The sequence below is a fragment of the Hymenobacter gummosus genome (assembly GCF_003970915.1).
GTDB classification, from domain to species: Bacteria; Bacteroidota; Bacteroidia; order Cytophagales; family Hymenobacteraceae; genus Solirubrum; species Solirubrum gummosum.
The window spans coordinates 1-57,671 of sequence record NZ_RXOF01000010.1; the positions used below are offsets into that span (position 1 = coordinate 1).

At 65.9% G+C, this 57,671-nt stretch carries 37 protein-coding genes (1 of these 37 running past the window's edge); 18 read left to right on the plus strand and 19 right to left on the minus strand.

The window, feature by feature from the left end; all coding sequences use genetic code 11:
• The first annotated feature begins 178 nt into the window (after positions 1-178).
• The 4 genes from EJV47_RS16785 to EJV47_RS16800 all read left to right on the plus strand — a co-directional run bounded on the left by EJV47_RS16785 (position 179) and on the right by EJV47_RS16800 (position 8,330).
• Positions 179-4,405 (plus strand): zinc metalloprotease, encoded by a 4,227-nt coding sequence (locus EJV47_RS16785; RefSeq protein WP_126694335.1) that lies wholly within the window; start codon positions 179-181, stop codon positions 4,403-4,405.
• A 241-nt stretch (positions 4,406-4,646) separates the two neighbouring features.
• Positions 4,647-6,227, plus strand: coding sequence for a T9SS type A sorting domain-containing protein (locus EJV47_RS16790; RefSeq protein WP_165903799.1), 1,581 nt, complete (start codon positions 4,647-4,649; stop codon positions 6,225-6,227).
• A gap of 16 nt (positions 6,228-6,243) precedes the next feature.
• Entirely contained in the window at positions 6,244-6,483 is a 240-nt protein-coding gene (locus EJV47_RS16795) for a hypothetical protein (protein ID WP_126694337.1), read from the plus strand.
• Between the two features lie 11 nt (positions 6,484-6,494).
• A complete protein-coding gene (locus EJV47_RS16800) occupies positions 6,495-8,330 on the plus strand; it encodes a T9SS type A sorting domain-containing protein (RefSeq protein WP_126694338.1) in 1,836 nt (611 codons plus the stop codon).
• A gap of 235 nt (positions 8,331-8,565) precedes the next feature.
• Here the strand turns inward: EJV47_RS16800 and asnA are convergent, their stop codons facing one another.
• From asnA to EJV47_RS16815, 3 genes are all read right to left on the minus strand, one after another.
• Entirely contained in the window at positions 8,566-9,597 is a 1,032-nt protein-coding gene (asnA, locus tag EJV47_RS16805; RefSeq protein ID WP_207895916.1) for an aspartate--ammonia ligase, read from the minus strand.
• A gap of 610 nt (positions 9,598-10,207) precedes the next feature.
• Positions 10,208-10,957 carry a superoxide dismutase gene (locus EJV47_RS16810; protein WP_126694339.1) on the minus strand — a complete coding sequence of 250 codons (750 nt, stop codon included), beginning with the start codon at positions 10,955-10,957 and terminating at the stop codon, positions 10,208-10,210.
• Between the two features lie 79 nt (positions 10,958-11,036).
• Entirely contained in the window at positions 11,037-11,786 is a 750-nt protein-coding gene (locus tag EJV47_RS16815; protein ID WP_126694340.1) for a PD-(D/E)XK nuclease-like domain-containing protein, read from the minus strand.
• Positions 11,787-11,926: 140 nt separating this feature from the next.
• Here EJV47_RS16815 and EJV47_RS16820 point away from each other — a divergent pair, with 140 nt between their 5' ends.
• Together EJV47_RS16820 and EJV47_RS16825 are read left to right on the plus strand one after the other, a co-directional pair.
• Positions 11,927-12,472, plus strand: a complete 546-nt coding sequence (locus EJV47_RS16820; RefSeq protein ID WP_126694341.1) for a nucleoside/nucleotide kinase family protein — start codon at positions 11,927-11,929, stop codon at positions 12,470-12,472.
• Between the two features lie 315 nt (positions 12,473-12,787).
• Positions 12,788-13,057 (plus strand): hypothetical protein, encoded by a 270-nt coding sequence (locus tag EJV47_RS16825; RefSeq protein ID WP_126694342.1) that lies wholly within the window; start codon positions 12,788-12,790, stop codon positions 13,055-13,057.
• Between the two features lie 77 nt (positions 13,058-13,134).
• Here the strand turns inward: EJV47_RS16825 and EJV47_RS16830 are convergent, their stop codons facing one another.
• Together EJV47_RS16830 and EJV47_RS16835 are read right to left on the minus strand one after the other, a co-directional pair.
• A complete protein-coding gene (locus tag EJV47_RS16830; protein ID WP_243651198.1) occupies positions 13,135-16,008 on the minus strand; it encodes a TonB-dependent receptor in 2,874 nt (957 codons plus the stop codon).
• Between the two features lie 229 nt (positions 16,009-16,237).
• The gene (locus EJV47_RS16835; protein ID WP_126694343.1) at positions 16,238-17,074 is read right to left on the minus strand and encodes a GLPGLI family protein; all 837 of its coding nucleotides are present in this window, start codon (positions 17,072-17,074) and stop codon (positions 16,238-16,240) included.
• Positions 17,075-17,223: 149 nt separating this feature from the next.
• Here EJV47_RS16835 and EJV47_RS16840 point away from each other — a divergent pair, with 149 nt between their 5' ends.
• The 4 genes from EJV47_RS16840 (at position 17,224) to EJV47_RS16855 (ending at position 23,918) form a co-directional block, all read left to right on the plus strand.
• A complete protein-coding gene (locus EJV47_RS16840) occupies positions 17,224-18,702 on the plus strand; it encodes a sensor histidine kinase (protein ID WP_126694344.1) in 1,479 nt (492 codons plus the stop codon).
• Positions 18,703-18,918: 216 nt separating this feature from the next.
• Positions 18,919-19,596 (plus strand): response regulator transcription factor, encoded by a 678-nt coding sequence (locus EJV47_RS16845; RefSeq protein ID WP_126694345.1) that lies wholly within the window; start codon positions 18,919-18,921, stop codon positions 19,594-19,596.
• An 85-nt stretch (positions 19,597-19,681) separates the two neighbouring features.
• The gene (locus tag EJV47_RS16850) at positions 19,682-21,604 is read left to right on the plus strand and encodes a hypothetical protein (protein ID WP_126694346.1); all 1,923 of its coding nucleotides are present in this window, start codon (positions 19,682-19,684) and stop codon (positions 21,602-21,604) included.
• Positions 21,605-21,842: 238 nt separating this feature from the next.
• Positions 21,843-23,918 carry a T9SS type B sorting domain-containing protein gene (locus EJV47_RS16855; protein ID WP_165903800.1) on the plus strand — a complete coding sequence of 692 codons (2,076 nt, stop codon included), beginning with the start codon at positions 21,843-21,845 and terminating at the stop codon, positions 23,916-23,918.
• Here EJV47_RS16855 and EJV47_RS16860 read toward each other — a convergent pair whose 3' ends face one another.
• From EJV47_RS16860 to rhaT, 8 genes are all read right to left on the minus strand, one after another.
• Entirely contained in the window at positions 23,919-24,743 is an 825-nt protein-coding gene (locus tag EJV47_RS16860) for a hypothetical protein (protein WP_126694348.1), read from the minus strand.
• Between the two features lie 427 nt (positions 24,744-25,170).
• Positions 25,171-26,418: a glycoside hydrolase family 88/105 protein gene (locus tag EJV47_RS16865; protein WP_341539268.1), complete on the minus strand. Its 1,248-nt coding sequence runs from the start codon at positions 26,416-26,418 to the stop codon at positions 25,171-25,173.
• A gap of 199 nt (positions 26,419-26,617) precedes the next feature.
• Complete coding sequence (locus EJV47_RS16870) at positions 26,618-28,276, minus strand: glycoside hydrolase family 28 protein (protein ID WP_126694349.1); 1,659 nt, start codon at positions 28,274-28,276, stop codon at positions 26,618-26,620.
• Positions 28,277-28,451: 175 nt separating this feature from the next.
• Positions 28,452-30,608, minus strand: coding sequence for a hypothetical protein (locus tag EJV47_RS16875; protein WP_207895918.1), 2,157 nt, complete (start codon positions 30,606-30,608; stop codon positions 28,452-28,454).
• Positions 30,609-30,769: 161 nt separating this feature from the next.
• Positions 30,770-34,654: a DUF4450 domain-containing protein gene (locus EJV47_RS28455; RefSeq protein ID WP_207895919.1), complete on the minus strand. Its 3,885-nt coding sequence runs from the start codon at positions 34,652-34,654 to the stop codon at positions 30,770-30,772.
• Positions 34,655-34,759: 105 nt separating this feature from the next.
• Positions 34,760-36,283, minus strand: a complete 1,524-nt coding sequence (locus EJV47_RS16885) for a RagB/SusD family nutrient uptake outer membrane protein (protein WP_126694351.1) — start codon at positions 36,281-36,283, stop codon at positions 34,760-34,762.
• Between the two features lie 95 nt (positions 36,284-36,378).
• Entirely contained in the window at positions 36,379-39,588 is a 3,210-nt protein-coding gene (locus tag EJV47_RS16890) for a SusC/RagA family TonB-linked outer membrane protein (RefSeq protein WP_126694352.1), read from the minus strand.
• Positions 39,589-40,327: 739 nt separating this feature from the next.
• Positions 40,328-41,458 (minus strand): L-rhamnose/proton symporter RhaT, encoded by a 1,131-nt coding sequence (gene rhaT, locus EJV47_RS16895; protein WP_126694353.1) that lies wholly within the window; start codon positions 41,456-41,458, stop codon positions 40,328-40,330.
• A 235-nt stretch (positions 41,459-41,693) separates the two neighbouring features.
• On the opposite strand from rhaT, the gene EJV47_RS16900 reads away from it, so the two are divergent.
• From EJV47_RS16900 to EJV47_RS16935, 8 genes are all read left to right on the plus strand, one after another.
• The gene (locus EJV47_RS16900; protein ID WP_126694354.1) at positions 41,694-43,802 is read left to right on the plus strand and encodes a bifunctional aldolase/short-chain dehydrogenase; all 2,109 of its coding nucleotides are present in this window, start codon (positions 41,694-41,696) and stop codon (positions 43,800-43,802) included.
• 353 nt (positions 43,803-44,155) lie between these two features.
• On the plus strand, positions 44,156-45,169 hold the full coding sequence (locus EJV47_RS16905) for a GntR family transcriptional regulator (protein ID WP_126694355.1): 1,014 nt from the start codon (positions 44,156-44,158) through the stop codon (positions 45,167-45,169).
• Positions 45,170-45,351: 182 nt separating this feature from the next.
• The gene (locus tag EJV47_RS16910) at positions 45,352-45,642 is read left to right on the plus strand and encodes a hypothetical protein (RefSeq protein ID WP_126694356.1); all 291 of its coding nucleotides are present in this window, start codon (positions 45,352-45,354) and stop codon (positions 45,640-45,642) included.
• A 348-nt stretch (positions 45,643-45,990) separates the two neighbouring features.
• Entirely contained in the window at positions 45,991-47,271 is a 1,281-nt protein-coding gene (locus EJV47_RS16915; protein ID WP_126694357.1) for a sugar isomerase, read from the plus strand.
• A 12-nt stretch (positions 47,272-47,283) separates the two neighbouring features.
• Positions 47,284-48,612 (plus strand): FGGY-family carbohydrate kinase, encoded by a 1,329-nt coding sequence (locus EJV47_RS16920; RefSeq protein ID WP_126694358.1) that lies wholly within the window; start codon positions 47,284-47,286, stop codon positions 48,610-48,612.
• A gap of 167 nt (positions 48,613-48,779) precedes the next feature.
• Entirely contained in the window at positions 48,780-49,601 is an 822-nt protein-coding gene (locus tag EJV47_RS16925) for a (Fe-S)-binding protein (protein ID WP_126694359.1), read from the plus strand.
• 30 nt (positions 49,602-49,631) lie between these two features.
• Positions 49,632-50,996 (plus strand): lactate utilization protein B, encoded by a 1,365-nt coding sequence (locus tag EJV47_RS16930; RefSeq protein ID WP_126694360.1) that lies wholly within the window; start codon positions 49,632-49,634, stop codon positions 50,994-50,996.
• Between the two features lie 199 nt (positions 50,997-51,195).
• The gene (locus EJV47_RS16935; protein WP_126694361.1) at positions 51,196-51,762 is read left to right on the plus strand and encodes a LutC/YkgG family protein; all 567 of its coding nucleotides are present in this window, start codon (positions 51,196-51,198) and stop codon (positions 51,760-51,762) included.
• 212 nt (positions 51,763-51,974) lie between these two features.
• Here the strand turns inward: EJV47_RS16935 and EJV47_RS16940 are convergent, their stop codons facing one another.
• The 6 genes from EJV47_RS16940 to EJV47_RS16965 all read right to left on the minus strand — a co-directional run.
• Positions 51,975-52,763 (minus strand): L-fucose dehydrogenase, encoded by a 789-nt coding sequence (locus EJV47_RS16940; RefSeq protein WP_126694362.1) that lies wholly within the window; start codon positions 52,761-52,763, stop codon positions 51,975-51,977.
• Positions 52,764-52,918: 155 nt separating this feature from the next.
• Positions 52,919-53,749, minus strand: coding sequence for an amidohydrolase family protein (locus EJV47_RS16945; protein ID WP_126694363.1), 831 nt, complete (start codon positions 53,747-53,749; stop codon positions 52,919-52,921).
• Positions 53,736-54,596 (minus strand): fumarylacetoacetate hydrolase family protein, encoded by an 861-nt coding sequence (locus tag EJV47_RS16950; protein WP_126694364.1) that lies wholly within the window; start codon positions 54,594-54,596, stop codon positions 53,736-53,738. Before EJV47_RS16950 ends, EJV47_RS16945 begins: the two co-directional genes overlap by 14 nt.
• A gap of 142 nt (positions 54,597-54,738) precedes the next feature.
• Complete coding sequence (locus tag EJV47_RS16955) at positions 54,739-55,503, minus strand: SDR family NAD(P)-dependent oxidoreductase (RefSeq protein WP_126694365.1); 765 nt, start codon at positions 55,501-55,503, stop codon at positions 54,739-54,741.
• A 340-nt stretch (positions 55,504-55,843) separates the two neighbouring features.
• The gene (locus tag EJV47_RS16960) at positions 55,844-57,370 is read right to left on the minus strand and encodes a sialate O-acetylesterase (protein WP_126694366.1); all 1,527 of its coding nucleotides are present in this window, start codon (positions 57,368-57,370) and stop codon (positions 55,844-55,846) included.
• A 186-nt stretch (positions 57,371-57,556) separates the two neighbouring features.
• A protein-coding gene (locus EJV47_RS16965; protein ID WP_126694367.1) for a glycoside hydrolase family protein crosses the window boundary here: on the minus strand, positions 57,557-57,671 show its 3' end. 980 nt of this gene lie beyond the right edge of the window; only the last 115 of its 1,095 coding nucleotides appear in the window; its start codon lies beyond the right edge, outside the window; the stop codon is at positions 57,557-57,559.

The window sequence follows — 57,671 nt, forward strand, 5'->3', positions numbered from 1 at the left end:
TTGCCACGGTCTGTTCCGTCATGGTCGGGGAAGGAGTGAAGCGTCAGATACTTCAAACCTACCCTGTTCCGGGCGGAACAGATTTCTTTTTGCCCCAGCTTTAGTACCCCGCAACTTGGGTTAGCTATACCAGAATTTCCATAGCACTGATTTTCATCTACTTTTAATACCCGTCTGCATGAAAAAAGCTTTACTCATTTTCTCTCCTACTCTTCGAGCCGGCTGGCTGGTTTGCTGGCTGCTGAGCTTGTTGGCGGCCCAGCCGGGCTGGGCGCAGGAGCTGAGCGCAGCCTCCAAACCGCAGTGCTACACCCGGACGGACGCGCCGCCCTCTGCTGCACGAGTCGACGGCTGCGGCTCCAACGAGGATTATATGCCGCAGCCCAATGACCCGATTCGCACTATTCGGCTAATGATTCACGTGTTTCAGCGCGCCGACGGCACCGGCAACTGGCAGGACCTTCCCGCCGACCGCCGCATCCTGAGTGGGTTGATCAACGGCCTGACCCACTACCCTGCTGCCAATCAGAGCGTGCCGGGCGTCAACGGTATATACGCCGCTACCAGCCTGCGCCAGCAGCACAACGGTGCCGGCAACTGTGTAGTGGTGCCCAATGCCGTTTCCTACGATACTCGTATTCGGGTGCAGCTTGTTGATATTCGCTTTCACCGCGACAACCGCATCTGGGACATGAGCAGCGCCACCAACGGCCAGGGCTGCCCCGACGGGATGTGCGAGCAGCAAATTTTTGATCAGTACGTAACCTCGCCTTTCGACCGGGAACACGTCATACATGTGTTCATGGGCGAAAACCCCGGTGGGGCGTCCTCTACCATCGACCGGTTCGGCAACTCCACCGGTCGCTACGGCATCGGGGGGCGCGCTCAGGGTATCGGGGCCAAAAACTGGTTTGTGATGCGCGGCTCCTACTGGGCTTACTACCATCACCCCAACTGGGCCGCCGGCGGGGTACTAAACAACGCCAATGCCTTGCGCGCGTTCGATTACCTGCAGTTTCTGCTGGCCCACGAGCTGGGCCACAACCTGGGCCTTATGCACGAGGACAATGGTGGCGGATGTGCAATTTATCCGGAGGGCAAGTCCAACAACTTGATGAACTACCCTGGCTGCGATGGGTACTCACTAACTCCCTGCCAGATTGGACTGATTTATAAGAACCTACGCGACGGCCTGGCCGGGCTCGACGACCTGGTGGCGGAACCGCCCTGCGAGCTGGCCGCCCCCGGCGACGTAGTGGTGACCGGGCCAGAAGAATGGCGGGGGCCGCGCAGCCTTAAGGGCAACCTCTACGTGGAGGCCGGTGCCGAGCTGCGCATCAGCTGCCGGGCGGAGTTTATGGCCCCGCAAGCCCGCATCGTGGTACGCGAGGGCGGGGAACTGATCATCGACGGGGGCACTCTGGCAGGAGTGGGCCCGGTGCACTACCGCTGCAACGATCCGCTGGAACTGCTGCTGGGCGGCGACCCCACCAAGCCCGCCGACGCCGACAACCGGGGCCTGATTCGCATCACTAACCGCGGGGCTACTTTTGAGGGCGAAAACCTGCTGGTGCAGCTAACGCCCCAGGCATCGCTGCGCCTCGACGCCACGGAGCTGACGCTTGACCGGGCCACTGTCATCACGCAGCCGGGCAGCTACCTGTGTGTCGACCCGGCAGCCCTTATCAATCCTGGCACCAAGGGGCGGTTTGTGGTCGAGCCTGGTACTGACTTGAAGCTAAACCCGGTTATTCAGCAGGCATACGGCGCGTGCCTGGCGGAGCCTTGCCTCTTATTCCAGCGCCAGTTTAGTTTCCTGAATCCCTTTCAACCCGTCAATTCCCGGGAGCCCTGCAGCCAGCAGCTGCCGTTGCGGGTGCTGTACCCCGCCGGCCTGAACGTCCACTACGCCTGGCGCCGTAACGGCGTTGCCTTCGGCCCTGATGCCCCCGAGACGCAGGACACGCCGCCCCTGACCACCCGGCAGGTGGTCAGCTACGAGGTAGACATCAGCGTGGACGGCTGCCCGCCGTTTACCCTCTCGCGCTCCGGCTACTTGCTTCCCCCAGCGCCAGTCACACTCAGCAACAACACAGTGGATGTGTGCTCTGGCCTCGACTACTACGACCTGCGGCAGCTGAACTCACGCCTGAATGCCGGTACCAACAGCAGAATCACTTGGCTGGACCCAGACCCACGCGGCAGTACCCTTGGCAGCTCATTGTTAACCCCCGGCCCAAATGATTTTGTGCCTGCGAAGGCGTTGGCGCAGGGTCGCCGACAGGCGGTGCTCAAGATGCTGTATCAGGACCAGTCGGGGCAGGTGTGCGACAAGACCTTCGATTTCATCGTCAACGTGGTGGACGGGCCGCCCGTCAGCGCCGGCCCGGATAAGACCGTTTGCGCCGGGCAGGCGGTAACGCTCACGGCTACGGGCTCGGCCACCGGCTACGTATGGACGCCCGGCAACCTGCAGGGCGCCAGTATCACCGTGACGCCCACGGCCACTACCACCTACACCGTGCGCACCCTGGGCAACCCCGGTGACTGCGCCAGCACCGACCAGGTGCAGGTGACCCTGACACCCCCCGACTGCGCCCCCTGCCGCCCCGAGCTGAACCCGCTCCCTGGCCCGGTGTATACAGCCAACCCCTTTGTGCCCGGCAAATCCTATCACGTCACGCAAAACGTGCGGTTTGAGCTGGGCACCTTCACCATCCCCGAAAACACCACCGTGTACTGCGACCCGGGCGTGACGCTGACCGTGGGCTACCTGGCCCGCCTGGAGCTGCTGGGCGGCCGCATCACGGCCCCGTGCAGCGGCAGCATGTGGGGCGGCCTGGTGGTGCAGCCCGACAGCCGGGGGCTGCTCGTGGATAAAGGCCCCGGCGGCGAACGTCCTGAAATCAGCCACAGCTACGACGGCGTACGCCTGGGTACTGAGCTGGGCGCGGCACCCGCCGTGCAGCTCGAAAACGCCGATTTTCGCCACAACCGCACCAGCCTGACGCTGACCTCACCGGCCCAGGGGCCGGCCCTGAGCGGCTACGTGCGCAGCTGCACCTTCGACTCGGACCCGCAGCTGCTGCTGGCACCCATGCTCGCCACCGCCGCCAACCCGCAGTGGAGCTACCGGCACATCCTCGCCGAAGGCCCGCTGAGTGGGGTCGACATCAGCGACAATCAGCTCCGCAACGCCCTGGTGGGCCTGTGGAAAACCGGACCCGGCACGCTGACGCTGAACAACAACGAGTGGCGCCACTGCTACATCGCGGGCATCTACGCCCAGGACGCGCTGGGCAGCTGCACGCTCAGCAATAACCGCTTTTACTTTTACCACGGCAGTGCGCAGCAGCCTAACATCTACGCCGGCGCCTACCTGTACGACGCCTACGCCACGCTGCCCGAAAGCCCCTTGCTGCTGCGCCCGGGGGCGGCCTATGGTTTCCTGGGCCATTCCGTCGGGGCCCTCTCTTTTGACGACAACCTGTTCCGGGGCTCGGCTACTGCTCCTACGGTGGCGTCTTTGGAGAGCAACCAACTTAACCCGAAAGTGGGCATCTACCTGCTCAACGGCACCGGCCACGTCCGACGGTCCACGTTCGTGAATCTGTACCAGGGTTACGTCGGGCCGGCAGACCAGGACCGGGCAGAAATCAGGGGCAACCTATTTGAAAACTGCCGAACAGGCATCCGTTTCCGCAACTCACCCCAGGGCGGGCCAGCCGGGGTAGCGGAGGTGACGTGCAACACCTTCCTGCGCACCGTATTCGCGTTCGACAGCAAATACACCTACGGCATCGTGCGGGACTTCTGCGCGGGACCGGGATATCCGTGCAATCAGATTGATATCCGGGATTTGCAGTCAACCACGCAATTGCGTTACGAACTGCGGAACGAGTTTATTCCGGAAAACAACTCTACTAATTCTTCCTTTGATTTTCTACACATATACAATGACCCGGTCAATCCTAGTATGGATTACTGCACTACAAATGATTATGTCACTTACAACAAAGTAAAAACATCAGGAGCCGTGGCGGTAATAGGTCCCACATTGAACGGCGGCCGGCAAAGCTGCAGTATCTTATATCAAACGGGCTTACGTCCCATATCTACCAACGCACAGGAAAAAACTAGCACAACAGTCTTTTTAGCCCAGAACGTTCCTAATCCCTTCGACCAGGAAACGCGCATCGCGTATTTTGTACCGGCCAGCACACGACACGCGGAACTTCAGGTACGCGACAACCTGAGCGGGAAAATCTTGCGCACCGTTGCCCTGGACGCACAACAGCGTGAGGTAGTATTGCGCCTGCACGGCCTGCTGTCCGGCGTGTACCATTACCAACTCATAGTGGACGGTGTGCCGCGCGCCCACCGCCGCCTGGTCCTCGCTTATTAATCCCGCCGTCATGCGCCATTTTTTCTATTTGCTGCTAGCCCTGGTTGCCGGTCTTGTACCGCCTGATGCGCAGGCCCAACCTACCCGTATCTGGGAGCGAACATTCAACCGGGCAGGGGCAGACTACTATGCTGCGTTGCCACTAAGGCCAAACGTCGTTCTACATGTTGGCGGTTATGCTGATGCGGGCTACACCAGGGGGCCGTTGCTACTGGCACTTGTCAAAGATAACGGCGACACCTTGCGCATAGTCAAATTACGCTACCCAGCAGGCAGCTGGGATTTTCCGTCGGACGCGGTGCTGGAGCCCGACGGCCATGTGACCGTGGTCGGGCTCCACGCCGCGCTGGTGCCTGGCACCAGCCGCTACGACTACACTACGTTCTTGACGCAGCTCGACACGCTCGGCAACGTGCGCTGGCGGCAGGAATACACGCATAACGACGTGGCGGACACCGGCCGCATGCTGCGCCTGCCCGACGGCTACCTGCTCACCAGCACTAGCCAGCCAGCGCCCGGCGGCCCGGTGCCTACGCCCGTAGCCCGGCTGCTGCGCACCGACCACCTGGGCGCGCTGCGCTGGCAGCGCCTGTACCCGAGCCGCGGCTACCTGGGCATCGGCCATTTCGCCGGCCTGGCCAGCTGCGCCGACGGGGGCTACGTCGCGGCCGGCTTCTGCGACCAGCCCGACCCGAATAACCCCAACACCAGCGCCTTCGACCGCGCCAGCCGCTACGTCGTGCGCCTGCGCCCCGACGGCGATACGCTGCAGACCGCCGTGCTCGGCACGCTCATCCAGCGCGAAGAGGCCACCGATGTGGTGCAGACGCCCGACGGCGGCTACGCGCTGGCCGGCCTGCGCTGGGGGCCACAGGGCCGCACCCCCTTCGCCGGGCAGGTGCTCAAGCTCGACGCCCAGCTGCGCCCGCAGTGGACGCAAACCCTGGTGCCCGGCAGCGTCGGCTGCCACCTGGGGCCCATCCGGGCGCTGGCCTCGGGCGAGGTGGTGGCCGCCGGCTTTTGGTGGCCGAGCACTGGCCCCGGCTCTGAGGGCGTGCTGGCCCGCTTCTCGGCCAGCGGCGGCCTGCTCTGGACCGTGGCCCGGCCGTTCGGCTTCTACGACACGCGCTACATGGCCCTGCTGCTGCGCGCCGACGGCTCGGCGCTGCTGAGCGGCTTCACCCAGCTGGGCAACGGCAACCGCAATCAGTACGACGGCTACTTCGCCCGCTACGCCGGGGTGGGGGCGCCCTACCAGCCCGACCCGTGCGCGGCGCCCCCCGCCCCGGAGTTCACCTGGTCCACCCCCGCGCCCGACTCGCTGGTGGTGCTCGACATCTCCCTGCCCGGCCCGCAGTACGCGGTGGGCGCGCTCTGGCGCTGGGACTTCGGCGACGGCTCGCCCGCGCAGGAGGGCCGCGCGCTGGCGCGCCACCGCTACGCCCAGCCCCCCGCCGCGGCCACGCCCGTCACGCTCGCCTACACCAACTCGCTGGGCTGCACCCGCTCGGTCACGCTCTACCCCTTCCGCCCCGCCCCGCTGCGCCCCTCCGCCGCGCTGGCCGCCACGCTGCGCCTGTTTCCCAACCCGGCCGGGGGCGCCCGCCGCGTCACGGTGCTGGCCCGTGCCGGCGCGGGCGGCCCCGCCACCCTGCGCCTGCTCGACCCCGTGGGCCGCCTCGTGCGCACCGTGGCGGCCCGGCCGGCGCCCGACGGGGCGCTGCGCCAGGAGCTGGAGCTGAGCGGCCTGCCCGCCGGCCTCTACCTGGTGCAGCTGGTCACGGAACAGGGCACCGCCGCCCGGCGCCTGCTGCTCGAATAAGCGCCGGGACCAGAACGTGCCCACGCCCTTCGACCAGGAAACGCGCATCGCGTATGCGGTGCCGGCCACCACGCGCCAAGCCGAGTTGCAAGTGCGCAACAGCCTGAGCGGCAAGCTGCTGCGCACCGTTGAGCTGAACACGCAGCAGCACGAGGTGGTGCTGCGCCTGAACGGCCTGCTCCCGGGCGTGTACCACTACCAGCTCATGGTGGACGGCGTGCCACGGGCGCACCGCAGATTGGTTCTCGCCTATTAACTTGATTTGACATGCGACACTTGCTTGTGTTCCTTCTCGCCGTCAGCGGCCTGCTGCCGTTGCGCCTGGCGGCCCAGCCCACCCGCGTGTGGGAACGGACCTACGACCGAGCCGGCGGCAGTTATTACGCGGCCCTACCGCTACGCACAGGCGTGACGCTGCACGTGGGCGGCTACACCAACGACGCCTACGACTGGGTTAACCTCATCCTGACCGCCGTCAATGACAACGGCGACACGGTGCGTGTGGTGCAGGTGCGTAATCCTGTTGGCCGGTTTCACTTTCCCTCCGACGCGGTGCTGGAGGCGGACCGGAGCGTGACCGTGCTGGGGGTGCACGCGCTGCGCGTGCCGGGCACTTCGCGTTACGACTACACCACCTTCCTGCTGCAGCTCGACACGCTGGGCCGCGTGCGCTGGCAGCGCTCCTACACCCCCAACGACGTGGCGGGCACGGGCCGGCTGCTGCGCCTGCCCGACGGCTACCTGCTCGCCAGCAACGCCGACCCGGTGCCCGGCGCCTCCCCGGCCCTGCCCCTGGCCCGGCTGCTGCGCACCGACCGCGCGGGCAACCTCCTCTGGCAGCGCCGCTACCCCAGCCGCGGCTTCCAGGGCCTGGGCTACCTGCAGGGGCTCACCGCCTGCCCCGACGGCAGCTACCTGGCCGTGGGCTTCTGCGACCAGCCCAACCCGGCCAACCCGCCCGTGCAGGCCAGCGCCTACTTCCGCCGCAGCATCTGGGCCGTGCGCCTGCGCCCCGACGGCGACACGCTGCAGACGGCCGTGCTCGGCACCGACACCGAGCGCGAGGACGGGCGCGCGGTGGTGCCCACCCCCGACGGGGGCTTCGCCATCGCCGGCGTGCAGGGCACGCACCGCGGCAACTCTCCTACCCCGCCCGAGGACGGCTACCTGCTCAAAACCGACGCCCAGTTGCGCCCGCTCTGGTCGCAGAGCATCCCGGTAAGTCGCGCCGCCTGCGACGTGCGGTTTGTGTGGGCGCTGGCCGCGGGCGGGCTGGTCATGGGCGGGCGCATCTACTGGCCCTCGCCCACTGGCCCCAATCCGGTCTGGCAGGGCCACCTGGCCGCGTTTTCCGTCAGCGGCGCCCCGCAGTGGTCGGTGCTGCGCGAGCACGGCTACTTTGAAGCAGGCTATGAGTACGGCCTGCTGCGCGCGGACGGCACGTTGCTGCTCAGCGGCTACACCACGCCTAACCCCAACAACCGCAACGCTGACGCGGCCCTGTTTACCCGCTACGCCGGGGTGGGGGCGCCGTACCAGCCCGACCCGTGCGCGGCGCCCCCCGCGCCGGAGTTCACCTGGGCCCGGCCCGCCCCCGACTCGCTGGTGGTGCTCGACATCTCCCTGCCCGGCCCGCAGTACGCGGTGGGCGCCGCCTGGCGCTGGGACTTCGGCGACGGCTCGCCCGCGCAGGAGGGCCGCGCGCTGGCGCGCCACCGCTACGCCCAGCCCCCCGCCGCGGCCACGCCCGTCACGCTCGCCTACACCAACTCGCTGGGCTGCACCCGCTCGGTCACGCTCTACCCCTTCCGCCCCGCCCCGCTGCGCCCCTCCGCCGCGCTGGCCGCCACGCTGCGCCTGTTTCCCAACCCGGCCGGGGGCGCCCGCCGCGTCACGGTGCTGGCCCGTGCCGGCGCGGGCGGCCCCGCCACCCTGCGCCTGCTCGACCCCGTGGGCCGCCTCGTGCGCACCGTGGCGGCCCGGCCGGCGCCCGACGGGGCGCTGCGCCAGGAGCTGGAGCTGAGCGGCCTGCCCGCCGGCCTCTACCTGGTGCAGCTGGTCACGGACCAGGGCACCGCCGCCCAGCGCCTGCTGCTCGAATAAGGCGTCCTCCGGCCAAGACTTCTTCGGGCGGCGTGCTGCCTGTTCGCGTCAAGTCCGCTCCGGGTGGAGCAGGCTTGGTTTTTCTTTGCCTCCGTAGTCGGAGCGGACGTTTTCCTGGCAGTCTTTCCGCACAGGTCGACACGGCTGCGCCTGCCCAGCTCACGAAACACCAACGGGCCAGCTCCTGCCAGAGGAGCCGGCCCGTTGGTGGTCGAAGCCGTTGCTGCCGCCGCGCCTACAGCAGTTCCACGCCGGTACCCGCCAGCTCGGCGCGCACCGCTTCGGGCCAGATGCTCACCTGCACCTCGCCGATGTGCGCCTTGCGCAGCATGAACATGGTCACGCGCGACTGGCCGATGCCCCCGCCGATGCTTTCGGTCAGGCCGCCGTCGAGCAGCAGCTTATGGAAGGCCAGCCCGGCGCGCTCGGGGCAGCCGCGCACCGCCAGCTGCTTCTGCAGGGCCGTCTTATCGACGCGGATGCCCATCGACGACACCTCGAAGGCCGCCTGCAGGCCGGGGTGCCAGAGCACGATGTCGCCGTTGAGCCCGTAGCGGCCGGTTTCGGTTTCGGTGCTCCAGTCGTCGTAGTCGGGGGCGCGGCCGTCGTGAATCTGGCCGTGGCTCAGCTCCCCGCCGATGCCGATGATAAACACCGCGCCGTACTCGCGGGCGGCCTCCGTCTCGCGCTCTTTCACCGTCAGCCCGGGGTAGCGCTGCAGCAGCTCCTCGGCGTGGATGAAGGTAATCTGCTCGGGCAGGATGGGCTGGATGTCACCGTACTCCTCGGCCACGCGCAGCTCGGTGGTGCGCAGGGCCTCGTAGATTTTGCTCACCGTTTCTTGCAGGAACGGAATGGTGCGCTGCTCGGGCAGGATGTGCTTTTCCCAGTCCCACTGGTCCACGTAGATGCTGTGGATGGGCGAGTAATCCTCGTCGGGGCGCAGGGCGCGCATGTCGGTGAGGATGCCGCGGCCGGCCGGGATGCCCAGCTGCGTCAGGCGCAGGCGCTTCCACTTGGCCAGGGAATGCACCACCACGGCCTGTTGCTCACCGAGGGCCTTGATGGGAAACGACACGGGGCGCTCCACGCCGTTGAGGTCGTCGTTGATGCCGGTGCCGTCGAGCACGGCAATGGGCGACGAGACTTTGGTAAGCTGCAGCTGCCGGGCCAGCTCCTTGGCAAAGGTGTCCTTCACGAAGCTGATGGCTTCCTCGGTTTTGAGCAGCTCGGCGGGGCTCAGGACTTGGGCGGGGGTCGTTTCCATGACTAGAAGAAATTATGAGGTTTGAAAAGTGTTTGTCGGTTTTGGATTTTGCCCGGTATTGGCAAGGCTGCGCCCGGTCGAAAAAACCCGTGGTTTTTTCGATTAGGGGAACCCGGAAATGCCAGCGTATGGGCGAAAAAAAAGCCTCCCGAAAACGGAAGGCTTACAAAATCAAAGCTTGATTAGGAGTATGTCCATCAGACCATAGCCTTCCACCGTCGGAACAAATTATTGTTCCGATTCTGGTTATTGAGGCTATTGTTGAACTGACGCATGAGGGTGCTACTGGGGCGTTGTGGAGGCTAAAATAGAAACCGTTTTTTAAGTCGCAAAAAATTCCGCACAAATAATTTTTCCGCGACTGGCTTTGCCTCGTGTACGCGCGGGGCTTGTGGTCGGTTGCCCCCTTAACGGCACCGGCCGCCCCAGCAGTAGCTGAAGCGGCCGGTGCTGGCGTCCGCGTCGTAGCGCGAACCGAAGGTCGACGAGGTCAAGCTCTACTTCGCGTGCTCAGAACAATTCGTTAAACAAACGCCATTGCGTATCTGCCGAAGACAACCGCCTAGAACACGCGAAGTACAACTTCGCGCTACGGCGCAAACAACGCGGTTTAACCTTTCAGCGCAGCGTCGTAGCGTTTGCCGGCTTCCGACCAGTTCACCACGTTCCAGAACGACTTGATGTAGTCGGGACGCTTGTTCTGGTATTTGAGGTAGTAGGCGTGCTCCCACACGTCGAGGCCCAGCAGCGGCGTGCCGCGCTGAATGCCGGGGAGGTCCATCAGCGGATTGTCCTGGTTGGGGGTGCTGGTCACGGCCAGCTTGCCGGCCTTGGCGTCGTGAATCAGCCAGGCCCAGCCCGAGCCGAAGCGGCCGGTGGCGGCTTTGGTAAATTCCTCGGTGAACTTGTCGAAGGAGCCGAAGTCGCGGGTAATGGCCGCGGCCAGGGCGCCGGTGGGCTGCCCGCCGCCCTTGGGGGCCATCAGCTGCCAGAAAAAGGAGTGGTTCCAGTGCCCGCCGGCGTTGTTGCGGATGGCATCGGGCTGCTTGCTGGCCGAGGCCAGCAGCTGGGCCAGGCTCATTTTCTCCTCTGGCTTGCCCGTCACGGCCTCGTTCAGCTTCGAGACGTAGGTTTTGTGGTGAGCATCGTGGTGGATTTCCATGGTGCGCGCGTCGATGTGCGGCTCCAGGGCGTTGTTGGGGTAAGGCAGCGCGGGCAGGGTGAAGGGGCCGTCGGCCAGGGGCGTGGCGCGGGCCTCGCGCAGCAGGCGCTCCTCGTGGGCGGCGGCCAGCACGCTCGGGCTGATAACGGCGCCCACGACGGCCAGCAGGCCATTCTTCAGAAAATCTCGCTTCAGCATAGCGGTGAGGTGGTGAGAGGGTAAAACGCGGGGAGTGCGGCAGCGGGCAAGTACGCCAGAAAACCCAAAACCGCGGCGCTCAGGCCTGCGGCGCCGGGGCGTCGTCTTCCTGTTCGGGCGGGGTGTGGCCCAGGTCGAGCACCACGTCGCGCACGGCGGGGTCGAGGTAGTCGGGCAGCTTGGAGGGATCGAGCAGGCGCAAGAGGCGCAGGTACTTGGCCCGGCCTTCTTCCAGCATGTGCGGCGGCACCTCGAACACGAACAAATGGTGCGGGGGCTGCTTCTGCACCCCGACGAGGATAAACCGGTCGGCATGCAGCGCGTCGAGGTAAAAAGCGGCCTGCCGGTCGTAGTCGTAGCCCGAGCACTGGGCCACGAAGTGCTGGTAGTCGCGGGCCAGGGTGGTCTTGAAGTCGATGATGGTGTAGGGCTGCCCGGGCACGTCGACCACCAGATCCGCGCGCAGCTTGCACATGGTATTGGTGATGGGTTCGGTGAAGATGCAGCTGGGCTCGGCCACGCCCTGGTCGAGCATTTCGCGCAAATCGTCGCGCAGGCGCACACCTTCCACCAGCCACCACACCAGCGTATCGTTCACGGCCGGGTAGGCGGGCACGTACTGCTCGGGCTCGAGCAGGGCCGTGTGAAAGGCCGTGCCGAAGCTCAGGGCCGAAGAGCCGCTGGATTCGCGCCGGGGCCGGCCGTTCAGCGCGTCGCGCAGGCGCGAGAGGTCCGAGTTGGCAATGGCCGGCAGGGCGCGGTAGTCGTCGTAGGAAAGGCGCAGCAGATCGGGGCGGCGCCAGGGAGCAGGCGGAGAAGTGTCGGGCATAGCGTACCGCAATGTAGTACGGCGGGGCTGCCCGGGTGGTTGGGCCCGGCGGGCAGTTGCGGACAAAGCCGCAACTTTGCGGCCCGGTTTGCCGAACACCGGCGGGCCGCCCGCGGCGGGCGCCCACGTTTAATTGCACTATGATTCAGCTGATAGGACTGGCGGGAAAGCGGGGAAGCGGGAAAGACACGGTAGCCCACCTGGTGCGGGAGCTGCAGCCCGGGCGCGGCTGGCAGATTCGCTCCTTCGGCGACGCCATCAAGGGCGTGTGCGCGGTGCTGGCGGGCGAAACCACGGCTCCCTACTACACCCAGCCGGGCAAGGCCGAGCTGGTGCCCACCTACGGCCTCACCCGCGGCGAGCTGCTGCAGCAGGTGGGCGCCGCCCTGCGCGCCTGGCGGGGCCCGGTGTGGATTGAGGCCCTGCTGGCCAATCTGCCCGCCGAGGCGCCCGTCATCGTGGCCGACCTACGCTTCCCCGACGAGGCCGAGGCCCTGCGCGCCCGCGGCGGCGTGGTGTGGCGCCTGGAGGGCGACCCGCTCGGGCAGCGCGGCGACGGCACCCGCGACGACAACCACCCCTCCGAAACCGCCCTCGACGACTACCCGCACTACGCCGCCGTGCTGCGCAATGAGGGCTCGGTGGCCGCGCTGCGGGCGCAGGTGCAGCGGCTGCTGCAGGCCTGAAAGGATTCGCCGGGCGGCCTGCCCCGCGAAGGAGAGCAAACCGCCCGGCGCATTGTCAACGGGGCTGAATGTGCGGGGGAACTAGCACGACCGGCGGCGCGGTCAGAATCAGGGCCAGCGCCAGCAACGGCAGTGGCACGGGGGCATTTGGCGGGAAATACATGGCGGAAGTGGATTAGGTAACACGAGCAATGCGGCTTTTACTTATACGACACTGATTTTCAAACGGTCGAGATTGGCACCACCCATCTAAATCCCGTACCTTGCCGACGGTACTCCGGTACCAAGCCGCTCCTTCTTCCACACCTACTGCCCATGCTGACCCCTTACAACCTACGGTCCACCGTAGGCCTGTACCACTACACCCGGTGGGTACAGAACTGCGTGGAGATACTGCGCCCGCACCTCGCGCCGCAGGCCCTCACGCCCGACACCCTGCTGCAGCTCTGCGAGTGTATCTGCACGGCCCGCAGCCAATCGGCCGCCCTGGCCCACGCCGTCGACGAAGACGATTTGACCACGGCGCGGGAGTATTTCCGCACCATCGCGCAGCAGGAGCTGCGCACCGTGCCGCCCAGCGCCTGAGCGGCCCACGTCCGGCTGATTTCCCGGCCCCGTCTTCCCCCGCTTGTCGGGGAGGGCGGGGCCGTTTTGCGGCCGGCCTACTTGCCGAAGCTGCGCAGGTTGTAGACGAAGCTGAGCATGAAGTAGCGCCGGAGCACCCGGCTGCGCACGTCTTCCAGGTACGTGTCGGTGACGTTGCGCACCACGCTGCGGTTCTGGCCCAGCAAATCGAAGGCCTGCAGGCGCAGCTCGCCCTGCTTGTTGCGCAGCAGCTGGCGCGTAAGCGTCAGGTTCCACAGGGCCACGGCCTGGTTGAAGCCGGCCGAGCGGCCGGCGTAGCGCGTCAGCCAGAGGTCGGAGCTGATGGTCCAGCGGCCGGGCAGCTGGTAGAACGCGTCGGCTTCCAGGGTCTGCGTCCAGTAGGCGGTATTCTGCTGGGGCAGCAGGGAGTAGCGCGCGTCGAGGTAAGTCAGGTTCAGGTCGAGGCCGAACTCCAGCTTATCGTTGAAGGCCGTATTCACGCTCAAGCCCTGGCCCAGGCTCCAGTTGCGGGCTTGGTTCCACTGCCCGTTCACCAGGCTGCGGCCCTGGGTGAAGGAGCCGTTGGTGCTCAGGTTCACATTGAGCTTGTGCCAGCCCAGGCGCTGGCCCAGCGACAAAAAGCCGTTCAGGGTGCGGTAGCCGTCCGCGTTGACGGGCCGGGTGTTCTGCACCCCGCGGGCGTCGAAGGTGGCGCTGGACACGATGCGGTTCTGCACCTGGGAGCCGCTGAGCAGGCCGAACACGCTGCGGTTGTTCTGGGCGTTGAACTGGTTGTAGCTGGCCGTGAGCTGGTGCTGGTACTCGGGGCGCAGCAGGGGGTTGCCCAGGCGCACGTAAAGCGGATTGGTGTTGTCGGCCACGGGCTGCAGCTGGGGGGCGGTGGGCGCCTGCAGGCGGGTGCGGTAGTTCAGGCGCAGGGTGCGGCCCCGCGGGCCGTTCCAGGTAAACAGGGCGTTGGGCAGCAGGGCCGGGTACTGGCGCGTCAGGCTGGTGTCGCGGCTCTGGTTGCGCACCCCCAGGCTAGCTTGCTGGGCGTCGAGGCCCAGGGCGTAGCTGTAGCGCAGGCGGCGCGTCTGCCAGGTGAGGCCGGCCCGGTGCGTGCGGAACGAGCTGCTGAACTCATTGCTCAGCGACTCATTCACCAAATCGTAGCGGCCGGTGGCTGCATCATAATCGGTGACGAGGCGCTGGCCCCGGCTGCGCGAGTCGGAGGCTGTGTAGTGCAGCTCCAGCTTCTGCCGCAGGCTTAGCGGCTCTACGTAGCTCAGGTTCAGGGCCTGGGTGCGGGCGGGGTAGTCTTGGGCCAGGCGCTGGTTCAGCCGCGCCGTGGTGGGCGTGCCGTCGGAGGCGAAGAAGGTGTTGTCGGCCTGGTTCACGGCCGCGCCGTCCTGGTTGTTGACGACGGCGCTAAGGTTGGCCGAGAAGGTGCGCCCAACCTTGTTGAACTTGCGCATGAGCAGCAGGTTACCGTTGCCCCAGAGGTTGTCGGCCGGGGCGTCGTAGCGGCTCTGGCTTTGGTTGAGCAAGCGGCCGGCCAGGCTGGTTTGCTGGCTTACCTGGCGCCGCTGCTCGGTGCTTTGCCACCACAGCGCGGGCGTAAAACGCAGGGAGGTGAGCGAGTCGAGCCGGTAGTCGAGGCGCAGGTTCAGGCGCTGGCTCAGGGTGCGGGTCCGGGCCGCGGTGCTCTGGTCGGTGAGCAGGGCCGGGGCGTCTTCGCCGGGCGCGGCGGCGCGGCCGGCCACGCTTTCGCGGCGGCTGAGCTGCTCGGTGCGCACGGTGGTGCGCGAGGCCAGGTAGCTGGTAGCCACTTCGGCGCGCTTACCCCAGGCGTCACGGTAGTTCAGCCCGCCGGCCAGGCTTTCGGTAATGCTGGTGGGCTGATTGTTCAGGCCGCCGGCCGAGCCGCCCCCGCCCCGGCCGTCCTGCGTCACCACCATCGGGCCGCCGCCGCTGCCGGGGCCCCCCACCCCGCCGAAGCCGCCGGGCAGCGCGCCGCCGGCGTTGGCCCCGGGGCCGCCGCTCAGGTCGCCGGCCGAGGGCGTGCCGTTGTCGGAGAAGCCGAGCTGGTTGACGTTGTTGGCCTGGCCCAGGGCCGAAAGCTGCCGGCCGTTGTTGAAGCGGTTCAGGCCCAGCTGGGCGCGGTAGCGGCCGCCCGAGGTGCCGGCGCCCAGGGCTTCGGTGCCAAACCAGCCCTTGCGCTTGTCGCGCCTGGTCACCAGGTTGATGGTTTTCTGCTGCTGCCCGTCGTCGATGCCCGAAAACTGGGCCTGTTCGCTCTGCTGGTTGAACAGCTGCACCTGGTCGATGATGCCGGCCGGCAGGTTGCGCGTGGCCACCTTGGGGTCGTCGCCGAAGAAGGGCTTGCCGTCGACCAGCACGCGGCTGACCGTCTGGCCCTGGGCGCGGATGGTGCCGTCGCGGTCGACCTGCACGCCGGGCAGCTTCTTGAGCAGCTGCTCCACCTGGGCGTTGGGCTGGGTGCGGAAGGCGCGGGCGCTAAAGGCCAGCGTATCGCCCTGCACCGAGACGGGGGCGCGCTCCTGCTCCACCACCACCTCGCCCAGCGTCTGCGCCACGGCCCGCAGGCGCAGCGTGCCCAAGGTGGCCGAGGGCGCGGCGCCCGTCAGACTCACCGGCACCAGCCGGCTGCGGTAGCCCAGGAACGTGAGCAGCAGGAAGTAGCGGCCGGGCGCCACGCCGCGCAGGGTGAAGCGCCCCTCGCCATCGGTGATGGTGAAGCTCAAATACGACGAGTCGCGGGCCGTGAGCAAGGACACGGAGGCCTCGCGCAGCACCTTGCCGCTGAGGCTGTCGGCCACGGCACCCTGAATCTGGCCGGCTGGGGTGGCAGCTTGGGGCCTGGCGGGTTGTTGGGCCCGGGCCATAGCCACGCCCAGGCTGCACAGGAGAAGGAGTAGAAGGTAGCGCATGGGAACCTCACCCCCCGGCCACCTCTCCATGCGGAGAGGAGGAGCCTGACGATGGCAGCGGGGAGGGTTGCGTCAGGAGTGAGCTGGTTTGGACTAAGGATGGAGTGGCACTCCGGGGCCGTCAAGACGGTCAGCGGAGCCGGCGAAGCGGCCTGGGCCAAGCGGGTGGCCCGGGGCCGCGGTAGCCCCGGGCCGGGCCAGCGCCGGGCGTTGCCCGGCGCTGCTGCCGTTAGTTGCGGCCGCCGCCGCCGGGGCCGCCGAAATTGTCCATCATGCGCTGGCGGAAGTCGGCGCGGGCTTTGTCGCGCAGCTCCTTCAGCTCGGCTTCTGATACCTGCTGGGCCTGGGCGCCGGGGCGCACGTCGGCTTCGGCCACGGGGGCTTTCAGGTCGACTTTGGTGGCGCGGAACTGCTCGGTGCTGCCTTCCACGGCCAGCACCACGCCTTTGTCGGGCGTCAGCTCGCGGATGGGCGAGTAGGTGAAGGGCAGCTCGGTGGTCAGCCACACGGTGTAGGTTTCCTTGCGGAAGGGCACGGTGGCCTTGCGGCAGGTGTAGCCGGCAATTTTTTTGGTCTGGTCCGTCAGCTGCCAGCCTTCGGTTTTGGCTATGGGCGCGTCGGCCCGGTACTCGGTGGTTTTATCGTCCTTTTTCAGCGTCAGCACGGTGGTGGCGCTGCGCTCCTGCAGGTTGAGGTAGGTCGATTCCTCGAAGGGCCGGCCGAGGTTGGTGGTCTGCGGTCCGCGGCTACCCCCGCCGCCGGGGCCGGCGTCGACGACGGTACGCACCATCATGCCGCCCCCGCCTTCCAGGACCTCCTTGGCGTAGTCGCCGGCGAAGCTCAGCGTCTGGGCGAAGGTGCGCACGTCGGGCACGTCGGCGGGGAAATCGGGGGAGCCGGGGCGCACCTCCTGGCCGTTGACGACGATGCGCAGCTGGCTGGGGTCGATGCGGCGGGAGGCTTCGTAGCTGATGCGGCCGCGGCTCTGGGCGTGCAAGTGCTGGAAGGCGCTGAGGCCGGTAACCAGCAGCAGGGCGACGAAGAGGATGGTCAGGGGCTTTTTCATGGCGGGGCTGTGACGAATGTGGTTGACGTCGGCAAAGCACCGCAAGCGGCTTGTAAAGCACTGTTATCGTGTGTTAAACTGTGTTAACGGCCGCCCGCCACCGCCCGGCGGGTTGTATTTTCGCTCAGCACTTCCCTCCTGCCCCGCCCATGAAACGCCGCATCCGCTCCATTTTCTGGCTACTGGCGGCCTGCATCCTGGGCATCAACGGCTTCCAGGCCTACTGGCTCTACAACACCTACCAGCTCAGCCGCACGCAGTTTGAGCGCACCACCCGCGAGGCCCTGGTGGCCGTGGTGCAGCGCCAGCTGCTGACGGGCGCCCGGCAACTGGCCCTGCGCAGCCCCGGTCCGGGCCAGATCCTGGTGCGCCAGTTCAGCTCGGCCGACGACGGCCGCGCCGCCGACCAGGTCACGGTGCTGCGCGGCGCGGCGCTACCGGGCGCTGCGCCCTTGCGCGTGGGCGTTTCCCGGCAGCTGGAGCACCAGCTGCTCGTCACCACCCGGCGCGGCGGGGCCGATTCGGCCACCCGCATCCGGTGGCGCCGCGGCGCCGACACGGCCGCCCGCACCCTCTCGCGCATCATCATCGACGACTGGGCCGGCGCCCGGCGCATCAACCTGCCCCAGCTCACGGCCGCTTACCAGGCCGAGCTGCGCCTGCGCAAGGTCAGCCCCGCGGCCGTGCTCGATACGCTCACGGTACCCGCCGGCCCGGCCGCTACGGCCCCGGTGGCGGGCAAGCCCGCCCCGGCCGGCTACCCCGTGCAGACGCCCCCGGTGCCGCTGAACCCGCTTCGCTCCCTGTATGTGCAGGCTTCCTTGCCGGCGCCCACCTCCTCCATCCTGCGGCAGATGGGCGGGCTGCTGGCCGGCTCGGTGGCCCTGCTCGCCCTCACCACCGGCTGCTTCGGGCTGATGCTGAACACGATTCTGCGGCAGAAAAAGCTGGCCGACGTCAAGAACGACTTCATCAACAACATGACCCACGAGCTGAAAACCCCGCTGGCCACGGTGTCGGCGGCGGTGGAGGCCCTGCAGCACTTCGGCGCCCTCAACGACCCGCAGAAGACGCAGACCTACCTGAGCATCTCGCGCGGGGAGCTGCAGCGGCTGTCGGATCTGGTGGAAAAGGTGCTGCACATGGCCGTGGAGGAGCGGCAGGAGCTGCGCCTTAACCCCGAGCCGGTGCGCCCCGCCGCGCTGGTGCAGGAGCTGGTGCAGCGCCACCAACTGAAAGCGCCCAAGCCGGTGCACTTCCGGGTGGATATCGACGCCACCGACGCCGTGCCGCTGGACCCGCTGCACATGGCCGGCGTCATCAACAACCTCATCGACAACGCCATCAAATACTCCCGCGAGCAGGTGACCATCAGCCTGCGCGGCCGCCGCGACGAAACCGGCTGGCGCCTCACCGTGCAGGACGACGGCATCGGCATTCCGCGCAGCTACCAGGACGCGGTTTTCGACCGGTTTTTCCGCGTGCCCACCGGCAACCTGCACCCCGTCAAGGGCTTCGGCCTGGGCCTCTACTACGTGCGCCAGGTGGTGGAGCGCCACGGCGGCCGCATTGCCGTGCGCAGCGAGCCAAACCGCGGCAGCGAGTTCAGCCTGTGGCTGCCGGTTTGATTAATGTGGGTGAATGTGCTGCGCTTCGCTAATGTGCTGATGTGCTAATGTGCTAATGGTGTTGAATGTGGCTGATGTGGCTGATGGTTAAACGACCTCATTAGCACATCAGCACATTCAACCACGTTCAACCACATTAGCCACATTCAGCCACATCAGCCACATTCAACACCATTAGCACATCAGCACATTAAACCACATTAGCACATTAATTCCATGCCTTCCATCCTTCTCATCGAAGACGAGCCCGCGCTGGGCATGATTGTGAAAGACAGTCTGGAAGTGCGCGGCTTCGAGGTGCGCTACGCCGCCGACGGGCAGCAGGGGCTGGAGCTGTTTCGCCAGCAGCGGCCCGACATTGTGGTGGCCGACGTGATGATGCCCCGGCTCGACGGCTTTTCGCTGGCCGAAATCATCCGGCGCGAGAGTCCGCAGGTGCCCATCATCTTTCTGACGGCCCGCTCCCAGCCCGCCGACGTGGTGCGCGGCTTCGAGCTGGGCGCGGCCGACTACCTCAAGAAGCCCTTCAGCATGGACGAGCTGATTGTGCGCATCCGGGCCCGGCTGGGTCAGTCGGCGGTGCCCGCGGGCCCGGCGGGCCTGCTCCGCCTGGGCCACTACCAGTTCGACCACCCCAAGCAGCGCCTGCACTGGCCGGGCCGCGAGGAGCAGCCCCTCACCCACCGCGAAGCCGAACTGCTCAAGCGCCTCTACGAGCGGCGCAACCAGGTGCTGGAGCGCGCCGCCGTGCTGCAGGAGCTGTGGGGCGACGATAATTTCTTCAACGGCCGCAGCCTCGACGTGTTCATCACCCGCCTGCGCCGCTACCTCAAGGACGACCCACAGGTGCAGATTGTGAACGTGCGCGGCATTGGCTATAAGCTGCTGCTGTAGCCGCACCGGCGGGGCTTGGGCCGGGCAGCGCCGCAGCGTAGCTTTGGGCAGCTTCCTTTATTGTTTTCCGCCGATTCTGCCCCGCTTGAAACCCCTGCTCTACCTCTGCCTCACGACGGCCCTGCTGCTGGGGCTGCTGCGCGCCACCCGGCGCCCCGCCGCCCCGGCCGACGTGGCCGAGCAGCTGCTGCGCCGCGGCATCCTCAACGCCGCCGGCCGCGCCGAGCTGCAGCGCCGCCTGCGCGGCGGGGAGCTGCGCACCGAAATCCGCAACCCGCTCACCCAGGTCAGCACCCAGTGGCGCGACAACAGCCCGGCCGCCGTGCTGGCCTTCTGCGCTGAAGCGTTCCGGCAGGCCTTCATCTACCGCACCCTGCCGCCCGAGCTGGGTCCGTCCGATGTGTACCTCGGCGGCGAAGCTCTGGCGCTGTCCGACTCGCTGAGCGCCCCGGCCCGGGCCCAGCGGCAGCGCGTGGCGGACCTGCTGCGGCGCTTCCAGGGCGACACGGCCGCCGTCATGCGGGAAATGTACCGGCAGCTGCCCGCGCAGTATCACCTGGAAGACAAAATCAAGGCCGAAGACTCGGTAGCGGAGGGCGGCTGGACCATCTTTCCGCCCCTGGCCTCCCTGCCCCGGCAGCACTGGATTGCCGACGGGCGCAGCACCCTGGGCAAGACGCGCACCCGCACCGCCCGCGACCTGCACGCCTTGGGTTTGCTCGACGACGCGGCCCTGCGGCAGGTGCTGGCCGGCATCCGTAGCGGGCAGCTGCGCACCGAGGCCGACGTGTGCCAGCGCGGCTCGGAGCTGATGCAGCTGGCCGCTACCGCCGGCCCGCGCCGCGCCGAGCAGCGGCGGTGGCTGCAGCAGCTGCAGCAAGCGGGCCTGCTCACGGCCGCCGGCGTGCAGCAGCTCAGCCGCACCGACATCCGCCACGCCGAGCTGCTCCCCTTCGAGGTGCTGGCCCACTCGCCCCGGGCGCGCATCCTCGATTTGCGCCGCCTGCCCCCGGCCCCGCAGCAGCTGTACCCGGTCATTCTGGCCCAGCTGCCGGCCCTGTTGCCCGGCTTCCGCCCCACCGACGTGCAGGTGGAAGTGCGCCGCCGCTCTATGGACGAGACGCTGTGGGTCGACAGCGTAGTGCTCAGCTTCCGGGCCGACGGACGCCGCTACCGCACCGCGTTCTACCAGGATTTGGCGCGTAAGGACGGCACCGATACGCCCCCGCTCGGCGCCAAGGTCGGCTACGAGTTCCGGCGCGGCGTGAATCAGTGGCTGGCCGACCAAAACTCCCCGCTGCGGCTGTACCTGGCTACCACCCCGGATGCGCAGTCGGTGTACGGCAACGAGCGGCTGGGCCTGGTGGCCCTGACGGCCCGGCAACGCCCGCTCTGGGGCGAGGACGGCTATTTTCTCACCCGCGAGTCGCACGACAACGGCTTCAGCACGCCCCGCATCGAGGCGCTGATTACGGAGGCCGAACAGCTGGGGCTGCTGAGCCACCTGACGGCCGCCGAAAAGGCCGCCGGCCGGGCGCAGGTCCTGGGCGGAGAGGTAACGAGTTACGCCGAGCTGCTGCGCTGCTTTCCGCACCTGCTGCTGGTTATCGACGGCGAATCGGCCAACCCGCCGCGGCCCTACGCCACCCTCACGCAGCTGCTGGCCCGCAGCTCGCGCGGGGGCTTCCGGCCCACCGACATCGAAGACGGCTTCGGCGACGATTACCCGCGGGCCCGCACCGTGCCCTTCGCCTTTCGCCACGGCGGCCGGCGCTACCACGCGGAGCTGGAGGTCAAGGACGACTGGCTGGACGACGCCTTTTTCGACCTCATCGACCAGGCCCTGCGGGCGCCTGGCTCGGCGGGGCAGTTCTACGAGTGCCTCAGCGGCGAAGGGCTGATTTTCCTCACCCCAACCCAGCACCGCCACCTGCAACGCACCCAGCCGGCCCTGTTCCGGGGCCCCGAAGCTTTAGCCGGGGACGAGGAAGCCGACCTGCCGTTCTGAAAAGCGGCGGTCAGCTAGGCAGTAAAAGGTGCTTGTAAAGTCTAATAATTGGCCCGCGCGGGTGCTTGGTGCCGGGTTAATCGTTTCCTGGTCAATGGCCAGAAAGTCAGACTTTGCCGACAATAGATGGATATAGGTTCGGTGCTGCGTTGCAAATTGGCTTTACGCCCGCACACCGCGGCCTCTATCTGTTGCTGCTATGTGTTGGTTCCGTTGGGCTCTACAGCTGTTTTTACTTATGCTTGGGCTACTCGGCTCCGTGGGAGCGGCGGTGGGCCAGATTCCGGGCTTTAGTTGGGTGGTTTCGTGCGTGCCCATCAACGATGCCAACGACATAGGCCACCGCCGAGCCCTGGCCGCCGACCAGTGGGGCAATAATTACGTTACGGGCCGGTTTGAGGGCACCACGCAGTTCGGGCCGTTCGCGCTTTCGGCTCCCGGTAGGGGCAAGCTGTTTGTCGCGAAGCTTGATGCGGTCGGCAATTATCAGTGGGTAGCAAGCATCAGCGGGGATGACGAGGACTCCCAGGGGCAGAGCATTGCCCTAGACCGCCAGGGCAATGCATACGTAACCGGCTACGTGGCTGGCAGCAACCTGCTGTTCGGAAACGTGAGGGTCCCGAACACCAGTACGAATGGCTACAGCGACGTATTTGTGGCCAAGATCAGCCCGACGGGGACCTGGCTCTGGGCCACCCGCGCCGGCAGTCGGGCCACCGACATTGGCCGCAGCATTGCCGTCGATACGGCCGGCAATGCGTACGTAGCCGGGGTGTACTACGGCGAAACGGTTACCTTTGGCAATACGCAGCTGCCGGCCGAGCAGTACAGCACCGATGTATTCGTGGCCAAGCTCAACCCGCAGGGCCAGTGGCAATGGGCCGTTCGGGCGGGTGGACCCGCCATTGAAGACGTGGGAGGCATTGCCGTCGGCCGGCGCGGCCAGGTTGCTGTTGCCGGGTATTTTCAGGGGCAAGCCCGCTTTGGCAGCCAGCGGCTGAACGCGCCGGGCTGGCACGACGTCTTCGTGGCCCAGCTTACTACTGCGGGCCAGTGGCAATGGGCCGTGCAGGCCGGCGGCGCAGGCAGCGACGCCGCCAGTAGCATAGCCGCCGACACCATCCGGCACGAGTGGCTGGTGACGGGTTCCTTTGCGGGTCCGGTCGGCGAATTCGGCTCCTTCCGGCTGCCAGCGGCCACGCAGACCGCCTTTGTGGCGCGGCTGGACACCGCCGGGCAGTTTCGCTGGGCCACGGCGCCAACGGGCACCTCAAATTGCCAGCACGTAGCCGTCGACGGCAGTAGTCAAGCTTACCTGCTGGGAAACTTCAACGACCAGCTACGTCTCGGCTCCACTACGCTGTCGTATGCAAACCCGATTTCCCGGCTCTATGGAGCCCTGTTTGTGGCCCGTCTGGCCGCCGATGGCACCTGGGGCCCCGTGGTGGCCGCGGGTAACTCCTCCAATGGCTACGGCACCAGTCTGGCCCTCGATGGCAGCGGCAACGCCTACCTCACAGGATTTATGCTAAGCCAATACGCGCAGGGTACTTCCGCCGATTTCCCGCCTCTGCAGCTGGCCACGCCCCGCTTGGCCACTACGGGCTTTGTGGCCTGCCTGCGGGCCATTCCTGCCGCCGATGATGTGATGCTGTGCGCCGGCGGGCAAATCGAGCTTGTCGGGCCGGCCGGCGCCACGCGGTACCAGTGGTCGACCCGCGAAACCACGCCGCGCATCGTGGTTCGGCAACCCGGTATTTACCACGTCACGGCCACCCAGGCCGATGGCCGCCTCGTGCAGCAGCGCTACCAGGTACGCTTGTTCAGTTTCGCTGGCACGCAGGGGCTCGGCTCCGATACCACGCTCTGCCACGGCACCCAGCTGCTGCTGCGCGCCCCTACGCACGGCAGCCTGCCCCTCACCTATCGTTGGTCCGATGGCTCCACCGGCGCTTCCTTGCTGATTCATCAGCCAGGGCAGTATTCGGTAGAAGTAACGTCGGCCTGCGGCAGCTACACGGCCCGGCGGCGCGTGGACTTCGACCACTGTGGCGCGCTGACGGCCGCGCTGATTCCGAACATCATCACCCCCAACAACGACGGCTCAAACGACGTGTTCAGGGTGCCCGGGCTCACCCGCCAGCCCGTGGCCTGGGCGCTGACGGTGTACAACCGCTGGGGCGCCCAGATCTATACGACTTCCGCCTACCACAACGACTGGGGCCGCGATGCCCCCGCCGGTACTTACTATTACCAACTGCGCGCAGCCGACGGCAGCCAGTCGGTGCGGGGCTGGCTGGAAGTGGTGCGCTGATTACGGCAGCTTCGGCTGCGGCTGCGGGCTGAGCATGTAGCCGGCGGGTACTTTCGGCGTCACGGCGAGGTGGTTGAGCCGGCGGCCGTCCTTGCCGTCGGTGCGGTCGGCGGCCAGCAACAGGCCGCCGTAGCGGGCGTAGCCGCTCCACTGGCGGCGGAAGCTGGGCGCGGTATCGGCGGCGTTGCGGTAGAAAGCCCACTCCTCCACCAGGTAGCTGCGCGGGCTGATGTACAGCTCGTAGCGGTTGTTGGGCGTCACGCCCACGTTCTCGAAGGTCATCTGCACCACCTGGGCCGGGGCGCCCTGCATGGTGCGGCCGGGCCCTTTGTAGAGCAGCTTCACGCCGGAGTCCTTCATCTTGAAGGGCATCAGCAGCCACCAGGAGTTGTTGGCCCAGGTGGCGTACATGCCGCTGAGCAACTTTTTGCCTTCCTCGGTTTCGCTGATGTCCTGGCCGGCGCGGTAGGCCTTGCCGTTGCGCGAGTTGAGGTTGCCGGTCAGCACCACGTCCCCTTTCTGCCAACGGAAGTCGTTGGTTTGCTTGTCCCACACCTGGTACTGCTCACCGAAAAACTCCCAGCCGATAAAGCGCGCCTGCTGCCAGGCCTCGTAGCCGCCCATGGCCTGCATCACGCTGTCGGCCAGGGCCACGGCGCGGGCATCGGAGCCGATCTGGTTGAAGTCCTTACCGGCCGGGTAGGGCTTGACTTTGCCCAGCCGGGCGGTGGGCGTCTGGGCCGAAGCAGTGCCCGCGGGCAGTAGCAGCCCCAGCAACAGCAGGTGACACGGACGAAAAGCAAACCACGAACGAACGGACAGCATGGCGCGGGAACGGTTTGGGGCAACAACAACGCTGCTGATACGCAAAAAGCTCGTCCGGTAGCCGGGCGGCTCCCGCGCAGCAGCCCGGGCAAGGTAACAAGCAGGCTGCTTTGGTGGCTGCTGCTCCGGCGCGGCCCGCAGTCAGTAGAGTCCATACCGGCTGCCCGGACGGATAGCTAAACCCCAGCCGCAGCGCGGCGCCATACTGGTAGAACAGCGCATTGCCGGAACGAAAGAGCTGCAGCGCAGCGGCATGGTACAGGTGCCGCAATGGACGTCAACGACCATTCAACATCAGCAAAACCATGCCGCTGCGCTGCAGCTCTGTTGCTTCGACAAACCGGGTATTTCTACCGATATGACGCCGCTCTGCGGCTGTAGAGCGTCCTATCGGCCCCGTCCCCCGCTGGCTGCATAGCCACGACGGTTACTTGCCCTTCCCGGCCATTTCCATTTCCAGGCTGGCCATGATAAACGGCCCCACGCCCTTGAAGTCGTTCTGCTTGATGGGCTCGGAGAGGTAGTACTCGTAGCTGCCGTCGCGGTAGGGGTTGCCGCCCAGGCCGCCCACGCTCACCGTGCCGTTCAGGGCCAGCGCCCCGTCGGGCTTGGTTTCCACGAATTTCTGCAGCACGCCCTGGTAGCCCTTCTGCGCCACGGCGGCGTACTTTTTATCGAGGTAGCCCAGGCGCACGCCCTTCTGCAGGGCGTAGATGAACATGCAGGTGCCGGAGGTTTCGATGTAGTTGCCCTGCCGGCTGCCCTGGTCGGTTACCTGCCACCAGCCGCCGGAGGCGGGGTCCTGGTACTTGGCCACCACCGGGGCCAGGCGCTGCAGGTACTTGATCAGATTTTTCCGCTCGGGGTGGTTCTGGGGGAGGTAGTCGAGCACATCGACCAGGGCCATGGCGTACCAGCCCATGCCGCGGCTCCAGAAGTTGGGCGAGAGGCCGGTCTGCTTGTTGGCCCACTGCTCGGTTTTGGCCTCGTCCCAGCCGTGGTAGAGCAGCCCGGTTTTGGGGTCCACCATGTGCTTTTCTACCAGGGCAAACTGCAGGGCGACGTGGTCGAAGTCCTTGGGCTGGTTGAAGAGCTTGGCGTACTCGGCCGAAAACGGCTCGGCCATGTACAGCCCGTCGAGCCACATTTCGTTGGTGTACTTCTTCTTGTGCCAGTAGCCGCCCTCACTGGTGTGGGGCTGGTTTTGCAGCTGCTGGTGCAGGGTTTCGGCGGCCTTGCGGTACAACTCCCGGCGCGGCAGCTGGGGCTGCTGGTACAGCGTGAGCAGCACCCGCCCGGCGTTGATGTTGTCGAGGTTGTAGTCCTCCATCTTGAAGTAGCGGATGCTCGCGTCGGGCCCGATCGAGTAGTCCATGGTCTTGACCACGTAATCCAGGTACTTCCGCTCCCCGCTGCGCTGCCACACCCGCTCGATGGCCTTGAGCATCAGCCCGTGCTCGTAGCCCCAGCGGGCGGCCCGGTTGCGCTCCGGCGGAATCGTATCGGGGTAGAGCTGCATAAACGAGTCGGCCATGCGCTGCGACCAGGGCCGCGCGGCGGCTATGGCAGGTGCCACGGCCGGGCCTTTCGTCTTGATTTTGGTCTGGGTCTGGGCCTGGGCCAGCGGGCCGGTCAAGGCTAGGCCGGCCAGCAGCAGAAACGGGTAAACACGCATAGGGAAATCAGCGGGAAAGACGGGTGGAGGAAACTCGGTCAGCAACGTTACCAAGCACCGCGCTAACCGGCGTCATGTGCTGTCATGCCCTAGTAGTGGGTCATTTGGTAAAAATGCTTACGGATCAGGAGGCAGCCATCAGTTGATGCCAGAACGGTAAACCAACTGACCATTCTGGGCCGGCCGCGCGGCAGCCGGGCTACTTTTTGACTACCGTCACGGCCTTTTTCTTCACGCCCGCGCCGAATTCCACCGGCAGTTTGGCCTGGCTCACGTCGGTGTTGCTGAGGCGGATATCCTTGGCCTTGTCGGCACCGGAGGCGCGCAGCAGCACCGCCGCGCCGGGGGCATATTTGATGCCGTCAAGGGTGATATTCTGGCTGTTGTGGACTTCCATCACCGGGTCGGTGTTCCGGCTCAGCAGGGTCACGTTTCGGAGGCTGATGCGGTTGGCTTCGATGCACACCAGGCCCTTATCGGCCTGCAGCACGGCGTTTTCCAGGCTGATGTCCTCGATGGCCCGCTCGGGCAGGCCGCGCACCAGCACGGCGGTGCGGGCGCCGTTGCAGGTCACGTTGCGGATGGAGATTTTACGGAACGCCGGCGTACCCTCCCCCACCGGCTGCGGCGGCGACACGGGCCGCTCCTTCGAGCCGGCCACCTGCGGCGTGGGGTCCTTGATCATGTAGTACATGTCGAACAGGATGGCCTCGCCGGGAATGTCCTTCATGTCCACGTTCTCGATGAAGATGTTCTCCACCACCCCGCCGCGGCCGCGGGTCGTCTTGAAGCGCAGCCCGATGTCGGTGCCGATAAACGTCAGGTTCCGGGCCCAGATGTTGCGCGCCCCACCCGACATTTCCGAGCCGATGACGAAGCCGCCGTGGGCCCGGTACACGGTGCAGTCGCGCACCAGAATGTTCTCCGTCGGCATGTTGCGCGCCCGGCCCTGCTCATTCCGCCCCGATTTGATGCAGATGGCGTCGTCGCCCACGTTGAAGACGCAGTTTTCCACCAGCCCGCGGTTGATGGATTCCAGGTCCAGCGCGTCGGTGTTGGGCGTGTAGGGGCCGTTGAGCACCGTCACGCCGCGCACCACCACGTCCTGGCTCATCATCGGGTGCAGCGTCCAGGCCGGGGAGTTCTGGAAGGTCACGCCCTCCAGCAGAATCCGCTGGCAGCCGTCGAGCACCAGGAAATCGGGCCGCAGGTAGTCCTTGATATCCTCAAAGTCCTTGATGTCGCGCTTTTCCTCGGTCAGCACGCCGGCTTCCTTCACCTTGGTGCCCTGCAGGCTCTGCTCCGAGGGGTACCACCGGTCCTGCTTCTCGTTGAGCACCCCGCCCGAGGCCACCAGCTGCTTCCACTCGCCCTCCGGGGTGCGGCCCTTCTGCACCATCCACCAGGCCTCGCCCGAGCCGTCGAGGATGCCGCGGCCGGTTACGGCCACGTTCTCCAGGTTTTTGCCGTAAACCAGCGCCTGGTTGCGCACGGCCGCCAGCCCTTCCCAGTTGGTTTTGATGAGCGCATAATCGGCGCGGTTGGCCGAAAACTGCAGCAGCGCGCCCTGGGCCAGGTGCAGGTTCACGTTGGAGCGCATGGTCAGGCCGGCGGTGCGCCAGTGCCCGCGCGGCACCACCACCACGCCCCCGCCCCGCTGCCCGCAGGCGTCAATAGCCTGCTGAATGGCCTGGGTGCTGGGCGTCAGCCCGTCGGCCACCGCGCCGTATGTGGTGATATTAAAAGTGTCGCGGCGAAACTCGGTCAGGTTGACCTTCGGCAGGTTCGGCGTGAAGGATTGCGCCGCGGCGGGCAGGCTAACCGCGGCCAGCAGCGCGAGAAAAAGCGGGTATTTCATCAAAAAAGAAGCTACGAGCAAACGCCTGGGCTCTACGAGCAGGCGCTAAGCAGTTACGAGGACACCAATCAGGCTTACAAGGACGCATGTACCGCGTGCAAGCAGGCATCATTTACCATGTGTTGGCGGACAGTTGACACACATCAGTGCCGTCCGAGTGTAGCGCAGACGGCGTCTACGGCATCGGCTTCAGCCCTTCCCACTTCACCTTCCAGCCCTGCGGGATACCCGGATTGGCGGTCTTACTGCCGTCGTAGCCGGCGCACATCAGGGCCACGGCCGCCAGCAGACCGCCGTTGCCGGGCAGGTAGAGGCGCAGCCGGTCGTCCTGGAAGTTATGGCCGCTGGGCAGGTAGGTGTTGGTTTTAATGGGCATCAGCAGCGCGTCCACCGCCTTGTCGGGCAAGCCCAGGCGGGTGGCCGTCATGGAAGTCATCGGGAAGTCCCAGCCCCAGGTGTGCGCCCAGGTCCAGTCCTTCCACACCAAATCGAAGGTGCGGCGCATGGTGGGCAGATCCTGCTGACCGGTAAAGGGCATCATGCCCAGGGCGCCGAGCACGGAGGGGTGGTCGGTTTTGTACTCGGGGTTGGTGTAAGAATCGGGCGCGCTTTCGGCGGCCAGGTACACGCCCTGGGCCTGGGGCAGCTTCGCGAGCTTCTGCAGCACTTGGGCGTATTTGGGGTTGGCCGCCAACCCGGCCCGCTGGCGCCACTGCTGGGCCGTGGTCAGCGCCCAGTGCCAGTACACCAGCTCGTAGGTGGGGTTGAAGGTTTCCTCGGCCTTAAACCGCTCCTGGGCCGGAATCAGCCCCTTGCCGAGGATGTACCGGTCCTTGTCTTTCTCATAAAACGGGTACGAGGCCATAAAATCGGCGGTGGCGAAAATCAGGTCCTGATACTTTTTCTGCGCGGCGGCCCCGCCCCCGTCGCGGCGCAGCAGCTCGGCCAGGTAGATGAAGTGCGGCTGCTGCCAGATCAGAAACGCGCCCACCGAGGAAGGCGCCTCCCGGCCCTGGTTGTCGGTCATTTTCTGCCAGCGCAGCCCCTCAAAGCCCTGGCGCTGGGCAATGGCCCGGGCCCCGGCCATGATTTCGGGGCGCAGGTACCAGTCGAGGCTCTTTTGCAGCAAATCGGTGCGGCCCCACAGGCCGTAGTGCATGGCGTGCCAGTAGTGCATTTCCAGGTGGGGCTTGCCGTACCAGCTGTTGTACACCAGCCCCGTCTCCTGGGGCGGATATTGCCCCGTCTCCTGGCTGCGGATCAAATACTGCGACAACACCATGCGCCGCTCCAGCTCCCGGGCCCGCGGGTCGGGGGTAGCGCCGAAATCAACGGCCCCGCCGCTAAGCCAGAAGCTTTTCCAGCCCGCCACGCTGCTTTTCTGCGTTGCGGCGAAGCCCAGCGGCCCCAGCTTGTACGCCATCGGCGGGCTGAAACGGGCGCTGACTTCCAGCACGTCCAGCTTGCCGTCGGGCGTCAGCACGAACTCGTGCGGCTGCGCGCCGGCCACCAGCTTGGCCCGGCCGTTCCAGTCGAAAATCACCTGGTACTGGTCGGCGTCCAGCTGGTGCCCCACCACGGCCATGGTTTCCCGCTCCCACTCGATTTTCGACTGGTGCTTGTCGGCGTCCTGGTAGTTCACGCCCACGTCGTCCCACTGCGCGGTGGGGTACGGCAGGCGCAAAAACACCTTGAGGCGCCCCTGCTTCACCAGGCCCGAGCGCACCTGCACGGCTACCGCGTCCGCCTGCTGGTGGCCCACCGTCACCACGTCCACCGCGGTGCCATCCAGCGCGAAGTGGCTGCGGATTTCCCCGGTCCAGGGGTTCAGCTCCTGGCGCAGCTCCCGCAGGTCCTTGATGCTGGCCCGGGAGCCGTCCTTCTTGAGCAGTACGAAGCCCAGGTTGCCCAGCTGCAGCCGGTGCGGATTGGCCCGCAGGAAGTCCACCGCCTGCTTGTTGCGCTCCGGCGCTTTCACCTGCACGGTGTAGGGAATCTTGCGCCCGTTCAGCTCGACCTGGCGCTGGGCCTCCTCCACCCGGTAGTTCTGCGCGTTCGGGAAGCTGTGCCAGCCCCACTCCGACTGCGTGCCCAGCGGCACGCCCTTCTGGTAGTACTCCGGAAACGACTGCAGCCCCGTCACGTCGACGGTCATGGCAAAAGCCCCATTGCCGACGTTTAGCGAAGCCAGCGAATCGGTGGTGGTATTGAGCACCTTGTGGCGCTCCACCACCGCCTGCCGGTTGATGGCCTGGGCCAGCGCCCCGGCGGCGGGAAGAGCCGCGGCGCCGAGGCCGAGCAGGGAAAGAAGCAGGAAGCGGGTGTTGGGCATAGGTTGAGGTGGAGTTATAGGGCTTCGCCGGCACGTCATGCAGAGCCGCAGGCGAAGCATCTCGCGTGCTGATGCCGGATAGTAAACTCCTCGTTCAACGAGAAGATTAGCACCCGAGCGAGATGTCTCGACTTCGCTCGACATGACGTACTACTGGCGCGCTACGGCCGCGCCAGCGTCACGCTCATCAGGCCGATAACCACGTCGTTGGCCAGGGCGCGCACGGTGAGGCTTTTGAGTTTCTTCTTGGGGTCGAGGGGCAAATCCAGCACCGTGGCCGCGCCCCCGTCGATGGTGCGGGTGCTGAAGCCCTTGATGCTGGTGTACTGGTCGAATTCGCCGCCGGGCACCACGCGGCCGGTCTTGAGATGCACCCGCAGCGGGTGCACGGCCCCGGTGCGGAAAGCAAAGCCGTCGTCCAAGTAGTCCTGCTCGATGGGCCACCAGGAGTCGGGGTTGCGCAGCGCCAGCCGCGCCGTGGTGCCGTCGGTGTATTGCACCAGCACCTCCCCGTTGTCGAGTTGGCTTTGCATGGGGTTGGTGGAGCCGGCCATCAGCAAATAGGCGTGCGAGGCCCGGCCCTTGAGCGGCACCGTGGCCTGCTCCGGGTAGTTGTCCCACTGCGACACGAACAGCACGTTGTTTACGCCCGCCGCCCCCGGCGTCCGCAGCGGAATTCCGATGGGCAGCTGGATTTCGCCCCTGGTCCCGGCCAGCTGCCGCAACCCCGCGTCGTCAATATTAGCCTGGGTGAGCGGGTAGCACCAGTTGCCGATGCCCTGGGTAGGCAGCTGCAAAGTTGGCCCTTTGGGGCGCGGGGCCAGGTACTTATTGGGCTGGAAGATGCTCGTCACCTGGTCGTTGAAGTGACGCGTGAGGTCTATTCGCTCCCACTTGGTCGTCGCATCGGCCGGCCGGCTCCAGGTGGTCAGTTCCACCGGTACGGGAGAGACTTTAAAATCGTAGCCTATCTGCGCGGCATTGCGGCCGGGCACCAGCGCGGCCGCCGGTACGGTCAGCCGCCGCGAAACACTACTGCCGAGCGGCAAGTGATAATCCTGCCGCCAGTATATCCGCTCGATAGAAAGTATGCCCAGCGTCCGCCGCAGCGAGTCGGGCAGGGTGCGCCGCAGCGAATCGGGCGGGGGGGCGCCCCACCCGTTGGTATCCACCCTGGTCGGAATTGACCGGGACTCATTGAGCCGGATGCGCAGTTGTACACTCCCGTCGGGCGGCGTCGCGTAGTCGACTACTTCCAGAAAGGGCTTCACGTTCAGCGGCAGCGGCTCCCACCACGTCAGCGCCCCCTGCCGCAGCTGCGCAAAAACCGTACGCCCGCCCGTTTCCTCGCCCAGCCGCCGGTTCAACACAGAAGCGTCATCCAGCCGCATGGAATCCGTCAGCACCCGCTGCGGGTCGCGCAGGGTCAGTAGCTTGGCCCGGGGCAGCTCTACGTACAGCCATTTCCGCGGCCGGTACGAGTCCTCCAGGGCCACGCGGTCCGGCGCCTCGCCCCGCCAGGTAATATCGACTACGTACCGCTCAGCCGGCGCGCTGCTGATTTCGATGAGGGGCCGGCCCACGGCCGCGGCTACGTTGCGCCAGGCGGCGGGCTGCCCGTTCACCGTCACGGCCGCCACTTCGGTGGCCAGGGCGGGCACCTGCAGCTTCAAGGCCAGGCGCTTGGGCAGGCGCTGCGTGAGCTGGTACGTCTCGAGCTGGCCCTGCCGCTGGAAGCGGAACGTCACGTCGGGCACCACCAGCCGGGCCGAGTCCCAGGCGGAGGGCAAGCCGGGCTTCACCAGCAGGGTATCGTGCAGGGCGTCGGGGCGCAGGCCGAACAAGCCTTCCACCAGGGAGCGGGCCGCCACGCCGATGGGGTCGGCAAAGTCGCGGTACAGCTCGCCGCGGTGGGCGTCGTAGAAGCTGATCTGCTGGAAGTTGCCGGGGCTGCTGCCCAGGTACATGCTTTCGAGCAGGGCGCTTTTCCAGAGCCGGAACGCCTCGTCGGCGCGGCCGGCCTGCCAGTAGGCCAGCGTGGCGTGCAGGTTTTCGGCCAGGGCCACGTTGTTGATGGACCAGTCGTAGGGCTGCCAGTTGGTGGTCGAGAGCAGGTAATACCCTTCGTCGGGCAGGCCCTGGGCCCGCACCGGAATATGCGGCAGCTGCGCGTCGACGTAGCGCGTGGCCTGGTAGGCCTGCTGCGGGTCGGCCACCTCCGAGTCGAGGGCGTGGTAGATGGTCCACAGGCCGGCGCTGGCGTGCAGGGCCCGGCGGCCCAGCGCGTCCTGGTACTCGGCGTAGGAGCCCTGCCGGGGCAGCCACAGCCGGGCGTTCAGGGCCTGCCGGATCTTGCGGGCTTCCTGCCGGTAGGGCGCCGCGTCCTGCCCGATGAGGGCGGCCAGCTCGGCGGCCATGTGGTTGGAGAAGTAGTTGTAGGCCGAGGAGTGCGTCACGGCTCCGCCGCTGTACTGCAGCGCGTCACTGGCCCAGATGGCGGCGTAGGCGTCGTAGAGCCCGTCGCCGTCGGGGTCGAAGTTGCGCTTTTCCCAGGCCAGGTGCCGGGTCAGCACCGGCCACATTTCGCGGGCAAAGGCCAGGTCGCCAGTCCAGCGCAGGTGGCGCAGCAGCTCGTCGATGAACACCAGGTTCATGTCGTAGTGGTGGGCGCGCTGGTCGCCGCCGGGGTTGCGGCTGATGTAGCCCCGGGAGTACACGCTGGTGCCCAGCTTTTCCTGGGAGCGGGCCAGGTTCAGGGCCGTATCCATCACCACCGGCCCGATTTCCGGCTGCGTGAGCTGCGACTGGGCGTAGGACCGGAAGTGCGTCCGGGCCCGGTCGTGCCAGCCCAGCGGGTCGGCGGCGTAGGGGCCGCGCCAGCCGTTGAGGCGCATCCGCCAGGCCACCGCGCCGTGCATGTAGGAGGGCGCCTCCCAGATGGCGTCGGCGGCCACGCTCAGCGCCCCGCCCAGGGTGTTCAGGTAGGCATCGGGCGTGCTGACCAGCACCCGGCCGGCCAGCTGCTGCCGGGCGGCTTCGGCCCGCTGAAAGGCGGCCGGCAAATCGGCGTAGCGTAGTGCCGGCGCGGTTTTGTCGGCGGCGTTCAGCCCAGCTTCCGCGGCTTTCTGCACGGCAAAGTACAGCGTTTCGCCAGCCTTTGCCGGCAGGCGGCCGGCCAGCACCGGCGCGGCGGCGGCCGGGGCGGCCAGCAGTTGGGCGGGCGTCTGCTGCCGGGCGGCATCGGCTACGCGCAGCACGGCCGCGGGCGGCACGAGGCCCAGCAGGCGCGGGCGCGGGGTGCCGGCAGGGGCGTTTTTGGGCGGCTGGCCGTAGGTGAGCGTAAAGGCGTTGCGCTGCAGCGCGTACTCGTTGCCCTGGCAGTACTCCGGCTTGAGGTCGAAGCTGGATTCGGGGTCGGCGCCGATGTCGCCGTCGCGGCTGAACTTCCGGCCCGAGGCCCCGCCGAAAGCCCAGGCCAGCTGCACCGCATTCGGCGCCACGTGGTCAAACTCGGCCTTCAGCACCAGGCCTTCCGCGTCGGCCAGGGCCAGCAGGGTGAGGCGCAGACGGCCCCGGGGGCCCAGCAGCGGGTCTTCGATGGTGTAGAGCATGGCCCCGGGCCGGTAGCGCGCCTCGATGCGGGCAGCCTGGCTCAGCCACTTGCTCTGGGCGCCGGCCGCCACCAGGCCCAGCTTCAGGTTGCCGCCCATGCCGGGCAAATACAGCGCAAACTCGGGCAAATCCCCGGCCTCCACCCGGAAGGCGGTGTTGGTGCCGTACAGGGCGCGGGTGAAGCGGTGGGTACCGTTCTGAATGACGAAATCCTGCCCCTCGGGCCGGTAGCGCAGCGTGCGGGCCTGCTGGTGCCAGAGCGGCGCAGCTGCAGCCAGCGGCGCGGCTTGCTGCGCGGCGGCCGGCAGTGCCAGCAGGGCCAGCAGCCCGAGGGCACCGCCCAGGCCCGCCCGGCCGGGCCCGCCGCACCAGCGCGCCAGGCGCCGGAAAAGCGAAAAAGTGGGGAAAGCGTAGGCGCGTTGGGGGTCGACCATCAGTCGGCGGAAGCGGTGGAAAACGGCGGCGGGAAGATAGGAAGCCCGATTTCCGCCCGCCACGCGAGACGAAAACCGGGCTTGCCCAGCGGTGTCAAAGTGGGGCTAGTAACCCGGGTTCTGCTCGTAGGAGTACGAGGAGGCGGCCAGCTCCTGCTGGGGCACCGGGTAGAGCACGTCGTTGCTGGTCAGTGGCTTGCGGATGCGGTTGTTGGCGTCGTCGGCCGTAATCCAGGCGTTCATCACCGTCACCATGCGGCCGGTGCGCACCAAATCGTGCCAGCGGATGCCTTCGCCGGCAAACTCGCGGCGGCGCTCCTCCAGCAACTGGTCCAGGGTGAGCGAGGTGAGCGGGGTGGTGAGGCCGGCGCGGCTGCGGATCTGGTTGACGATGGTCAGCGCCTCGGCCTGGGTGCCGCCCCCGCCCTGCAGAATGCACTCGGCCTTGAGCAGCAGCACGTCGGCGTAGCGCATGACGATGAAGTTGATGGGCCAGTCGGTGCGGGAGGTGCCGCGCAGGGCGCCGTTGATGTACTTCTTGAAGGCCGCGCGCGTCTCCACGGCGTTGCCGGCGGTGTAGCCCACCTGGAAGTTCACCGCCTTGCGCACGTCGCCGGTGGCGTAGGAGTTGAGCAGGCTGTTGGAGGCCGGCCGCAGCTCGTCGCCGGTGCCGAAGGTGGTGCCCACCCCGATGGAGGTGAAGTAGTTGTTGGTCACCAGAATGGAGGGGTAGCCGGCGCCCAGGCCCACCCCGCCGCTGATGTACTGCACGTCGAAAATCACCTCCCGGTTGTTTTCGTTGGTGTACGAAAACACGTTGGCGTAGGCGTTGGGCGCGGTGCCGGCGGCCGTAATCAGCTGGTACTGCCCGCTGCTGATAACTTCGTTGAGCAAGCCCAGGGCCGTGGCGTAGTCGTTGGTGCCCAGGCCGGGGCCCTGAATGCCGCCGTAGGTGCTGCCCGAGCGCGTCATGTACACCAAGGCCAGCAGGCTCTTGGCCGCCCCCGACGTCACGCGGCCCACGTCGGCGCCGGTGTAGGTGGCGGGCAGGTTCGCGGCTGCAGCCTGCAGGTCCGAGATGATGAGCGCGTACACGTCGGCCACCGGGGTGCGGGCAATATTAGCCACATCCTGGGGCTCCAGGGGCTTATCCACCAGGGGCACGCGGCCGAAGTAGCGCACCAGGTCGAAGTAGTAGAAGGCGCGCAGGAAGCGGGCCTGGGCCTCGGTGCTCTTGCGCACGGCGTCGGTCAGCACCGAGCCGTTCTGCTGGAGCTGGTCGAGCAGCACGTTGGTGCGGTAAATGGCCAGGTAGTCGGCGCTCCAGGTGTCGGCCGGAAACTCGTTGGCGACGATGCCCAGGGAGAAGTTGTTGATGGGCTCCCACACGCGGATGCCCTGCGAGGAGACGCCGTAAATATTGTCCGAGCGCGTCTCCGACATGGTCAGGGTGCGGTCGGGCCAGGCGCGCAGGGTGCTGTAGGTAGCGTTCAGGGCCTGGTTGAAGTCGTCGGCCGACTTGTAGAACGTGGGCACCGAACCGGCCGAAATCGGGGCCTGGTCCAGGTCTTCGCAGCCCGTGGTGGTCAGCAGCGCAGCCGCCGCCAGCAGCAGAAATATCTTTTTCATCGGAGAAAGTCAGGGAGGGGGTGACAAGTGACACGTAACACGTGACAGGTTGAAAGAACCGACCTGTTACTTGTTACCTGTCACCTGTTACCTATTTAGAAAGTCACGTTCAGGCCCAGGGTCATGGATTTGGTCAGGGGCAGGCCGCCGTAGTCGGTGCCCACGGCAAAGCCGCCGCCGCCGGCATCGGAGTTGACCGCGTCCACGTTGTAGCCGCCGGTGTAGTTGTCGTGGCCGAAGAAGTTCTCCAGTGAGAAGTACACCCGGGCGCCCTGCGCCACGCGCTTGCTGATGACGTTGCCCAGGTTGTAGCCCAGGGTGATGTTGCGCACCCGCACGTAGTTGGTGGAGTACAGCCAGGAGTCGCTCTTCAGGGGCGAGAAGTTGATGTTGGACTTGCCGCGCAGGCCCGCGCCGGGCTGGTCGGGGCTGATCCACCGGTCGCGCTGCACGCCGAGCACGTTCTGGTTGTAGCCCATGCCGCTGTTGTCGATGGCGCGGCCGATGAGTGAGTACAGGTGCCCGCCGTTCTGGCCCTGCACCAGCACGCTCAGGTCGAAGCCCTTCCAGGTGAAGCTGTTGGTGATGCCCCAGGTGTACTTGGGCGTCGGGCGGCCGATGATGACGCGGTCCTGGTCGGTGATGACCCCGTCGCCGTTGGCGTCGAGGTATTTCGGGTCGCCCACCGTCGAGCCCTGGATGACGGGCACGCCGCCGTCCACGTCGGCCTGGGTCAGGATGCCGGTCTGCTTGATGGCGTAGAACACGTTCATCGGCTGGCCCACCATCAGCAGGGTGCTGCTGGCCCCGTAGGAGGAGGGAATTTCAATGGTGGCGTCGCCCGGGCCGAGGTGCTTCACCTCGTTCTCGTTGTGGGCGAAGTTCAGCGAGGTATTCCACTGGAAGGCCCCGTCAAGGTTGCGGGTTTTCAATTCCACTTCCCAGCCCCGGTTCTGCACCTCGCCGATGTTGACCAGCTGCGACTCGTAGCCCGAGGCGCTGACGCGCGGCACGTTCATGAGCAGGTCCTGGCTGGTCTTGGTGTACACGTCGAACGAGGCGTACACGCGGTTCTTGATCAGGCCCAGGTCCAGGCCCACGTCGAAGGTGCGCGACTTTTCCCACTGCAGGATGCCGTTCGGGGCCTTGTTGGGCGCCTGCCCGGTGGCCACGGCCCCGCCGAAGGTGTAGTTATAGATGCCCAAGGTGGCAATGGAGCTGTAGTCGCCGATGCCGTTGTTGCCCGACATGCCGAAGGAGCCGCGCAGCTTCAAATCACTCACCGGGCGCACGCCCTGCATGAAGTTTTCCTGCGAAATGCGCCAGCCCACCGAGGCGGCCGGGAACACGCCCCAGCGCCGCTCCTCCCCGAAGCGGGACGAGCCGTCGCGGCGGACGCTGGCCGTGAGCAGGTACTTGCCCATATAGGCGTACTGCAGGCGGCCGAAGTAGGAGACGAGCACGTTCTGCGTCTCGGTGGTGCCGTTGTCGCCGGTGCCGGTGATGTTGGTGGCCCCGTTCAGCGTGGTTACGGCGCTGTTGACGAAGCCGCCCGAGGAGCGGAGCCGGTCCGTCTCGGTCTTGAAGAAGTTGTAGCTGTAGCCGGCCAGGGCCGAAATGTCGTGCTTGTCGCCGATGACCCTGGCGTAGTTCAGCGTGTTTTCGTTGACGAAGGCCTGCTTGCGGTAGCCGCTGAAAGTACCCGTGGCGCCCGAGCCCACCAGGCGGGAGTTCGGAATGTAGCTTTTGGCCCGGGAGTCGGTGTTGTCCAGGTTCAGGGACACGCGGCCGGTCAGCCCCTTGAGCATCTGGTACTCGCCGTACACCGTGCTCAGGGAGCGGAACACCGTGCTGCGCTGCTGGCGGTTCTGCAGCTCGCCCACCGGGCTGATGCTGGAGCCGGCCCAGAGGTACCGGTCGTTTTCGCCGTAGTTGGTGTAGATGCCGGCCGAGGCCTCGGCCACCGGCACCATGGTGATAAACTTCTGGGCCAGGTTGTCCTTGCCCTCCACGCCCGGGTCGCGGGAGACGGAGTAGGTCGGGGTCATGTTCACCCCGAACTTGAGCTTGTCGGTGGCCTTTACTTCCACGTTGGCGCGGGCGGAGTAGCGCTTGTAGTCCACGCCGATGACGATGCCCTCCTGGCTGGTGTAGTTGCCGGAGAGGAAGTAGTTCACGTTGTTGGTGGCCCCGCTGGCCGACACCTGGTAGTTCTGCACCTTGCCGGTGCGGAAAATCTCGTCCTGCCAGTCGATGTAGGCCAGGCCCTCGTGGTTGGGGTCCAGCCACCGGTCGTCAATCATCAGGGCCGGGTCGATGGTGGTGCGGTTCAGGATGCGCATGCGCTCGGCCGTGCTCTGGTCGGCGGTGCGGCCCGCGCCCGAGCGCACCCAGGCGCTGTTGATGATCTGGGTGGAGCGCTCCACCCACTCCTCGGCCGAGAGCAGATCCAGGCGGTTGGCCTGCCGGGAGATGCCCGCGTAGGTGTTGAAGCTGATCTGGGGCTTGCCGGTCTTGCCGCGCTTGGTCGTCACCAGCACCACGCCGTTGGCGGCCCGGGAGCCGTAGATGGCGGCCGCCGCGGCGTCTTTCAGCACCTCAATCGACTGGATGTCGTTGGGGTTGATGTTGTCGAGCGGGGAGCCGGTGGCGTAGTTGCCGTTGTTGTTGGGCGAGGTGCCCTCCAGCGGAAAGCCGTCGATGACGTACAGGGGCTGGTTGTTGGCCGTGATGGAGCCGTTGCCGCGCACCTGAATGCTGAAGCCGCGGCCGGGCAGGCCGGTATTCTGCTGCACCTGCACGCCGGCCAGCTGCCCCACCAGCGCCTGGTCCACGCGGGTGATGGGGCGCTCCTCCAGCTTGCTCGCGTCGAGGGTGGCAATGGCGCCGGTCACGTCGGCCCGCTTCTGGGTGCCGTAGCCCACCACCACCACTTCCTCCAGGGCCTTGGTGTCCTCGTTGAGGGTGATGTTGAAGGTTTCGGCGCCGCTGAAGCTGCGCTCCACCGGCAGAAAGCCCACGAAGCTGAACACCAGCGTGCCGCTGGTTTCGGGTACCGACAAGGTAAAGGTGCCGTCGGCGCCGGTACTCACGCCGCGGGTGCTGCCCTTCAGGGCCACCGTCACGCCGGGCAGGCCTTCGCCCTTGTCAGAGACGACCTTGCCCGACAGCTGCCACTCGGGCGCCGGGGTTTCGACGCCCGCCGCCCGGGCCTGCGCCGACGGCGCCAGGGCCGGCGCGGCCAGCAGCAGCAGCGACAGCGCCGCCTGGGGTTGATACCGGGGCCAACCGTAGATTTTTTTCATGGTGTGTCTGGAGAAGTGAGTGGGAAGACTTCAAATACCGAGGCCAAACTATCCGCCTACTCCCCCCAAACTGTCCTGTAGAGTGCTGTGGTCGGTGATTGGTTACTCACCGTGCAAGCATTATACATTCCATATATGCCAGCCAGAGCCGTTTTACGCCCCGTTCAGCCCGTGCAAATCCGCCTGAATCACCACTTTCCGGCCGCTCAGCAGCTGATTTCGCAAACGACACCGGCACACGGCAGGAGAGTACCAGAGAGGCCTTGAAACCGGTCCGCCGCCCCTATACCGGGTACAAAGGCCCTGCCTCTGCCCTACCCTTTGTTACAGTAGCGCAAAAATCTATTTCGCGTGGCGCCGAAGGCGTCAATGCGGCGTCACGCAGCCTGGCTCACTCGCCTGCGGCTCGTTGCGAACCGCAGGCGGGCGTAGATTCGCGGCACTGGTGCATGAACAGGGCCAGCATCCATTGTGCCACGCAAGGCCGGCAGTCGGCGCCTGTACGCTGCACAGGGCACACTGCGCAATCTTGCAGGAGCGCACTCCGATTCGTGAGCCGCACGGAAAAATGCGGCAGGTTTACGCCGAATGCCGCACCACCGGATTGCCTCAGCGCAGCCCTAGGCTGCGCCGCCTCGTTCCGAAACGGCCCTAAAACAAAGGAGGTCAGCCCCGGCTGGGCTGACCTCTTTTGCTTCACTCACTCAGGTTTATTCGGAACAGTATCGGGGCCGGGCGCTTACTGCTGCGCCAGCGAAGTCGTGGTTGGGGCGGCCGGCCGCTGGCTCAGCTGGCTGTGCTCGGGCCGGGGCGCGGCGGCCTGCTGGGGCTTCTCCGAGCCCAGGTAGTTGCCGTAGCCCACGATGACCGTGGAAAACACCACCGCCAGAATACCCAGCGTGACGGTGCGCATGGTGGGCGCGTTGGCCCCGCGCCACTCGTGCAGGTACAGGCCCCACAACGAGCTGAAGGTGATGATAAAGGCCATGTGCAGCGTCCAGCCCGAGAAGCGGTAGTCGCCCAGCTGGGTGTCGCCCATGCCGTAGAAGAAGAACTGCAGGTACCACGTCAGGCCGGCCAGGGCGCAGAAGAAGATATTGCGCGCCACCGGGGCCGACACGTTGGTGTAGTCCGAGAAGGTCTTGTTTTTGTAGTTCAGGTAGAGGCACCAGAGCCCGTTGGTGGTCAGCCCGCCGAGCAGCACCACCACCAGGATGGCGTTGTTCTGGTACAGCGGGTCGGTGCCGTGCTGCACGGCCAGCTGGGCAATGCTCTGGCCCGCGTCGAGGCCGAAGGACATGCAGGCCGACATAATGCCCGAAAACACGGCCACCAGCAGGCCCTTGCGCAGGTCGAACTCGGCAATGGAAGCCTGTTTTTCCTCCGCCGACAGGGTTTTCTCCTTCATCATGCCCGCAATGCCGCAGATCAGGATGCCCAGCACGCACACGGCCAAGCCGATCAGAATCATGCGGCCCGAGGGCGTGCCCAGCAGCTGGGCAAACTCGCTTTTCCAGAGCGGCGGCACCACCGTGCCGAACACCGCGCACAAACCCAGCGTGACGGCCATGCCCAGCGAGAGGCCGAGGTAGCGCATGGCCAGCCCGAAGGTCAGGCCCCCGAAGCCCCACATCACGCCCCAGAAATATACCCAGGCCAGGTCGGAGCCCGAAGCGGCGCCGAGCACCTCGAACAGGTCGTGCACGGTGGCCAGGCCCAGCACGATGGGGGCAATCAGCCAGGAGACGATACCGCCCACCAGCCAGTAACTTTCCCAGGCCCAGCCCTTGACTTTCTTGTAGGGCAGGTAGAAGCTGCCGGAGGCAAAACCTCCCAGCGCGTGCAAAATAACTCCCCAGAGGACGGCCATAGGTGAAATGCTAAGTGCGTGTTGAGGCAAATCTGACCTCAAAAATAGCCCAAACTCTCCTGTCCCGTCCTGCATCCAAGTAAATGCTTACTCACCAGCATCGGCATTGAACCCCGGGCTGAAGATTTTTCACTCTAAGCAGGAGAGTGCAGGAGGTTGCGGCTGAGGCCGGCAGCGTACTTTGTAGTAAACCGAATCACTACCGTTTCTCAGCGACATTCCCCTGAAGCGTCCTATGGAAAAAACGCTCACCTTTCAGCACGTCAGCTACCTGTGGGACGAGGCCAAAGCGGCCGAGCTGGCCGGCGACGAAGTTGCCCTGTTCCTGTACCGCTCGAACCTGCTCGGCGCCGACCTGCGCCTGACCAACTACGCCGGGGGCAATACCTCCTGCAAAATCACCGAAACCGACCCCGTCACCGGCCAGCCGGCCGAGGTCATGTGGGTGAAGGGCTCGGGCGGCGACATCGGCACGCTTAAGCGCTCGGGCTGCGCCAACCTGTACGTGGACAAGCTGCACGCGCTGAAAAACCGCTACCGCGGCCTGGAATTCGAGGACGAGATGGTGGCCCTGTTCGACCACTGCCTGTTCGACCCGAAGTGCGCCGCGCCCAGCATTGATACCCCGCTGCACGGGCTGCTGCCCTTCAAGCACATCGACCACCTGCACCCCGACGCCCTCATTGCCATTGCCGCCAGCAAGGACGGCGAGCAGATCATGAAGGAAATCTGGGGCGACACGATGGCCTGGCTGCCCTGGCAGCGGCCGGGCTTCGACCTGGGCCTGCAGCTGGAGAAAGTGGTGAAGGAAAATCCGGGCCTGCGCGGCGTCATCCTGGGCGGCCACGGCCTCTTCACCTGGGGCGACACCAGCTACGACTCCTATATCAACACCCTGGAGGTGATTGAGCAGGCCGCCAGCTACCTCGAAGCCAACTACGGCAAGCGGCGCCCCGTTTTCGGCGGGGTGAAGCGCGAGCAGACCCTGGACGCCGCCCAGCGCCGCCAGCAGGCCGTCGGCGTGATGCCCGTGCTGCGCGGCCTGGCCAGCAGCCACCGCCGCATGCTCGGCCACTACACCGACGACGCCCGGGTGCTGGAGTTCGTGAATTCGCACGACCTGGACCGCCTGGCCCAGCAAGGCACCTCCTGCCCCGACCACTTCCTGCGCACCAAAATCCGCCCGCTGGTGCTCGACCCGGCCCAGATGCAGCAGCCCGCCGCCGCCGTGCACGAATACCTGCAGGAGCGGTTTGAGGCCTACCGCCAGGACTACACCGCCTACTACGAGCGCCGCAAGCACGCCAACTCCCCCGCCCGCCGCGACCCGAACCCGGTGGTGATTCTGTGGCCCGGCGTGGGCATGTTCGCCTTCGCCAAGGACAAGCAGACCGCCCGCGTGGCCGCCGAGTTCTACACCAACGCCATCAACGTGATGAAGGGCGCCGAGGCGGTGAGCGAATACCAGGGCCTGCCCGAGCAGGAAGCCTTCGACATCGAGTACTGGCTGCTGGAAGAAGCCAAGTTGCAGCGCATGCCCAAGCCCAAGAGCCTCTCGGGCAAGGTGGCCTTCGTGACGGGCGGCACCGGCGGCATCGGCAAGGCCATCTGCGAGGCGCTGCTGGAGCAGGGCGCCTGCGTGGTAGCCGCCGACCGTGACCGGCTCGACGAAACCCAGCAGGATTTGCGCAAGCAGTTCGGCAAGGACAGTGCCCTGGCCACCAGCATCGACGTGCTGAGCGCCGAGCACATCGGCGAGTCCCTGCGCCAGAGCATCCTGCAGTTCGGCGGCGTCGACATCATCGTCAACTGCGCCGGCCTCTCCATCAGCAAGCCGCTGAGCGAGACGACCCAGGCCGACTGGGACATCCTGAACGACGTGCTGGTGAAGGGCCAGTTCCTGGTGAGCCAGGCCGCCGTGGAAATCCTGCGCCAGCAGCAGCTGGGCGGGGATATCGTGAACATTGCCAGCAAGAACGGCCTGGTGGCCGGCCCCAACAACGTGGCCTACGGCACCGCCAAAGCCGCCCAGCTGCACATGTCGCGCCTGCTGGCCGCCGAGCTGGGCCCCGACAAAATCCGCGTCAACACCGTGAACCCGGACGCCGTGCTGCGCGGCTCGAAAATCTGGGAAGGCGACTGGGCCGCCGGCCGCGCCAAGGCCTACGGCATTTCGGTGGAAGACCTGCCCGCCCACTACGCCAAGCGCACCCTGCTGGGCGAAGAAGTGCTGGCCGAGGACATTGCCCAGGCCGTGCGCGTGTTCGTGGATGGCTCGCTCGCCAAGTCGACCGGCAACGTGCTGAACGTGGACGGCGGCGTGGCCATGGCCTTCGTGCGCTAAGAATTAAAAGCGGACAACGCGCGGGTTTGACGGCTCGCGTAAATGGGAATAAATAAGCCGGCCGCGGGGCCGGCTTATTTATTTTCCGGCACTTGCTAATTCGCCGGCAATATTTTTTTCTATTACTATCCGACTCTTCACTCATAAATATTTTAATGGCAACGTTCCCGACATCGTTTGCGCAACTATTGTTCCGGCTGATTTCCTGGTTTCGGCCGAATTGAGTAAGTTGAGTATTCCTCGCCTCGTGCCTACCTTAGTCCCCCGCCGGCGGACCCTCGCCGCGACTGTTCGGCCCCGCGGCCGGCCGCCGCGGCGCCCACGGTACCGCCCCTGCCACCTAGCTGCCCCGCATGTACAAACTGCAGTTTAAGCCGTTTGATAAGACCCCGAAGTACAAGCAAATCGTGCAGTCGGTGATTACCGACATTGAGCGCGGTGTGCTCAAGCGCGAAGACCAGCTGCCCTCCATCAGCGAGCTGAGCGCCGAATACTACCTGGCCCGCGACACCGTGGAAAAGGCCTACCGGGAGCTGCGGGCCCGCGGCTTCATCATCTCGGTGCAGGGCAAGGGCTACTACGTGCAGGCTACCGACGCGAGCAAGCTCAAGATTCTGCTCGTATTCAATAAATTAAGCTCCTACAAAAAAATAATTTACTACTCCTTCCTGAACGCCCTCGGCGACCGGGCCACGGTGGATTTACAAATTCACCACCACAGCGCCAGCCTGTTTCAGGATATCATGGAGAAAAGCCTCGGCAAATACAATTATTACGTCATCATGCCGCACTTCACCCAGGATCTGGACAAGGCGGATTTCAAAGCCATTCTGAATAATATTCCGGCCGGTGAGCTGGTGCTGCTCGATAAGGATCTGCCCGACCTGAAACACCCCACGCTGGCCGTGTTTCAGGACTTTGACAAGGACATTTTCGGGGCGCTGGAGGGCGTGCAGGATCTGCTGGCCAAGTACCACAAGCTGGTACTGGTGCTGCCGAGCGTGGGCAACAACTACCCGGTGGAAATTGCCTGGGGCTTCCGCACCTTCTGCGCCAAGCACCAAAAGGAGTTTGCCATCAAGGAAAACGCCATGAACGAGGTGCTGGAGCCCGGCACGGCCTACGTGGTGGTGGAAACCACCGACCTGGCCGAGCTCATCAAGAAAGTGCGGCAGACGCCCTACCTGCTCGGCCGCGAAATCGGCATTCTGTCCTTCAACACCAGCACCCTCAAGGAGCTGCTGGGCATCACCGTCATTTCCACCGACTTCGAGGCCATGGGCCAGACGGCCGCGGAAATGCTGCTGCAGGGCCGGCGGGAAAAAATCAAGAACCCGTTCTACACCATCCGCCGCGGGTCGTTGTGACGGAGAGGAATGATGATTAACAGCGGTAGATTTATTCCCTGATGAAGGCGTGGCGTATTCCTTTCTTGGTAACTGCGGCGCTGACCGGGTGCGTGGCGCATACAAGCTATACGCCACTACCGCAGAGGCCAAACAGCCAGTCCGTGCCAGTTGATGGATGTGGACTGGTTATCCGGTGCTCGGTGCCACATTACGCACCGGATAAACTGGATCTGTTCGTCAAGCCCGATTCCAGCTGTCTGACTGGCAGCCTATCGGTTCTGGAAGCCTATCCGGCTTTGGTCTCGGGCGCCGATACGGTGCGACTGGCCGCCGCTGGCAACGCGCATCAATACCGCTATTCCCGCCGGCGCAACTCACAACAGTTGGTTGTGAACATCCGGTATCGGCTGAATATGCGGACAGCGACTTCTGAAAAGCGGATTGCCATACCGATGCAACAGCATACGTGGCGCAGCATTGCCGTGCATTAAGGGGGAACTGGCGCCGGTTTAGCGAAACGAAGTGAAGCGTAACCGGTGCCTACCATCGGGCAGGCTTTCAGCCTGCGTGGCACGCCTGCCGAATACCAGCCGCTATGGCTGCATACGTATTGTGCTTGCAGCTTGGGCGCCGGACGCAGGCTGAAAGCCTGCCCGATGGTAGGCACCGGTTACGCTCCTTCGTCGCTAAACCGGCGCCAGCTGAAAAGATTACAGGCAGGAGAGCCCAGAACAGTTTCGGGCGCGGTCAGGACTACTTTGCTACTTCTTAGCCATGTCCCACCCGACGGAGCGGTGACTACTCACTCAGCCCCCGCCCGCATACCCCGCTGCGCGACGATGATTGACCACCAACGCCTACACGATTTAAACCAGAGCAAGCAGGCCGAGCACCAGCTGCGCCTGGGCTACCTCTCGGACCTGCTCAGCCGCCGCGGCCTCGACGCGCAGGACGTGATTCAGCAGCTGGTGCAGTTTCAGGTGGCCATTCCGAGCTGGGCGCTGGGCACGGGCGGCACCCGCTTCGGCCGCTTTCCGCTGGGCGGCGAGCCGCGCAACCTGGAAGAGAAAATCCAGGACATCGGCCTGCTCAACCAGCTCAACGGCTCCTCGAACTCGATTTCGCTGCACATTCCCTGGGACATCCCAAAGGACGTGGCCGCCATTCAGCAGCGGCTGCAGGAGCAAAAGCTGGTCATCGACTCGGTCAACTCCAACACCTTCCAGGACCAGAAGGAGCAGGCATACTCGTACAAGTTCGGCTCCCTGTGCCACACCGAGCAGGGCGTGCGCGAGCAGGCCATCCAGCACAACATCGAGTGCGTGCGCTACGGCGAGCAGCTGGGCGCCAAAACGCACACCGTGTGGCTGGCCGACGGCTCGAACTTCCCCGGGCAGCAGCACTTCCGCCGCGCTTACCAACGCACGCAGGAGTCGTTGGCGGCCATCTACGAGGCGCTGCCGTCGGACTGGACCATGCTCATCGAGTACAAGCCCTACGAGCCGAATTTCTACTCGATGATTATCCCCGACTGGGGCACCTCCTACTCGCTGTGCCAGCAGTTGGGTAAGCAGGCGCAGGTGCTCGTCGATTTGGGCCACCATTTGCCCAACACCAACATTGAGCAGATTGTGGGCCGCCTGCTGCACTTCGGACGCCTCGGCGGCTTCCACTTCAACGGCTCCATGTACGGCGACGACGACCTGACGACCGGCAGCATGAAGCCCTTCCAGCTGTTCCTCATCTTCAACGAGCTGGTGGACGGGGCCCAGGACAGCGCGGTCAGCAACCCCGCCGTGGCCTACATGATTGACGCCAGCCACAACACCAAGGACCCGCTGGAAGATTTGCTGCAATCCGTCGACAACATCCTCGGCGCCTACGCCAAGGCCCTGCTGGTGGACCGCGCCCAGCTCGGCGAGTACCAGCAGCACAACGACGTAGTGCGGGCCGAGGAGCTGCTGCGCGACGCCTTCCTGACCGACGTGCGGCCCCTGGTGCAGGCCGCTTACCGGCAGGCCGGAGGCGCTATTGACCCGATTTCGGCTTACCGCACGGCCGGGGTACGGGAGCAACTGATTCAGCAACGCGGCAAGCTTAGCCTCTCGACCGGCCTGTAAAAGCCAACTCGTATGAAAAAGACCATCTACGCCGTCTTCGACGTGGGCAAGACCAACAAGAAGGTCATCCTCTTCGACGAAGACCGGCAGATCATCGAGGAAAAGCAGCACGTGTGCGTGGATACCGTCGACGACGACGGCTTTCCGTGCGAGAGCCTGGCCCGGCTGACGCAGTGGGTGCAGGACCACTGGCACGCCCTGCAGAACAACCCACGCTACTCCGTGAAGGGCGTAAACTTCACCTCCTACGGGGCCAGCTTCGTGCATTTGGGCGCCAATGGCCAGCCGGTGCTGCCCCTCTATAACTACCTCAAGCCCCTGCCGGAGCAGTGGCTGGAGCGGTTTTATCAGGAGCTGGATGAGTCGAAGGAAGAGTTTGCGGCGGCTACCTGCTCGCCGCAGCTGGGTATGCTCAACTCGGGCCTGCAGCTGTACTGGCTCAAGCACGCCAAGCCCCAGCAGTTTTCACGCATCCGCACCTCCCTGCACCTGCCGCAGTACCTCTCCTACCTCATTACCGGCGAGGCCTTCAGCGACTACACCTCCGTGGGCTGCCACACCGGCCTCTGGGACTACACCAAGGGCCAGTACCACGACTGGGTGTACCGCGAGGGCATCGACGACAAGCTGGCTCCGCTGACGCAAGACTCGGTGGCCGGCGTGGTCGACGGGGTGCTGGTGGGCGTGGGGTTGCACGACTCCTCTGCCGCCGTGCTGCCCTACTTGCTGGAGTGCCAGGAGCCCTTCCTGCTCGTCTCGACGGGTACCTGGGCGGTGGTGCTGAACCCCTTCAACGACCAGCCGCTCACGCCCGAGCTGCTGCGCCGGGACTGCCTGAGCTTCCTCTCGCCCAAGGGCCGCATGACCAAGGCCGCCCGTAGCTTCTTCGGCCGGGAGCACGACTACCAGGTGCAGCGCATTGCCAACCACTTCCAGGTCAAGCCCGATTTCTACCACAGCTTCGTGCTGGCCCGCCCCTACGACCCCAACGCCACGCCCTTCCACCCCTGGTGCATGGCCGGCACCGGACCGTTCCCCGACGAGCCCGTGACCGAGTGGGATTTGTCGGGCTTCAAGACGGCCGGCGAGGCCTACCACCAGCTCATCCACGGGCTGATGGACATCCTCACCGAGTCCATCAAGCTGGTGTACCAGGACGAGCGAATTATCTACGTCGACGGCGGTTTCGCCCGCAACCCGCTGTTTATGCAGGTGCTGGGCTGGAACTTCCCGAAGGCCGACATCCGCACCCTGGAAGTACCGCAGGCCACCGCCCTGGGCGCCCTCACCCACCTGGAGCAGGGCGAAGCCTGGACCAAAACGCAGCTGTTGTTTACGTAGCGCCTCACCCCCTAGCCTCCTCTCCAAAGGAGAGGGGGGACTAGCTTCTTAGAACTAGTCAGGACGAGACTTACAAGTGCTGAATGAAGCCACGCTTCATTTCTAATCCTAAATACTAGAGCTAGTTCCCCCTCTCTTTTGGAGAGGGGGCTAGGGGGTGAGGTTCCATGAAAGTAGGCCTGTTTATTCCGTGCTACATCGACCAGTTTTACCCGCAGGTGGGCATTGCGACCTACCAACTGCTGGAAAAGCTGGGCGTGAAGGCCGATTTCCCGCGGCAGCAGACCTGCTGCGGCCAGCCGATGGCCAACACCGGCTGTGAGCAGGACGCCAAGCCGGTGTACCGCCACTTTGTCGATACGTTCAGTAAGTACGACTATGTGGTGGCCCCCTCGGGCAGCTGCGTGTACCACGTGCGCAAGCATTACGACGTGGTGGAGCAGACCGGCGCCGTGCAGCACGTGCGCCAGTCGACCTACGACCTGTTTGACTTCATCACCACGGTGCTGGGCGTGACGGAGCTGCCGGGCCGCTTTCCGCACCAGGTCGGGCTGCATTTGAGCTGCCACGGGCAGCGCGGGCTGCACCAGGCCAACGAGTCGGAGATGACGCCGGTGCGCGAGGGGCAGCTCAGCCGCCTGCTGCGCAGCATCGACGGACTGACCTTGACCGAGCTAAACCGCAACGACGAGTGCTGCGGCTTCGGCGGCACCTTCTGCATCACGGAGGAGGCGGTATCGGCGCGCATGGGCCAGGACCGGGTGCAGGACCACCTGCTGAACGGCACCCAGGTGCTGACCGGCGGGGATATGTCCTGCCTGATGCACCTGGAGGGCATCGTGCGCCGCCGGCAGCTGCCGATGCGCGTCATGCACGCGGCCGAAATCTTCAACGCGGCGCTGGACGGCGTAGCGCGGACTTCAGTCCGCGTCGGTCTGAACGATGCTAACGGAACGACGGAAGAGCGGCCGATTAAAGTCACTATCTGACGGACGCGGGCTGAAGCCCGCGCTACTTGCATGAGTCACCCCCAACGAGCGGCTGCCTTTATCAGCGACGCGGAGCGCACCACCTGGCACGACGAGACGCTCTGGTTTGTGCGCCAGAAGCGCGACAAGGCCGTGTACGGCATCCCGGAGTTCCAGCAGCTGCGGCAGTTGGCCTCCGATATCAAGGCCCACACCCTGAGCCGGCTCGACGAGTACCTGGAGCAGTTTGAGCGCAACGCCCAGGCCAACGGCGTGACCGTGCACTGGGCCGCCGACGCCGCGGAGCACAACCGCATCGTGCTGGAGCTGATCCGTAAGGCCGGCGCCACCAGCCTCGTCAAGAGCAAGTCCATGCTCACCGAGGAGTGCCACCTGAATCCGTACCTCGTCAAAAACGGCATTGCGGTGGTGGATACCGACCTGGGCGAAAGAATCGTGCAGCTGCGCGAGGAGGCGCCGAGCCACCTGGTGCTGCCCGCCATTCACCTCAAGAAGGAGGACGTGGGCGAGACGTTTCACCTGCACCTGGGCACGCCCAAGGGCGAAAAAGACCCGCAGCAGCTCACCGAAGCGGCCCGGCAGCACTTGCGCGAGAAGTTTCTGATCGGCGAGGTGGCCATTACGGGCGTCAATTTCGCGGTGGCCGAAACCGGGGCCGTGGTGGTGTGCACCAACGAGGGCAACGCCGATTTGGGCGTGAACCTGGCCCGGGTGCACATTGCCTGTATGGGCATGGAAAAGCTCATTCCGCGCACCGCCGACCTGGGCGTATTTACCCGCCTGCTGGCCCGCAGCGCTACCGGGCAGCCCGTCACCACTTACACCTCGCACTTCGCCCGGCCGGCCGAGGGGCGCGAGATGCACATCGTCATCGTCGACAACGGGCGCACCCGGCAGCTGGGCCGCCCCGACTTCCGTAATTCGCTGAAGTGCATCCGCTGCGGGGCCTGCATGAACACCTGCCCGGTGTACCGGCGCAGCGGCGGCCACAGCTACGACTTCACCGTGCCCGGCCCCATCGGCGCCATCCTCTCGCCCAACATCGACCTGCACAAGCACAGCTCCCTGCCCTTCGCCAGCACGCTCTGCGGCTCCTGCACCGATGTGTGCCCGGTCAAAATCGACATCCACGCCCAGCTCTACAAGTGGCGGCAGCTCATCGGCGAGCAGGGCGAATTACCGGCCACGAAGAAGCTGGGCATGAAGCTGCTGAGCAGCGTGCTGGCCCGGCCCGGCATCTACCGCCTCGGCGGCAAAGTGGCCCGCGAAGGCCTGCGCTTCCTCCCCCACGGCCTCACCCACGCCCAGGCCCTGAACCCCTGGGCCAAAGCCCGCGAGCTGCCCGCCGCGCCCAAACAAAGCTTCCGCGACTGGTACGCGGCACAGGTGAAATAACCGTAACTGGCACCGGTTACGCCGTCTTCGACGGCTAAACCGGTGCCCAACATAAGGCAGGCTTTCAGCCTGCGTGAGCCGAAGCGCAACCTGCCCGGTAAATCGTTCGGATGCCTAACGCAGGCTGAAAGCCTGCTTTATGGCAGGCACCGGTTACACTCGCTTCGCTCGTTAAACCGGCGCCAGCCATCAACACACTATGCCCAGTTCCCGCGAATCCATTCTGGCGGCCGTGCGCCGCAACCGGCCCGAAGCTACTCCCCTGCCCCCGGTGGCCGATTTCGACGGCGCCGCCACGGTGGAGCAGTTCACCCACTGGCTGCACTTTATCGGCGGGCAGGTCATTCACATCGACCCGGCCCAGCCGCTCGAAGAAGTCGTGCGCCAGCTCTACCCCGAGGCTCTGCGCGTGGCCTCCGACCTGCTGCCCGCCACCGTGCCCGTCGACCGGCACACGCCCACCGCGGTGCTGGAAGCGGTGGATGTAGCCGTGCTGCGCGGCGAAATCGGGGTGGCCGAAAACGGGGCCGTATGGGTGCCCGAGGCCAACATGTTGCACCGCGCCCTGCCCATGATCAGCCAGCACCTGGCCCTGGTGCTCGACCACCAGAGTATTGTGGCTACCATGCACCAAGCCTACGCCGCCGTGCAGCACACCGGCAGTTACGGCGTGTTCATCGCCGGCCCCTCCAAGACGGCCGATATCGAACAATCCCTGGTTATCGGGGCGCACGGGGCGCGCAGCCTCGTGGTGCTGCTGCGGTAGCTCTTTCGTCCGTCATCCTGAGCCCAAGCGAAGGACCTTCCTCGAACCTCGCACTGCCGCTGCCTACGAAGTGTCGACGCTACTTCGCTGAAACGATAAAAGCGCAGCCACCAGCACTATGGCATTGGTGGCTGCGCTTGTCAGGTGGTGCAGGGCGCGAGGAAGGTCCTTCGCTTGGGCTCAGGATGACGTTCTTAATTACCAGTTGCTACCTACGCGTTGGCCAGGGCGCGGTCGAGGTGCACGTAGCCGCCGTCGACGTGGATGATCTGGCCGGTGGTGTGCGAGCTGCGGGCCGAGAGCAAAAAGGCCACCGCGTTGGCAATTTCCTCGGGCGAGGTCATGCGGTTTTCCAGCGGAATCTTGCTGGTGATTTCGCGCAGCTTCTCCTCGGGGTTGGGCAGGGTCTGAATCCAGGTTTCGTAGGCCGGGGTCCAGCTTTCGGCCACCACCACGGCGTTGACGCGGATCTGGTATTTGAGCAGCTCCACGGCCCACTCGCGCGTCAGGGCGTTGCGGCCCCCGTTGGCGGCGGCGTAGGCGGAGGTGTTGCCCTGCCCGGTTTCGGCCGTCTTCGAGGTGATGTTGACGATGCTGCCCTTGGCCTTTTTCAGCTCCGGCAGGGCGTGGTGGGCCAGCAGGTAATAATGCACCACGTTGCGGTGCAAGGAGGCCATAAAGCCTTCGTACGAGCCATTTTCCAGCCCCACCCCGTCGTTGACGCCGGCGTTGTTCACCAGCCCGTCGATGCGGCCATACTGCTCGATGATTTGCTGCACGGCGCGGGCGCAGGCCGCCGGGTCGGATAGCTCGGCGGCTACCTGCCCGGCGCGGCCGCCGGCGGCTTCCACGACCCGCACGGCCTGCTGGTTGTCGGCTTCGTTGCGGCCGATGATGACGGGCACGGCGCCCTCGGCGGCCAGCACCCGCACGATTCCCTCGCCGATGCCCTTGGCCCCGCCGCTGACGATGATGACTTTGTCCTGAAGCTCCAGATTCATGATGGGTGGGTTGTCAGTGAACTAAGTGAGTGGGTTGCCCAACTGCCCGGTGTAGCGCGGGCTTTAGCCCGCGTTTGTCCGGACGGTTGTCGTGGCCCGACGGCCGCAAGGAGAATTATAAAATACTATCCGAAGAACGCGGGCTAAAGCCCGCGCTACAGCCGGTAGAACTGGGCGGCGTTGTCGCCCCAGAAGCGGCGCTGCTCGTCGGCGGAGAAGCCCTGCAGGTACTGCTGCACCAGCTCCACCACCTGCCCGTACTGGCCGGCTACCAGGCACACGGGCCAGTCGGAGCCGAACATGACGCGCTGCGGGCCGAAGGCTTCGAACACCACGTCGAGGTAGGGGCGGAAGTCGGCGGGCTGCCAGCTTTGCCAGTCGGCTTCGGTTATCATGCCCGAGGCTTTGCACCACACGTTGGCGTGGGCGGCCAGCTGCTGCACGTCCTTCTTCCAGCCCTCGATGTCGCTGCGCTTGATGTATGGCTTGGCCAGGTGGTCGAGCACGAAGGGCTGGTTTGGATGTGCGGCGGCCAGCGCGGCGGCGTAGCCCAGCTGGTCGGGGAAGATGAGCACGTCGTAGGTGAAGCCGTGGGCGCTCAGCGCCCGGATGCCGCGCTGAAACTCCGGCCGCAGCATCAGGGCGCGGTCGGCTTCGCCCTGCAGCACGTGGCGGAAGCCTTTCAGCTTCGGGAACTGGGTATAGTGCGCCAGCCGCTCGGTCACGTCGTCGGCCCGCAGATCCACCCAGCCCACCACGCCGCGGATGAAGTCGTGGGCGGCGGCGTTGCGCAGCTGAAACTCGTTTTCGGCCTCCGACTGGTCCGACTGCACCACCACGCAGCCGTCGAGGCCGTGCTGCTGCAAGAGCGGCTGCAGGTGCTGGGGCAAAAAGTCGCGCCGGATAACCTGCATGTCGTCGGTTATCCAAGCGTCGCGCTCGGGCTGATAAAGCCAGAAGTGCTGGTGGGCGTCAATTCTGGCCATAGGCTTTCACCGTTTGGCGGGAGGTGCCCAGCCCGTCGATGCCCAATTCAACCACGTCGCCGGGCTGCAGGTACACGGGCGGCGTCATGCCCAGGCCCACGCCCGCCGGGGTGCCGGTGGAAATCACGTCGCCGGGCAGCAGGGTCATAAACTGCGAGATGTAGCTGATCAGGTGCGGAATGCGGAAGATGAACTCGGCGGTGGTGCCGTCCTGCATCTGCTGGCCGTTCACCGTCAGCCACAGGCGCAGGTTGTCGATGTCGCCCACTTCGTCGGGGGTGGCCAGCCAGGGGCCGATGGGCGCGAAGGTGTCGCAGCCCTTGCCCTTGTCCCAGGTGCCGCCGCGCTCAATCTGGAATTCGCGCTCCGACACGTCGTTGTGCAGGGCGTAGCCGGCCACGTAGCTGAGCGCGTCGGCCTCCGCCACGTACGAGGCCTTCCGGCCAATAACCACGGCCAGCTCCACTTCCCAGTCGGTTTTCACCGAGCCGCGGGGAATCACCACGTCGTCGAACGGGCCGACCAGCGCGGTGGTGGCTTTCATAAACAGCACCGGCTCGGCGGGCGGCGTGGCGCCGGTTTCGCGGGCGTGGTCGGCGTAGTTCAGGCCCACGCACACGATTTTGGAGGGCCGGGCCACCGGGGAGCCGAGCCGGACGTCGTCGGCCACCACGGGCAGGTGGCCGGGCTCCACGTTCCGGAGCAGCTCGGCCAGCTGCTCAAGGCCGCCGTGGGCGAAGAATTTCTCGTCGAAGTCGACGAAGTGGGCTGACACGTCGTAGCGGGTGCCGTCGATGATGACGCCGGGTTTTTCCTGGTCGGGCTGGCCGAAGCGGATGAGTTTCATGGAGTTTTAGTGCTTGGTGCGTAGTGCTTAGTGCCTGGTTCGTTCAATTAATTGAACGCAAGACTGCCAATAAGCCGAGGGCATGTGCCCGGGACAAAGAACTACCCTAAGCACCACGCACCAGGTACTAAGCACTAAAAAATCAATTATTCAGCGTGATGAAGCCGCCGTCGAGCGGGTAGTCGCAGCCGGTGACGAAGCCGGCTTCGTCGGAGCAGAGGTACAGGGCCAGGGCGGCCACTTCCTCGGGCTTGGCCATCCGGCCAATCGGCTGGCTTTTCGACAGTTTCTCGAACATTTCCGCCTCGCGGCCGGCGTAGTTTTTGGCAATGAAGCCGTCGACGAAAGGCGTGTGCACCCGGGCCGGTGAGACGCTGTTGCAGCGGATGCCGTGGCCAATGTAGTCCCGGGCTACCGACAAGGTCATGGCGAAGATGGCGCCCTTGCTCATCGAGTACGCCAGGCGGTCCGACAGGCCCACGTGAGAGGCAATGCTGGCCAGGTTCAGGATGGCGCCCCCACCCTGCTGCTTCATGAGGGGCACGGCGGCGTGCAGGCAGTTGTAGGCGCCCTTCACGTTCACCTGGTACACGCGGTCGAGGTCGGCCTCGGTGGTGGTTTCCACGTTGCCGATGTGAGCAATACCGGCATTATTGACCAGGATATCCACCCGGCCGATGGCCTCGAACACGGCCAGTACCGGCGCCTGCTGGCTTACGTCGGCGGCGTGGATGTGGGCCGCGCCGCCGGCCGCCCGGATTTCGTCGGCGGTGCTTTGGCCGGCTTCGGTGCTCAGCTCCAGGATGTGCACGGTGGCGCCCTGGCGGGCAAACAGCAGGCTGATGGCCCGGCCGATGCCCGAGCCGCCGCCGGTAATGACGGCCGTCTTGCCGCTTAGGTTGAACATGGGTGGTGGGGTTGGAGCAGTGCCCCGGCAAATCGGGGCGTTACTGGGTGTAAGCTACAAGTAACGGCGGCGGGGCGCGCTGCCGGGCAGATGGCAGGAAGACGGAGCGGGCAGATCATGCGGCGCGCAGGAGAGCGGAACGTAGCTGGCCGGGGCCCGCGGCGCGGCAGGTGACGCTGCCGCACCGGCGCCGGGCGGGCCGTGGGCGCCCGGCCAGCTTAACTCTCCCGCTGGCAAATTGGGCGGCGGCTGGCCCGGCACCGTCCCGCACCCTCCTGCTCTGGGCCTCCCGTCGGGCTCATTCTCCGGGCCCGGGAGCAGGCAAAGCGCGCCGGCCGGGCTAGCGGCGGCGCCACTGGTCGGTGCGGAAGGGCGAGGCGGGCAGGCCGGCGGCGTTGTAGAGGTTGGGGAAGGGCGTGGGCTTCCAGGCGAAGCGCACGGCCACGGGCTGCTGCACCTCGGGGCTCCATACCACCAGCTCCCGGCCTTCGATGCGGGCCTGGGCGGGGCGGAACACGCTGTCGGGGCCGGCCACGGTGAATTCGCGCAGCGGGCCGCCCTGGGCGACGAGGCCGCCGTCGGCGTGGCGGAAGCGCAGGCGCAGCTGGCCGTTTTCGGGCCGCATGCTTTCGTAGACGGGGCCGGAAGTGGGGCGCTTTTTCTCGCCGTACTCCTGGGCCAGGGCCCACTGGGCGAGGCGGTGGCCCACCACCTGCTTATTGCGCGGGTGAATGTCGAGGGAGTCGCCCGCGTCGGTAATGACGGCCATACCGGTGCGCGGCACGGTTTGCATGGTAAGCAGCTGGGCTTCGCGCAGCTCGGGGCGGGCCGAGCGGTGCGGGGCAATCTGCACGAAGTAGAACGGCAGCTCGGGCTGGCCCCACTCCTGCCGCCAGCTTTGGATGAGGGCCGGAAACAGGCGGCGGTACTCGTAGCCGCGCTCGGCGTTGGATTCGCCCTGGTACCAGATGACGCCGCGCAGGGTGTAGGGCGCCAGCGGGTGAATCATGGCGTTGTAGTTCTTGTAGGGCGACTTGTTGCTCGTGGGCCCGACGGGCTCCTTGGGAGCCGCCCGGCGCAGCTGCGGATTGGCGGCTTTGTCGGCCTTGTACTGCTGCTGGGCGGCTTTGTAGGCGGCCACGTCCTGGGGGTAAGTTTCGAGGCCGCGCTGGTAGCGCTCCACGATCGGGCGCAGGGCGGGGTCGGCTTCCAGCACCTCGCGGCGCGTCCAGGCCTCGGCCGGGGTGCCGCCCCAGGTGGAGTTGATCAGCCCGATGGGCACGTGGGTGCGCTCGTACACTTCCTGGGCGAAAAAATAGGCCACGGCCGAAAACTCGCCCACCGTTTCGGGGCTGCACACGGCCCAGTGGCCGCCGGGCACGTCGCGCTGGGGCTCGTCGGCCGTCTGCGTGGTCACGGTGAACATGCGGATCTGCGGGTAGTTGGCCCGGGGCTTCACCTCCGCCTCGTTGACGACGCCGGAGTAAGAACCGCTGTTCGGCCGCCGGCTGATGGGAAACACCATGTTCGACTGCCCGCCGCAGAGCCAGACTTCGCCCAGCAGCACGTTCCGCAGCGTCAGCCGGTTTCGGCCCTGAAACGTGAGCGTGTAGGGCCCGCCGGCTTTGGCGGTAGGCAACTGCACTTGCCAGCGGCCCTGCGCGTCGGTGGTGGCCCGCACGGGCTTGCGGGCCCAGCCCGCCGTCACCGTCACCTGCTCCCCCGGCTCGGCCCAGCCCCAGAGGGCCACGCGGGTTTTCTGCTGCAGCACCAGGTTGTCGGCAAAGAGGCGGGGCAGGCTGATATCGGCGCGGGCGGGCAGGGCGAGCAGCAGAGCGGCGGCGGAAAGCAGGCGAAAAAGGCGCATGGAGCAGCAGAGCTAGGGCTAGCTCCCCTCCTCAGATGAGGAGGGGTTGGGGGTGGTTGAAAGATTAGAGCTAAAAACCAAAGGCTAGATGATGTTCTGACGGCAGGTCAACCACCTCTACCCCCCCGCCGCTTGATGCGCGGACTCATCTGAGGAGGGGAACCAGCCCATAGCTCTAATTCCAGCTCAGCTGACTTTGAACACGAAGCTGGACGCGGTCAGGTAGCGGCCGCCCTGGGAAGCACAGAACAGGTACTCGGGCTTGCCGTTTTTCAGCAGCAGCTGCGGGCGCTCCAGGCGG

Excerpts from the sequence above, each read along its gene's own strand:
- EJV47_RS16785 (WP_126694335.1), top strand. The coding sequence starts at position 179 with ATGAAAAAAGCTTTACTCATTTTCTCTCCTACTCTTCGAGCCGGCTGG.
- EJV47_RS16800 (WP_126694338.1), top strand. The coding sequence starts at position 6,495 with ATGCGACACTTGCTTGTGTTCCTTCTCGCCGTCAGCGGCCTGCTGCCG.
- asnA (WP_207895916.1), bottom strand. The coding sequence starts at position 9,597 with ATGGAAACGACCCCCGCCCAAGTCCTGAGCCCCGCCGAGCTGCTCAAA.
- EJV47_RS16810 (WP_126694339.1), bottom strand. The coding sequence starts at position 10,957 with ATGCTGAAGCGAGATTTTCTGAAGAATGGCCTGCTGGCCGTCGTGGGC.
- EJV47_RS16815 (WP_126694340.1), bottom strand. The coding sequence starts at position 11,786 with ATGCCCGACACTTCTCCGCCTGCTCCCTGGCGCCGCCCCGATCTGCTG.
- EJV47_RS16820 (WP_126694341.1), top strand. The coding sequence starts at position 11,927 with ATGATTCAGCTGATAGGACTGGCGGGAAAGCGGGGAAGCGGGAAAGAC.
- EJV47_RS16825 (WP_126694342.1), top strand. The coding sequence starts at position 12,788 with ATGCTGACCCCTTACAACCTACGGTCCACCGTAGGCCTGTACCACTAC.
- EJV47_RS16830 (WP_243651198.1), bottom strand. The coding sequence starts at position 16,008 with ATGCGCTACCTTCTACTCCTTCTCCTGTGCAGCCTGGGCGTGGCTATG.
- EJV47_RS16835 (WP_126694343.1), bottom strand. The coding sequence starts at position 17,074 with ATGAAAAAGCCCCTGACCATCCTCTTCGTCGCCCTGCTGCTGGTTACC.
- EJV47_RS16840 (WP_126694344.1), top strand. The coding sequence starts at position 17,224 with ATGAAACGCCGCATCCGCTCCATTTTCTGGCTACTGGCGGCCTGCATC.
- EJV47_RS16845 (WP_126694345.1), top strand. The coding sequence starts at position 18,919 with ATGCCTTCCATCCTTCTCATCGAAGACGAGCCCGCGCTGGGCATGATT.
- EJV47_RS16855 (WP_165903800.1), top strand. The coding sequence starts at position 21,843 with ATGCTTGGGCTACTCGGCTCCGTGGGAGCGGCGGTGGGCCAGATTCCG.
- EJV47_RS16860 (WP_126694348.1), bottom strand. The coding sequence starts at position 24,743 with ATGCTGTCCGTTCGTTCGTGGTTTGCTTTTCGTCCGTGTCACCTGCTG.
- EJV47_RS16865 (WP_341539268.1), bottom strand. The coding sequence starts at position 26,418 with ATGCGTGTTTACCCGTTTCTGCTGCTGGCCGGCCTAGCCTTGACCGGC.
- EJV47_RS16870 (WP_126694349.1), bottom strand. The coding sequence starts at position 28,276 with ATGAAATACCCGCTTTTTCTCGCGCTGCTGGCCGCGGTTAGCCTGCCC.
- EJV47_RS16875 (WP_207895918.1), bottom strand. The coding sequence starts at position 30,608 with ATGCCCAACACCCGCTTCCTGCTTCTTTCCCTGCTCGGCCTCGGCGCC.
- EJV47_RS28455 (WP_207895919.1), bottom strand. The coding sequence starts at position 34,654 with ATGGTCGACCCCCAACGCGCCTACGCTTTCCCCACTTTTTCGCTTTTC.
- EJV47_RS16885 (WP_126694351.1), bottom strand. The coding sequence starts at position 36,283 with ATGAAAAAGATATTTCTGCTGCTGGCGGCGGCTGCGCTGCTGACCACC.
- EJV47_RS16890 (WP_126694352.1), bottom strand. The coding sequence starts at position 39,588 with ATGAAAAAAATCTACGGTTGGCCCCGGTATCAACCCCAGGCGGCGCTG.
- rhaT (WP_126694353.1), bottom strand. The coding sequence starts at position 41,458 with ATGGCCGTCCTCTGGGGAGTTATTTTGCACGCGCTGGGAGGTTTTGCC.
- EJV47_RS16900 (WP_126694354.1), top strand. The coding sequence starts at position 41,694 with ATGGAAAAAACGCTCACCTTTCAGCACGTCAGCTACCTGTGGGACGAG.
- EJV47_RS16905 (WP_126694355.1), top strand. The coding sequence starts at position 44,156 with ATGTACAAACTGCAGTTTAAGCCGTTTGATAAGACCCCGAAGTACAAG.
- EJV47_RS16915 (WP_126694357.1), top strand. The coding sequence starts at position 45,991 with ATGATTGACCACCAACGCCTACACGATTTAAACCAGAGCAAGCAGGCC.
- EJV47_RS16920 (WP_126694358.1), top strand. The coding sequence starts at position 47,284 with ATGAAAAAGACCATCTACGCCGTCTTCGACGTGGGCAAGACCAACAAG.
- EJV47_RS16925 (WP_126694359.1), top strand. The coding sequence starts at position 48,780 with ATGAAAGTAGGCCTGTTTATTCCGTGCTACATCGACCAGTTTTACCCG.
- EJV47_RS16930 (WP_126694360.1), top strand. The coding sequence starts at position 49,632 with ATGAGTCACCCCCAACGAGCGGCTGCCTTTATCAGCGACGCGGAGCGC.
- EJV47_RS16935 (WP_126694361.1), top strand. The coding sequence starts at position 51,196 with ATGCCCAGTTCCCGCGAATCCATTCTGGCGGCCGTGCGCCGCAACCGG.
- EJV47_RS16940 (WP_126694362.1), bottom strand. The coding sequence starts at position 52,763 with ATGAATCTGGAGCTTCAGGACAAAGTCATCATCGTCAGCGGCGGGGCC.
- EJV47_RS16945 (WP_126694363.1), bottom strand. The coding sequence starts at position 53,749 with ATGGCCAGAATTGACGCCCACCAGCACTTCTGGCTTTATCAGCCCGAG.
- EJV47_RS16950 (WP_126694364.1), bottom strand. The coding sequence starts at position 54,596 with ATGAAACTCATCCGCTTCGGCCAGCCCGACCAGGAAAAACCCGGCGTC.
- EJV47_RS16955 (WP_126694365.1), bottom strand. The coding sequence starts at position 55,503 with ATGTTCAACCTAAGCGGCAAGACGGCCGTCATTACCGGCGGCGGCTCG.
- EJV47_RS16960 (WP_126694366.1), bottom strand. The coding sequence starts at position 57,370 with ATGCGCCTTTTTCGCCTGCTTTCCGCCGCCGCTCTGCTGCTCGCCCTG.